This is a genomic window from Arthrobacter sp. S2(2024) (genome assembly GCF_036662515.1).
In the GTDB taxonomy this organism is placed as follows: Bacteria; Actinomycetota; Actinomycetes; order Actinomycetales; family Micrococcaceae; genus Arthrobacter.
This window is the reverse complement of record NZ_JAYKZI010000004.1, coordinates 281216-337505: the sequence shown is the minus strand read 5'-3', so window position 1 is coordinate 337505 and position 56290 is coordinate 281216. Positions and strand designations below refer to the sequence as shown.

Annotated in this window: 54 protein-coding genes and 3 tRNA genes (2 of these 57 cut by a window edge); 37 read left to right on the top strand and 20 right to left on the bottom strand. The window is 62.6% G+C overall.

Annotated elements, in window-relative coordinates; genetic code table 11:
- Window positions 1-390, bottom strand: partial view of a DMT family transporter gene (locus tag VLA65_RS11030; RefSeq protein ID WP_332602523.1) — the 5' end (the start) only. 534 nt of this gene lie to the left of the window's left edge; the window shows 390 of its 924 coding nt (coding positions 1-390); it begins with the start codon at window positions 388-390; the stop codon falls past the left edge of the window.
- A gap of 275 nt (window positions 391-665) precedes the next feature.
- Here VLA65_RS11030 and VLA65_RS11025 point away from each other — a divergent pair.
- The 4 genes from VLA65_RS11025 (at window position 666) to VLA65_RS11010 (ending at window position 1587) form a co-directional block, all read left to right on the top strand.
- A tRNA-Glu gene (locus tag VLA65_RS11025) sits at window positions 666-738 on the top strand.
- A gap of 100 nt (window positions 739-838) precedes the next feature.
- A tRNA-Asp gene (locus VLA65_RS11020) sits at window positions 839-912 on the top strand.
- A 50-nt stretch (window positions 913-962) separates the two neighbouring features.
- Window positions 963-1038, top strand: a tRNA-Phe gene (locus tag VLA65_RS11015).
- Between the two features lie 315 nt (window positions 1039-1353).
- Complete coding sequence (locus VLA65_RS11010) at window positions 1354-1587, top strand: hypothetical protein (protein ID WP_332602522.1); 234 nt, start codon at window positions 1354-1356, stop codon at window positions 1585-1587.
- Between the two features lie 34 nt (window positions 1588-1621).
- Here the strand turns inward: VLA65_RS11010 and VLA65_RS11005 are convergent, their stop codons facing one another.
- On the bottom strand, window positions 1622-1990 hold the full coding sequence (locus VLA65_RS11005; protein ID WP_332602521.1) for a hypothetical protein: 369 nt from the start codon (window positions 1988-1990) through the stop codon (window positions 1622-1624).
- A gap of 144 nt (window positions 1991-2134) precedes the next feature.
- On the opposite strand from VLA65_RS11005, the gene VLA65_RS11000 reads away from it, so the two are divergent.
- The 6 genes from VLA65_RS11000 to VLA65_RS10980 all read left to right on the top strand — a co-directional run bounded on the left by VLA65_RS11000 (window position 2135) and on the right by VLA65_RS10980 (window position 6777).
- Window positions 2135-2815: a hypothetical protein gene (locus tag VLA65_RS11000; protein ID WP_332602520.1), complete on the top strand. Its 681-nt coding sequence runs from the start codon at window positions 2135-2137 to the stop codon at window positions 2813-2815.
- A 61-nt stretch (window positions 2816-2876) separates the two neighbouring features.
- Entirely contained in the window at window positions 2877-3902 is a 1026-nt protein-coding gene (locus tag VLA65_RS10995) for a hypothetical protein (protein WP_332602519.1), read from the top strand.
- 494 nt (window positions 3903-4396) lie between these two features.
- On the top strand, window positions 4397-4519 hold the full coding sequence (locus VLA65_RS10990) for a hypothetical protein (RefSeq protein WP_332602518.1): 123 nt from the start codon (window positions 4397-4399) through the stop codon (window positions 4517-4519).
- Window positions 4488-4769: a DUF6338 family protein gene (locus VLA65_RS22000; protein WP_442880285.1), complete on the top strand. Its 282-nt coding sequence runs from the start codon at window positions 4488-4490 to the stop codon at window positions 4767-4769. The genes VLA65_RS10990 and VLA65_RS22000 overlap by 32 nt, the downstream gene beginning before the upstream one ends.
- Complete coding sequence (locus VLA65_RS10985) at window positions 4751-5353, top strand: DUF6338 family protein (RefSeq protein WP_332602517.1); 603 nt, start codon at window positions 4751-4753, stop codon at window positions 5351-5353. Before VLA65_RS22000 ends, VLA65_RS10985 begins: the two co-directional genes overlap by 19 nt.
- A 707-nt stretch (window positions 5354-6060) precedes the next feature.
- Window positions 6061-6777, top strand: a complete 717-nt coding sequence (locus tag VLA65_RS10980; protein WP_332602516.1) for a DUF4238 domain-containing protein — start codon at window positions 6061-6063, stop codon at window positions 6775-6777.
- Here VLA65_RS10980 and VLA65_RS10975 read toward each other — a convergent pair.
- Together VLA65_RS10975 and mobF are read right to left on the bottom strand one after the other, a co-directional pair.
- A protein-coding gene (locus VLA65_RS10975; protein ID WP_332602515.1) for an IS3 family transposase occupies window positions 6774-7918 on the bottom strand; the annotation gives its coding sequence in 2 pieces (ribosomal slippage) (window positions 6774-7642 and window positions 7642-7918; 1146 coding nt in all). The genes VLA65_RS10980 and VLA65_RS10975 overlap by 4 nt on opposite strands.
- A 656-nt stretch (window positions 7919-8574) precedes the next feature.
- Window positions 8575-12255, bottom strand: coding sequence for a MobF family relaxase (mobF, locus tag VLA65_RS10970; protein WP_332602514.1), 3681 nt, complete (start codon window positions 12253-12255; stop codon window positions 8575-8577).
- Between the two features lie 233 nt (window positions 12256-12488).
- Between mobF and VLA65_RS10965 the strand changes: the two genes are divergently transcribed.
- Both VLA65_RS10965 and VLA65_RS10960 read left to right on the top strand, forming a co-directional pair.
- Window positions 12489-13343: a thymidylate synthase gene (locus VLA65_RS10965; RefSeq protein ID WP_332602513.1), complete on the top strand. Its 855-nt coding sequence runs from the start codon at window positions 12489-12491 to the stop codon at window positions 13341-13343.
- 352 nt (window positions 13344-13695) lie between these two features.
- Entirely contained in the window at window positions 13696-14649 is a 954-nt protein-coding gene (locus VLA65_RS10960) for an alpha-glutamyl/putrescinyl thymine pyrophosphorylase clade 3 protein (RefSeq protein ID WP_332602512.1), read from the top strand.
- A gap of 4 nt (window positions 14650-14653) precedes the next feature.
- Here the strand turns inward: VLA65_RS10960 and VLA65_RS10955 are convergent, their stop codons facing one another.
- Both VLA65_RS10955 and VLA65_RS10950 read right to left on the bottom strand, forming a co-directional pair.
- Window positions 14654-15751, bottom strand: a complete 1098-nt coding sequence (locus VLA65_RS10955; RefSeq protein ID WP_332602511.1) for an ImmA/IrrE family metallo-endopeptidase — start codon at window positions 15749-15751, stop codon at window positions 14654-14656.
- Between the two features lie 585 nt (window positions 15752-16336).
- Window positions 16337-16519: a hypothetical protein gene (locus VLA65_RS10950; protein ID WP_332602510.1), complete on the bottom strand. Its 183-nt coding sequence runs from the start codon at window positions 16517-16519 to the stop codon at window positions 16337-16339.
- A 53-nt stretch (window positions 16520-16572) separates the two neighbouring features.
- Here VLA65_RS10950 and VLA65_RS10945 point away from each other — a divergent pair, with 53 nt between their 5' ends.
- From VLA65_RS10945 to VLA65_RS10920, 6 genes are all read left to right on the top strand, one after another.
- Window positions 16573-18069 (top strand): type I restriction-modification system subunit M, encoded by a 1497-nt coding sequence (locus VLA65_RS10945; protein WP_332602509.1) that lies wholly within the window; start codon window positions 16573-16575, stop codon window positions 18067-18069.
- Window positions 18066-19217: a hypothetical protein gene (locus VLA65_RS10940; RefSeq protein ID WP_332602508.1), complete on the top strand. Its 1152-nt coding sequence runs from the start codon at window positions 18066-18068 to the stop codon at window positions 19215-19217. Before VLA65_RS10945 ends, VLA65_RS10940 begins: the two co-directional genes overlap by 4 nt.
- Window positions 19217-20035 carry a restriction endonuclease gene (locus tag VLA65_RS10935; RefSeq protein ID WP_332602507.1) on the top strand — a complete coding sequence of 273 codons (819 nt, stop codon included), beginning with the start codon at window positions 19217-19219 and terminating at the stop codon, window positions 20033-20035. The genes VLA65_RS10940 and VLA65_RS10935 overlap by 1 nt, the downstream gene beginning before the upstream one ends.
- A gap of 72 nt (window positions 20036-20107) precedes the next feature.
- Window positions 20108-23506, top strand: coding sequence for a DEAD/DEAH box helicase family protein (locus VLA65_RS10930; RefSeq protein WP_332602506.1), 3399 nt, complete (start codon window positions 20108-20110; stop codon window positions 23504-23506).
- A gap of 244 nt (window positions 23507-23750) precedes the next feature.
- The gene (locus VLA65_RS10925) at window positions 23751-24209 is read left to right on the top strand and encodes a helix-turn-helix domain-containing protein (RefSeq protein WP_332602505.1); all 459 of its coding nucleotides are present in this window, start codon (window positions 23751-23753) and stop codon (window positions 24207-24209) included.
- Between the two features lie 39 nt (window positions 24210-24248).
- A complete protein-coding gene (locus VLA65_RS10920) occupies window positions 24249-24845 on the top strand; it encodes a PIN domain-containing protein (protein WP_332602504.1) in 597 nt (198 codons plus the stop codon).
- A 1078-nt stretch (window positions 24846-25923) separates the two neighbouring features.
- Here the strand turns inward: VLA65_RS10920 and VLA65_RS10915 are convergent.
- Window positions 25924-27120 carry a tyrosine-type recombinase/integrase gene (locus VLA65_RS10915; RefSeq protein WP_332602503.1) on the bottom strand — a complete coding sequence of 399 codons (1197 nt, stop codon included), beginning with the start codon at window positions 27118-27120 and terminating at the stop codon, window positions 25924-25926.
- Window positions 27121-27508: 388 nt separating this feature from the next.
- Here VLA65_RS10915 and VLA65_RS10910 point away from each other — a divergent pair, with 388 nt between their 5' ends.
- From VLA65_RS10910 to VLA65_RS10885, 6 genes are all read left to right on the top strand, one after another.
- The gene (locus VLA65_RS10910) at window positions 27509-27982 is read left to right on the top strand and encodes an Asp23/Gls24 family envelope stress response protein (RefSeq protein WP_284991868.1); all 474 of its coding nucleotides are present in this window, start codon (window positions 27509-27511) and stop codon (window positions 27980-27982) included.
- Entirely contained in the window at window positions 27979-28170 is a 192-nt protein-coding gene (locus VLA65_RS10905; protein WP_059388473.1) for a DUF2273 domain-containing protein, read from the top strand. Before VLA65_RS10910 ends, VLA65_RS10905 begins: the two co-directional genes overlap by 4 nt.
- The gene (locus VLA65_RS10900; RefSeq protein ID WP_059388474.1) at window positions 28167-28550 is read left to right on the top strand and encodes a hypothetical protein; all 384 of its coding nucleotides are present in this window, start codon (window positions 28167-28169) and stop codon (window positions 28548-28550) included. The genes VLA65_RS10905 and VLA65_RS10900 overlap by 4 nt, the downstream gene beginning before the upstream one ends.
- The gene (locus VLA65_RS10895; RefSeq protein WP_332602502.1) at window positions 28547-29242 is read left to right on the top strand and encodes a hypothetical protein; all 696 of its coding nucleotides are present in this window, start codon (window positions 28547-28549) and stop codon (window positions 29240-29242) included. Before VLA65_RS10900 ends, VLA65_RS10895 begins: the two co-directional genes overlap by 4 nt.
- A complete protein-coding gene (locus tag VLA65_RS10890; protein ID WP_059388475.1) occupies window positions 29239-29850 on the top strand; it encodes a hypothetical protein in 612 nt (203 codons plus the stop codon). The genes VLA65_RS10895 and VLA65_RS10890 overlap by 4 nt, the downstream gene beginning before the upstream one ends.
- Before the next feature lie 199 nt (window positions 29851-30049).
- Window positions 30050-30355 (top strand): hypothetical protein, encoded by a 306-nt coding sequence (locus tag VLA65_RS10885; protein WP_306964078.1) that lies wholly within the window; start codon window positions 30050-30052, stop codon window positions 30353-30355.
- A 120-nt stretch (window positions 30356-30475) separates the two neighbouring features.
- Here the strand turns inward: VLA65_RS10885 and VLA65_RS10880 are convergent, their stop codons facing one another.
- Window positions 30476-32335 carry a glycoside hydrolase family 13 protein gene (locus VLA65_RS10880; protein WP_442880284.1) on the bottom strand — a complete coding sequence of 620 codons (1860 nt, stop codon included), beginning with the start codon at window positions 32333-32335 and terminating at the stop codon, window positions 30476-30478.
- A gap of 128 nt (window positions 32336-32463) precedes the next feature.
- On the opposite strand from VLA65_RS10880, the gene VLA65_RS10875 reads away from it, so the two are divergent.
- From VLA65_RS10875 to VLA65_RS10855, 5 genes are all read left to right on the top strand, one after another.
- Window positions 32464-33744, top strand: a complete 1281-nt coding sequence (locus VLA65_RS10875) for an ABC transporter substrate-binding protein (RefSeq protein ID WP_059388478.1) — start codon at window positions 32464-32466, stop codon at window positions 33742-33744.
- A gap of 86 nt (window positions 33745-33830) precedes the next feature.
- On the top strand, window positions 33831-34853 hold the full coding sequence (locus VLA65_RS10870; RefSeq protein ID WP_059388479.1) for a carbohydrate ABC transporter permease: 1023 nt from the start codon (window positions 33831-33833) through the stop codon (window positions 34851-34853).
- Window positions 34850-35725, top strand: a complete 876-nt coding sequence (locus tag VLA65_RS10865) for a carbohydrate ABC transporter permease (RefSeq protein WP_059388480.1) — start codon at window positions 34850-34852, stop codon at window positions 35723-35725. Before VLA65_RS10870 ends, VLA65_RS10865 begins: the two co-directional genes overlap by 4 nt.
- Window positions 35722-35994 (top strand): hypothetical protein, encoded by a 273-nt coding sequence (locus VLA65_RS10860; protein ID WP_253257252.1) that lies wholly within the window; start codon window positions 35722-35724, stop codon window positions 35992-35994. The genes VLA65_RS10865 and VLA65_RS10860 overlap by 4 nt, the downstream gene beginning before the upstream one ends.
- Window positions 35995-36113: 119 nt before the next feature.
- Window positions 36114-37172 carry a LacI family DNA-binding transcriptional regulator gene (locus VLA65_RS10855; RefSeq protein ID WP_307052896.1) on the top strand — a complete coding sequence of 353 codons (1059 nt, stop codon included), beginning with the start codon at window positions 36114-36116 and terminating at the stop codon, window positions 37170-37172.
- 12 nt (window positions 37173-37184) lie between these two features.
- Here VLA65_RS10855 and VLA65_RS10850 read toward each other — a convergent pair whose 3' ends face one another.
- The 6 genes from VLA65_RS10850 to VLA65_RS10825 all read right to left on the bottom strand — a co-directional run bounded on the left by VLA65_RS10850 (window position 37185) and on the right by VLA65_RS10825 (window position 42119).
- Complete coding sequence (locus tag VLA65_RS10850) at window positions 37185-38054, bottom strand: hypothetical protein (protein ID WP_284754665.1); 870 nt, start codon at window positions 38052-38054, stop codon at window positions 37185-37187.
- Window positions 38055-38086: 32 nt separating this feature from the next.
- Window positions 38087-38893, bottom strand: a complete 807-nt coding sequence (locus tag VLA65_RS10845; protein ID WP_284991862.1) for an exodeoxyribonuclease III — start codon at window positions 38891-38893, stop codon at window positions 38087-38089.
- A 63-nt stretch (window positions 38894-38956) separates the two neighbouring features.
- Window positions 38957-39523: an HdeD family acid-resistance protein gene (locus tag VLA65_RS10840; protein ID WP_059388482.1), complete on the bottom strand. Its 567-nt coding sequence runs from the start codon at window positions 39521-39523 to the stop codon at window positions 38957-38959.
- 66 nt (window positions 39524-39589) lie between these two features.
- Window positions 39590-40174, bottom strand: coding sequence for a dihydrofolate reductase family protein (locus VLA65_RS10835; protein ID WP_332602501.1), 585 nt, complete (start codon window positions 40172-40174; stop codon window positions 39590-39592).
- 98 nt (window positions 40175-40272) lie between these two features.
- Entirely contained in the window at window positions 40273-40899 is a 627-nt protein-coding gene (locus VLA65_RS10830) for a response regulator transcription factor (protein WP_332602500.1), read from the bottom strand.
- On the bottom strand, window positions 40896-42119 hold the full coding sequence (locus tag VLA65_RS10825) for a histidine kinase (RefSeq protein WP_332602499.1): 1224 nt from the start codon (window positions 42117-42119) through the stop codon (window positions 40896-40898). Before VLA65_RS10825 ends, VLA65_RS10830 begins: the two co-directional genes overlap by 4 nt.
- A 161-nt stretch (window positions 42120-42280) precedes the next feature.
- Here VLA65_RS10825 and VLA65_RS10820 point away from each other — a divergent pair, with 161 nt between their 5' ends.
- Window positions 42281-42841 carry a GlcG/HbpS family heme-binding protein gene (locus VLA65_RS10820; protein WP_284991858.1) on the top strand — a complete coding sequence of 187 codons (561 nt, stop codon included), beginning with the start codon at window positions 42281-42283 and terminating at the stop codon, window positions 42839-42841.
- Between the two features lie 102 nt (window positions 42842-42943).
- On the opposite strand, the gene VLA65_RS10815 is transcribed toward VLA65_RS10820, so the two are convergent.
- Genes VLA65_RS10815 through VLA65_RS10805 form a run of 3 tightly spaced genes read right to left on the bottom strand, consistent with a single transcriptional unit; the run spans window position 42944 to window position 45569 of the window.
- Entirely contained in the window at window positions 42944-44149 is a 1206-nt protein-coding gene (locus VLA65_RS10815) for an acetyl-CoA acetyltransferase (RefSeq protein WP_332602498.1), read from the bottom strand.
- Window positions 44146-44826, bottom strand: coding sequence for a CoA transferase subunit B (locus tag VLA65_RS10810; protein WP_332602497.1), 681 nt, complete (start codon window positions 44824-44826; stop codon window positions 44146-44148). The genes VLA65_RS10815 and VLA65_RS10810 overlap by 4 nt, the downstream gene beginning before the upstream one ends.
- 26 nt (window positions 44827-44852) lie before the next feature.
- The gene (locus tag VLA65_RS10805; RefSeq protein WP_332602496.1) at window positions 44853-45569 is read right to left on the bottom strand and encodes a CoA transferase subunit A; all 717 of its coding nucleotides are present in this window, start codon (window positions 45567-45569) and stop codon (window positions 44853-44855) included.
- Window positions 45570-45777: 208 nt separating this feature from the next.
- Here VLA65_RS10805 and VLA65_RS10800 point away from each other — a divergent pair, with 208 nt between their 5' ends.
- The 7 genes from VLA65_RS10800 to VLA65_RS10770 all read left to right on the top strand — a co-directional run bounded on the left by VLA65_RS10800 (window position 45778) and on the right by VLA65_RS10770 (window position 53304).
- Window positions 45778-46554 carry an IclR family transcriptional regulator gene (locus tag VLA65_RS10800; protein ID WP_332602495.1) on the top strand — a complete coding sequence of 259 codons (777 nt, stop codon included), beginning with the start codon at window positions 45778-45780 and terminating at the stop codon, window positions 46552-46554.
- 148 nt (window positions 46555-46702) lie between these two features.
- On the top strand, window positions 46703-47374 hold the full coding sequence (locus tag VLA65_RS10795; RefSeq protein WP_059388488.1) for a fasciclin domain-containing protein: 672 nt from the start codon (window positions 46703-46705) through the stop codon (window positions 47372-47374).
- Window positions 47375-47448: 74 nt separating this feature from the next.
- Complete coding sequence (locus tag VLA65_RS10790; RefSeq protein WP_332602494.1) at window positions 47449-48840, top strand: cryptochrome/photolyase family protein; 1392 nt, start codon at window positions 47449-47451, stop codon at window positions 48838-48840.
- Between the two features lie 146 nt (window positions 48841-48986).
- Complete coding sequence (locus VLA65_RS10785; RefSeq protein ID WP_332602493.1) at window positions 48987-50486, top strand: CoA-acylating methylmalonate-semialdehyde dehydrogenase; 1500 nt, start codon at window positions 48987-48989, stop codon at window positions 50484-50486.
- Window positions 50486-51532 (top strand): enoyl-CoA hydratase/isomerase family protein, encoded by a 1047-nt coding sequence (locus tag VLA65_RS10780; RefSeq protein ID WP_332602492.1) that lies wholly within the window; start codon window positions 50486-50488, stop codon window positions 51530-51532. Before VLA65_RS10785 ends, VLA65_RS10780 begins: the two co-directional genes overlap by 1 nt.
- On the top strand, window positions 51525-52445 hold the full coding sequence (gene mmsB / locus VLA65_RS10775) for a 3-hydroxyisobutyrate dehydrogenase (protein WP_332602491.1): 921 nt from the start codon (window positions 51525-51527) through the stop codon (window positions 52443-52445). Before VLA65_RS10780 ends, mmsB begins: the two co-directional genes overlap by 8 nt.
- 79 nt (window positions 52446-52524) lie before the next feature.
- Window positions 52525-53304, top strand: coding sequence for an enoyl-CoA hydratase (locus VLA65_RS10770; protein ID WP_332602490.1), 780 nt, complete (start codon window positions 52525-52527; stop codon window positions 53302-53304).
- Here the strand turns inward: VLA65_RS10770 and VLA65_RS10765 are convergent.
- The 3 genes from VLA65_RS10765 to VLA65_RS10755 form a co-directional block, all read right to left on the bottom strand.
- Window positions 53291-54121, bottom strand: a complete 831-nt coding sequence (locus VLA65_RS10765; protein ID WP_332602489.1) for a sulfurtransferase — start codon at window positions 54119-54121, stop codon at window positions 53291-53293. The two genes, VLA65_RS10770 and VLA65_RS10765, sit on opposite strands and share 14 nt — an antisense overlap.
- A gap of 63 nt (window positions 54122-54184) precedes the next feature.
- Window positions 54185-54691, bottom strand: a complete 507-nt coding sequence (locus tag VLA65_RS10760) for a MarR family winged helix-turn-helix transcriptional regulator (RefSeq protein WP_306964104.1) — start codon at window positions 54689-54691, stop codon at window positions 54185-54187.
- A gap of 26 nt (window positions 54692-54717) precedes the next feature.
- On the bottom strand, window positions 54718-56290 hold the 3' portion of the coding sequence (locus VLA65_RS10755; RefSeq protein ID WP_332602488.1) for an AMP-binding protein. The gene runs 143 nt beyond the window's last position; 1573 of the gene's 1716 nt are visible here — the last part of the coding sequence; the start codon falls outside the window, past its right edge — the gene reads right to left on this strand; the stop codon is at window positions 54718-54720.

Genomic DNA, 56290 nt, shown 5'->3' with positions numbered 1-56290 from the left:
TTTCAGGATCACGCCGGCCAGGACGGCGATCAGGATCGGCGAGACGTTGATGAGCATGGCGCTGGTTCCGGCATCGAGCATGTGCTCGGCGGCGTTCAGGGCGAGGTTGTAACCTGCGAACCACATGACGCCGTAGGCGAGGATGGGCAGCCATTCGCGTCCTTTGGGCCAGCGCTTGAGCCTAGGCAGGGCGACAATGCCGAGCGCGACGGCGGCAACCACCAGCCGTCCGAGCGTCAGGGAGCCCGGGGAGAAGCTGGGTCCCACTGCGCGGATGCCCACGAAGGCGGACGCCCAGAGGACAACGGTGACGATGACGGCGGCGATGCCGAGCTTACTGATGGTCCGGGAGGGTGTGGTCGCCGGAGAGACTGGTGTGCTTGTGGCCATGGTGCCAATCTAGCCCGGGAGCAGCTGGACGGACTGGCGGAATTCGGACGTCTTTCAACAAGAAACCGCCAACCCTGGCACAGCGGTTTTGAGCGGTGGCTTGAGACTGGCGCTGCGTCCGGATTGCGTCCTGGTTTGAGACCCCGTTTGCGTTCCGCGCTGCGCGATTTGGGAATATCCCTGAGTATGCTCTAAAGTTTTAGAGTCCAGTTCGGACGAGCGAGAAGCGGTAAACGCATAGCGTTGTTGACCGTCGCGAATTCGGATTGTTCCAGGCCCCCATCGTCTAGCGGCCTAGGACACCGCCCTTTCACGGCGGCGGCACGGGTTCGAATCCCGTTGGGGGTACGCAAGGAACTGGTCAAGCCGGGCTGAAAAGTCTGGTAGGCTGGAAGCCTTGAAAAAAGCGGTAGAGATACCGCAATCGTAGTAGAGATACTGCAAGCAAGGCCCTGTAGCGCAGTTGGTTAGCGCGCCGCCCTGTCACGGCGGAGGTCGCGGGTTCAAGTCCCGTCAGGGTCGCTCTGATTGCCGGAAGAAGTTCCGGCAATCATGGTGACATTGTCACCTAAGGCTCTGTAGCTCAGTTGGTAGAGCGTTCGACTGAAAATCGAAAGGTCACCGGATCGACGCCGGTCGGAGCCACCATAAACCCCCGAGAATTCGGGGGTTTTTTCGTTTTTCCGGGATGCAATGCATCTAGGTGTAGCTGAAACTGTAGCTATTGGCATTGCGGGACGTGATGGGTTCGAAGCGGAGCCATATGTGACAGTTAGCCGACGTACTCGTCGGATAGTTTTACCCATTTGCGCAATCATACTTAGGGATTCACGCCGGCAAGACGCCTCCGGCGTGGTATCAAGAAGCCAACTGATCACGGTGGACGACCGGCTTACGGGCAGCCTAAGAACGAGTCAGAACACTGGGGTGACCCCTCCGGAAAGCATCCCTATCAAACCCGACATGACGACTAGATTCCGGCTAGAGGATTTCTCGGACCTGGTGGAGATGAGCGGGACCCTCACGGAGAAGACCAAGAAGCCGAAGCAGGTGCCGACGACTAACGCGGATGGAACCAAGACCTGGAAGATGACGGTGAACTGGTCGAGCATCCGCACCTTCGCGCCGCTCTGGAGGGAGAGCAGTCAGAAGGACGTCGATCACTTCTTCGAGACGCTCTCGTCGTCGGTGCACTAGCACATCCGCCGACGCCAGGCTACCCTTATCCGGTTCAGTCTTCGTCGGCTGCGGGTCCGGCAGGGAAGTCGGAGATCGTGGCCAGAAACGCGTCGGATACGACGTGTGGGTTGTCGTCGTTGCCGATCAGCTCGATGAGGATCGCGTCGTCGCTGCATTCGAGCACCCTGTACTCAGCGCCGGCCTTGAACTCGAGCCCCTGGTCATCCGTGCCGTCGGCCCGGACAGCGAAGACCTTGTCCTTCAGCTCGCACGGGGCCTTGCGCCTCTTGATCGCGTTCTTCAGCGCGCCGCCTCCTCGCTTGCCGCCGGCCTCGGTCGTCCTGCCGATGACGTATCCCGCGCCCAATGTCGCGGCCAGGAGCCCGACCGGCCCGCCTACTTTCTTCGCAAGGGTCGTCATCAATTGATAGTTCCCGAGATTGCCCACTGTTGCCCCTCATCGTTGTGCACGCCAGACAATTCTAACGGCGTGCATAAACTTGGTTCCGGTGCTCAGCACCAGAGGACGGGACCGCGATCCGTCTCACGAGCAGATGGGGGCAACATGGCACCGAAGATAGGCCCCGAGACGATGCTCGCCGAATGGCTCCTCGTCGAGACAGTGGGCGACGTCCGACGGCGGAGCGAGGATCCGGGCGCGCGGAGCCGCTACGAATTGCTCGGGATCGCGCCGCTCCTGCGCAAGCTCCTCATCGACGCCAGTCCTCTTCTCAACACTGTTCGGGCCGCTCGCCCAGATGTTCCAACGGACTTCCGCATCAGGCAGTGGAGCGCTCCTGACGACAGCCGGGGCGACGCAGATCTGCCGTATCTCCTCCGGCTCGGCGGACCGGAGCTCGTCGGCGGTCCGGAGGACCCGGTGCTGCCCAAGCTGAAGCACTTCATCGGCGCGAGGGTGGGGCTGGTCCAAGGGCGGCCCCTGACCGTTAGCGAGGTGGTGAAGTACTACGCCAATGTGGAAGGCGGGGTCCACTTCGGCGTGCCCAAGGATGAGACCGACCACGTCCTGAGCGAAATGGCTCCCGTGCTCCTGGGGAGGACGACGGGGCAGGTCGAGATCCTCGCCCACCTCGGCGCGATCGTGGTGGACGCGCTGACCCCGCTGTGCGAGTCGATCCTCGCCTTGCCCCTGATCGACAAACGCATGCACTTGCGTAACGACCGGGGCTTCTTCGACGGCCACTGGACCGCGGACCATTACGAGAGGTCCAGCCAGGGGCGATAGCCGATACTGGCTCAGGCTTTGTCGGTGTCAGACTGTCGGCGGCGGCAGGGACAATGGTGGGATGAGCGGATTCAACTTCTTCGAAGGGATTCTCACCGACGCCCCGAAGGTGCCGGTGAAGGTGTCGTCGCGCTCGTTCCGAAGTGCGATCGAAGAAGCGTTCATCCACACCTACACGCGGCAGGACCTTCAGATTGTGCTCGCCGAAGAGCTCAAGCTGTCGTGGCCGAAGACGGATCACCAGCCCACCGACAACGAGTACACCAAGCGCGACGTCATCAAGGGGTACACCGAAGGCTGGGATCTCCCCCGGCTCGTTGCCCTGGCGCGCCGTATGGTCACCGAGCTTGAGGTGACCGAAATGCTCCTCGCCGACCTGACTGCTCTGCTCGCGGAGTACGACCGTGGCGGAGGCGTCGGCACGCCGGCCAAGAACCTGATCTTCGCAGCGAACGGGCCCAAGCCCGAGCTCGTGCTGCGCGATGCCCTCAACAACGACATCGAGATCGTCCGCAACGGCGAGTACTGCCTCGTCTACGACCAGCCCATCCCGGCCGATGGCCTGACGTTCAGCAACCTGATTCAGTGGTGGCGAGAGCGACAGGGCTTCGCCGACGAGGTGCCACCGCGGGATGTCGGCCTAGACCTGCACAACCGCCTGCGAGCTTCCTTGGACGAGAACCCGGTCGAGCTTCGCGTCTTCGACGCCTATGCGGCGCGGTACAAGGACAACGGATTCGGCATCCCCGCGCTAATCCCGCAGGTCTACCTGCACTTCGACCCAGCGACAGAGTTGTCTCGTCGATCTGCTGGCCAGAGCGGCGGCCCGTTGGCGCGGCAGCGGATGGACTTCCTCATCCTGTTCTCCAGCAGACATCGCGTGGTTCTCGAGGTCGACGGGAAGCAGCACTACGCGAACGGCGATACCGCGAGCCCAGCCCTCTACAGCGAGATGGTCTCCGAGGACCGACGGCTCAGGCTCGCCGGCTACGAGGTCTACCGCTTTGGCGGCGCCGAGTTGATGAACGACTGTGCAGACAAAATGGTCGCCGAGTTCTTCGACCAGCTCGCCGAGCGTATGCGCTGAGACACACTTTGGCGTCCTGAAATCGGTCGGTAGTCGGGAGACTCCACGGACATCCCAAATCGAATGGCCCAGCTACTCACAGGTGTGACTTTCGGCGATAAATGGCAGGTTTTCGACGGCACTTCGCGTTGGACACCGGTCCTCCGTGGCGCAGGGCGTCCCGTCTCCTTGGAAACTGGCATACCTGTGGGTAGGACACCCGCTAACCAAGATTCGGGTTTGTCGGTTGCTACTTGTCTCAACCGTGCCCATAGGGGGATCCCTCACCGTGCACATGGATACAACAAGTGGAGACGTCCGGAGAGGGACCGGCTAACGGGCATCCTCCGGGGCATGTCTAGCGCCCGCCATGGATGCGGCGTTCCTGATGATCTGTGGCTCCCGGCAGAGAGAACGGTTGCCCAGGGCCCGAATACCTCGGAGATGCGCAGTCCCTCACCGCAGAATTTATCCATTGGGAGAATTTATCTCCTACCTGTCGAAAGGACCGTGAAATGGCCGAGATCGAACGACTTTCCGAACCCGCCGCTCTCCCCAACCCGAACCTCGTCGAGAAGTCTTTTGACTCGCCCACCGCATTCCCCGATGCAACTTCGTCCCAGACAGCTGGACTCTGATGGCTCAGATGACCAACCCGATTACTTCGATCGCGGACTCCTCCGACAGCGAATAGTGCCGACTTCAGTCCTCGGAGTCATAGTCTTTCTCTTGGCTGTGGCTCCGGGGTTCTACTACGAGCTTGAGCGCAGCCGCCAGTTCACCAGAGCGCAAGAATCACCGTTCTACGAGGTGAGTCGTGCCCTCGTTGCTTCAATCGGTATCGGGACTGTTGCGGGGGCCGCCCGTTCATGGTTTGGTGTGGCCTGACCCCTTGGGACCCGCCTGACTTCACCGCGCTCCTGAAGAGAGACCCGCAGTATGCGGGAAGCCATGCAGCCCCGCTCTTCGCCAGCATTGTCGCTTACATTACCGTTGGCGCCACGATTGTCATTTTCATCCATCGGCTCCAACCGAAGATTGCGGCGAAGTGGCGCAAGTCCAAGTTGAACGAGCGAGTATGGCTGTGTTGTTCCAAGTTAGCCGACCGCATACGACCCCATCGGGCCAAGCGGGTCAAACCAAAGCGTGATGGCCTCGAAACGACCCATTCAATCTGGTCCGAGGTGTTCAGGGTGCAGACACCAGTGGACCACGAGCCCTTCGCGACGGCGCTCATGAAATCAGGCGCCGTATGGATGGGGAAAGTCGGTCGCTTCAGCACCGAACACGAGGTAGCAAACCGCGAGCTCGTGCTCACTAAGCCCGTCTACTATTCACCCAGCCTCACAAGCCCCTTCACGAAGATTCCACACATAGCCATCGTGCTGAAGGGCCCAGAGATCGAGAGCGTCTCCGTCAGGTACGGTCTCAAGGAAGAGAAGTCCGTCGATCAAGGAAAAGCGGTCGACTGAAGCAGTAGATGGCAAGCGGGAAGGGCGGGCTCGGAGCCTCCGGAGCGCAGATCGGATTCTTTCTTTACATGCTTTAGCCTCCACTCTTGAAGGAATGAAAATCATTGAATGAGCTCCTCGCCCTCGTTGGGGTGCTAATCGGGACGGGAGGCCTCGCCTCACTGCTCAGTGGGGTAGCTTCGCTACAGCGGACCCGGCGTCTACAGAAAAGGCTCCGAGAACTCCACGAAGCATCGCAATTTTTCGAACCCACACGGCAAGAGGCCACCGCCCTCGAGGCGGCCAAGGCTCTTACCGCGCTCGATCTCGCGGCCTCGGTCCTGATCAAAAGTCGCGCGTTGGGACGTCTGACCTTCGGGATAACGGTCTTGGCCTTGGTCGGTGCTTACTCAATGTGGATTGGATTCGGTGGCTACAGCCCTCTGGTGCTTGCGCCGTCCGATTACTCGGACGCTCCATTGGTTGGTCTCGGGACTGTAGCTGTCGGCGTCGCGGAAATCTTTTGGGTCGTCCGCAATTATCTTCTCGGTGACGCGAAAGCTCGTGACCGGATCATCCGGGAATTGCGTTTGCCAAGGCCGGAGACGGATTACTTCAGCATCATCGATGCCGTACGCCCCGAGCTTTCTCCCGCAGCCCCGTCTTCGGAGGCTACTAGGGATGAGTCCCTAGAATCCCGGCCCATGAATGCCCGGTGAAGGACGACCATGTCAGGTTTGCCTAAGCACCATCACATTCCAGCGGCGCTGATTGGCGGGTTCGGAGAGCCATCCCGATCGGAGGCTACACGCGACGCACGCGTAGCGGTCTTGGACAAGAGATCGGGGAAAATCTTCACGGAAAAGGCCGAGAACGTCGGCTGGCGGCGAGGCCTTTATAGCCTGCACTTCTTGCCGGCACACCAGCGCGATGTCATCGACTCGCTGTGGACCAGTTATGAGCCATTTCTGCCAAAGGCGGTCGCGGCACTCGCCAAGCGCAGACCCTCAGAAGAGGACCTCGATGCCCTCCGCCTTCACATAGCCTGCGCCGCCGTACGAATACCAGGATTCCCCGACCTCCTAAAGAACTGGCATCCGGCGCAGGGCTCCGAGATCACCGACGACCAGGCTCGAGCCTTGCGACTCGAATGGATCGACCGCGGGCGCCAGATGGACGAATGGTTCTGGAGGGCCCTCCACGCGCCGAGCGATGTTAATGCCCCGTTTGTTCTCTCCGACACAGGTTATGCGAAGTTCCCGGAGAGCCAAGATTCAGATCGCGCACTAGTGTTCCTACCACTGTCGCCCACCGTTGGGCTGCTGGGATCTAAGACGCAACCTAACTCCAGACCTGGCCTCGCGGACCTCGATCACCGCGGTACGACCATCACAAGCACGAGCTTTCTGGGGACTGCCCCGGCTTTTGTTGACTCGGGGTCTTAGGCCGCTAAGAGTGCGGTCCGGTTGATTGTTTCATATTCGATGGGCGTGAGTTTTCCGAGGCGTCTTTGCCGTCGCCGGCGGTGGTAGGTCCTTTCGATCCAGGTGGTGATCGCAAGCCGGAGCTCCTGGCGTGTGAGCCATCTCTGGCGGTCCAGGACGCTTTTCTGAAGCAGCGAGAAGAACGATTCCATCGCGGCGTTGTCCGCGCACGCGCCCACCCGGCCCATCGACCCTGCGAGCCCGTGGTGCCGGAGCGATTCGACGAAGCGGCGAGACCGGAACTGGGATCCACGATCCGAATGCACCACCGTTCCGGCCGGGCGGCGTGAGCGCACCGCGTTCTCCAGTGCGGCCACCGCCAACGAGGATTTCATCCGCGAGTCCATCGAGTACCCGACGATCCTCCCGGAATAGACGTCCTTGACCGCGCAGAGGTAGAGCTTCCCCTCGGCAGTGGGGTGCTCGGTGATGTCGGTCAGCCACAACTCGTTCGGCGCCGCGGCGGTAAAGTCCCGCTCCACCAGGTCATCGTGAACCGGCGGTCCCGGTTTCCGGTTCAGGCCGCGCTTCTTGGAAAACACGGACCAGATGCCATGGTCCCGGCACAAGCGCTGGACCCTGTTCTCGCCCGCCGTAATGCCTTTCTCGGGCAGTTCGTCGGCGATGAAACGGTATCCGAAGGCCGGATCGTCCGCGTGGATGTCCCGAGCGGCGTTGACCAGGTGCGCGTCCTCCCAGTCCCGGGCCGTCACCGGGCTGGCCCTCCACCGGTAATAGCCTTGCTTGCTGAACTTCAACACCCTGCAGGTCACCGCCACGGGAACACCGTCGGCGGCAAGATCCGTGACCAGCGGGTAGATCATTTTGGGTTGATGTCCCTCGCCAGATAAGCAGCAGCCCGGCGCAGAATCTCGTTCTCCTGCTCCAGCAGGCGGTTCCGCTTCTTCAACTCCCGCACCTCGGCCGACTCCGCCGCTGCCGGGCCGGCTCCGGATTCCTTACGTTCGGCGATGGCAATCCAGCGCTTGAGCGTCGTGACCGACAACCCGAAATCTTTCGCAATCTGCGCCAGCGGCGCCTCGCCCTTGCGGGCCACATCAATGACATCCTGGCGGAACTCCGCCCCATAAGCCGTGGGCATGGTCAACATCCTTCCACGAGCACCAGCTCGCTAGGTCAAGGAGTCAACAAAACCGGGGGCAGTCCCCTGAATGACCTTGGGGTCCTAGATCCTCAGAGCACGCAGCTATTCACGCACCCAAAACGCGTTCATCGCTTGGCGCAGATCACCGCCGATCCACCGAGCCTTGGTGAGCGGGTCCTACAAGGCGGACCGTACCGTCGAACGGCCGAATGGTGGTTCGGGTGAGCATCGTCCCAGTGAGGGATCCCCTTAAGGGCTGAAGGGTGACAAATAGCTCGCAGCGAGAACGATCCGATCTGGCCTTTCGACGATCATCTCCGCAGTCCATGCAGTTTGTCCGCTGGCTTCAAAGACCGTGATCACGTCTGCCAGATCACCTGGCCGCGCTTCGCGCAGGAGTAAACGCGCGTTGTCTCCGTCCATGGACTGACCCCACCAGACAGGACTGTCTTCCATCCGGAGCGGTGTCCCGGTGAAGGATTCCCTAACCGGCGGCGTGCCACATACCTCTGCTCGAACAAGGCCACATAGCGCTGCGGTTCACACCAAACCGAGTTAACTGTCGCACGTTTGGACTGGCAAAACTTGGAGCGGTTAGCCCCCGCGCCTTCGCGCTCGGGATAAGCGACTTCCAAATGCAGGGCTGACGACATCTAGATCCGCAGTCCTGTGTCCCGTGTCGAGTGGGACGGCTGGTTGGGGTCCACCGTTGCCGTGGCGGGGCTCATGCCGGTGGGGATAACAGGGGAGAGCTTCGTCTGGAGCCGTTGGCGTTGGTTTTGCATGTCAGGTTCGTCCCAGCTGACAGGGTTTCCGAGCGGGTTGGTGTTGTCGGTGATGGCCCAGCGGTCCCGATAGATAAGGATTTCCTGCAGCGCACGCCGTCGCCGGTCCTGGTCCGGGATGTTCTGGAGTTGCGAGGCAAGGTCCTGCACCCACGGTTCCTGGCTGGCGGGGATGCGTGCGGCCACGAGTTTGGCGCGGTTGCGGATGCGCTGTTCGACCTGGGTAATGAGGCTGCTCAGGTCCGGACGGTTGCCGGGGCACCGGACGAGCCCTTCGGGTGCTCCGACTCGGTTGGCGGCGGTGCGCAGCCGGTTGTGGATGATGGCCGTCAGGTCGCGGACTTCGCCGCGGGGCGTCATTGCGTTGAGCACTTCGTGCTCTGCCAGGTTCCGGTCATGCGCTGCCAGCCGCTTCCATACAGCGACGGCGGGGCCCCATGCCGGGGAGCGCCGCAGATCCCCGGCCGACCCCGAGGAGTTGGTGGTGAGGAAATCCGCGAGGTCCTCGTCGGCGGCGAGTTGGGTGAGGTAGTCGTGCTCGGCGGCGAGCTGGTGGAGGGTATCGGTGCTGTCCTGGAGTTCCTGCCGGGTTTCGTGTGCTGAGTGTTCGGCGCCCTCGGCGGCCAGGACCTGGCCGAGAATCTCCGTCCAGCCAGGCAGAGCTGTCGGATCAATCCGTTCGTCCGCATCTGTGTCGGGTTCGACGACGTAGGCGGTGTTCGTGGCCCGGCCGCGGGTCATGCCGACGTAGAACAGTTCGCGGGTGAGCCTGCCTTCGGTGACGAGGATGTGCCCGGTGTCCACGGTGATTCCCTGGGAGCGGTGCGCTGTGGTCGCGTACCCCAATTCTGTAAACCCGGACAGGTAGCTCCGGTCAAGGTTGATGGTGGCCCCGGTGTCTTGTCTGACGCAGGGCACGGTGCCGGCTTTGGTGGGGTGTGCGGTGATGGTCAGGAGGGTGCCGTTGCGGATGAACCCGCCCAGGCTGTCCCTGATCCGTCGGTCGTTGCGGCGGGCCAGGATCACGTCCCCGCAACCGGCTGTGAGACCGTCGGCCAGGGGCACGGTGTGCCGGGTGTCAACGGCTCCGGTGGCGGCCCGGTCGTCCTGGGCGCGCCGGTTGAGGACGGTCACGGTGTCATTGTCCGCGGCGATGAGGATGGAGGCCATCCCTGTTTCCTCGTCGGCGGCCCACCCCGCATAGGCCGACTCGATCATCCGATCGTCGTTTCCGGCCACGATCCGGCCGTGTCGCTGGTACTGAAGGATCCCGTCCCGGTTCCCTGCCCGCAGCTGGAGCGAGGCGGCGCTTTCCCAGGCGTGGGTGAAGCGGTGCAGCGACGTCAGCCGCACTGCACAGCCGGTGCGGTCGAGCCAGCCGAGCATCCCGCCGGCGTCGATGGAGTCCAGCTGGGCAGGGTCACCGACCAGCACGACTTTCGCCCCTGCCGCGGCCGCCATTCCGGTGAGGGCGGCGAGCTGGTAGGTGGGGACCATGGACGCTTCGTCGATGATGACGAGCTGGCCGGGGCGGAGCTGCCAGCGGGACTGTTCGGCGGCGACGGTGGCGAGGACCTGTGCCGCCTGCCGCCGCCACCTCTGCGCCGGACCGGTAGCCAGGGGGTGTTCCAGGGCGTGTTCGGCGAGGAGGTAGCGGCGGGCGCGGTTGGCTGCTCCGGGTCCGTTGGATTCGTAGAGCCATTTCGTCACGTTCTCCGCTCCGAGTCCCAACGCGTTGCCGAGGACGTCGGCGGACACGGCGGCCGGGGCGAGGGCGACCACGCTGCCGCGGCCGTGGACCTGTTGCCAGCCATCGCTCACGGCTTTCATCGTCGCGGTCTTCCCTGCCCCGGCAGGGCCGGTGAGCGCGTCCAGACGGCGCCGGCTGGTCAGGATCTGGATGGCGGCGTCCTGCTGGTCCGCGAACAGGACTGGCCCCGCACTGCCGGGCGTGACGGTGACGGCGGTGACGGCTTCCCAGGGCTCCAGCCCGGGGGCGTCGGTGGCGTGGCTGGCGGCCATGATGGCTTCCTCGTCGGCAAGGATACGGGCGTTGGTGAAGGCACGGTCGGTGGCCGGGTCGAAGACCGTGCGCCCGTCGGTGGCGAGATCGACCCGGGCGTTGTCAGGGGCGATGTACCGGTGGTCGTTGAGAGGGACGGAGCACGTCTGGGCACTGTCCGCGAGGGCCTCGATCATCGCTGCGCGTTCGGCGGGGCTGGCCATCCGGATGCCGGCGCAGACGCGTTCGGCCTCGGCGAGCAGATTCCACCGGTTCCAGGTGGCGCGTTTTCGGGCGACCAGGTCCATCACCAGCCGCCCGGTGACCTGCCGCCACTCCCGGGACAAATCTGCACCCGTGAGGGGCCGGGTGCAGGACCGGTCGACGGCGGCAATCAAGCGTTCCGGCGTGCAGCCAAGGCCTTCGGCCCGGCGACGCCAGGACGCAAGCCGCTCGGCCAGCGGAACGGGCTGTGCGTCCTTGGCCGCCCGCGTGGACAAGGTGGCCTGCTGCCGCAGCTTCAGGACAGTGGCGTCGGAGGGATCGGTCCCGTGTTCAAGGTTCCAGAGCCGGACCAGCCGGTCCTTCTCGAGTTCGATGATCCGTGCCCGGGCGGAGAACTCCGTGATCAGCCCGGGCTCGACCCCGGAGAGCTCGCGGCTGGGGTTCCGTTCGACCGAGGCCGGTGCCCGCAGCTCGGTCTCGGTTCCCAGGCTGCGCCGCAGCTCGTCGAAGAGCAGGCCGTTGTAGTGCTCACTGGCCGCGACCACCGCCTTGTACAGGGTCCGGGAATCGAGAGTGGTCCACGCCCCGTCGCTGGTCCGTTGGACGCGGTTGGCGATGACAAGGTGGGTGTGCAGTTGCGGGTCACCGGCCCGGGATTCCCAATGATCAAACGCGGCGGCGATGGCTCCGCGGACCGGGACGTGCGCCACGCCGTTGCGTCCGGTCCGGGTGCCGATGGCCCGGCCCTCGAGCCAGAACAGGGTGTCCTGCACGGCACGGTGATGCGCCGCCAACACCCGATCCCGGACGTCCCGGGTGCTGAGCGCCCACAGGACCGAGACCGACTTCGGCACACTGAACGTCAAGTCGAACCCAGCAACCGGGTAACGCGTGGATGTTCCGCTCTTCCGGCCCGGCGCCGCAGGGACGGTGGCCCGCTGCCCGTGTCGACGGCCCAGCGGCTCACCGGTGACCGGATGCACCGCTGCTTCGAAGACTGCCTTCGCTGAATCATCTGTCAGGACGGTGCCGGGGGCCAGGCCGATGCCGTCCAGGCCGCTGCCCAGCCAGGTCCCGGGCGGGTTACCGGATTTCGTGTAGTAGCCAGTCAGATCGCGCACGGCCGCATCACCATGGGCCGTGGTCTTCAGCAGGTACTTCACCCCGGCATCCGCAGACAGCCGGGCAATGGACATCGTCACCGCAATGCCCCGCGAACACCGACCGAATGCGGGCAGGAACCGCACACCGGACATGAGGAGGTGATGGTGTTTCGCCGTTGCTTCACGCCCCTTCATCGTCAGCAACGGGTTCAGGCACATGACCGGCGGCCTGTCACCTTTCCGTCGATAATGCCCGCTCCCCGCATCGATGCCAGACGTGTGGCTGATTCGGGAGCATCTTGCGCAGACCGGGGGACTCGCTAGCGAGAGGAGGAATGCGAGTTTGTCGGCAGGGTGCGGCAGGGCTGCGGGAGTGGAGCCGAAGTGCCGGGCGATGCATGACGAAGGTTTTCTCCCGGCGCATGAACACGCGGTAATTCTTGGCGCCCCTGGTGGATAGGCCGGTGCCCTATGCCTGCCACGGCTCAGATCAGCGCCTACCAGAAGCGTTGGAGTTATGGCCTCAGGCCTGGTTCTGCGCGGTCATCGATGGCGCACCTGAGCTCGGCACGCGTCACGACCGTGCCGATGAGGATCGACTCATTAAAGATGTCCCCTGCAGGTTGCGTGCCTGCCCCTTTGCCTATCAGTTTTTCAGTAGGCTACTGTTTACCTATTCTTCGGGGGACGATATGCACCATTTTCTATCCACAGAAACTATTGATGATTTGATGCACGAGGCTTTCACCCACGTTCTGAATGAGGGTTTGTGCATTGTGCCCACTAACGGTGAGGCCAAGGAACTGTTTGGGGTTTTAGTCGAACTTCGGAGTCCTCGCGCTCGGGTAAGCCGTAGCCAAAACCGTGAACGCGTCTTCAGTGCACTTGGTGAGCTTCTCTGGTACTTATCCGGATCTGACGATGCCGATCAGATCGGATATTATGTCTCCTACTACAACGAGGCTGACGTCTCAGTCGATGGGCACGTGATCGGTGCTTACGGTCCACGCTTGATGCGATTTGATGAGATCAACCAAGTTGAATCGGTCATCCAGATGCTGCGTAAGAACCCTGATTCACGCAATGCGGTTGTACAGCTTTTTGATCATCGCGATACAAAGCATGCGCCATGCACGCTCGCCCTCCAATTTGTAGTAAGGGAAAGCAAGCTCGTTATGATGACCAGTATGAGGTCGAATGACCTCTTCTGGGGCTTGCCACATGATTTGTTTGCTTTCACAATGATTCAAGAAATCATTGCTCGATCCATCGGAATCGACATTGGCTACTACTACCATTCCGTGTGAAGCCTTCATCTATACAAAGAGCATGAAGATGCGGCATGTGAATATCTCAATGAAGGGTGGCACGATGCTGTGACCATGCCCCCCATGCCAGAGGGTGATCCTTGGGATCAGATTCACAACTTGTTAGCGCTAGAGAAATTCATACGTCTTGGTGCCGGACTAGACACACAAGATTTGCAACTACCCGATCAACCTTACTGGCGCGACCTTGCCTTGTTGCTTTTTGCATACAAGCTCACACGCGAGGGGCGCACGGATGCCTTAGTCCTGACGGCCAGTAAGATTGAGAGTCGGTACTTCCGGTCCATTGTCCAAGAACGCGCAGACCGGCAGAGCTCGCGAAAGGTAAGCCATGAAGGTAACAGGTGAAGCGTACCGACCGAGATATCAGCAGCGCTTTCTCGAACTGGTCCGCAAGATCGCGCAATTTGAATCTACTGTGGCTCCACTTCCCGGAATCGTGGGTGATCAGGAGCGTGTCGTACTGGTAAATCAGCTCATCGACAGCGAGAGAAGAAATATGTATTTCGAACATATGCTGCAGCGAGATGTGGCACCGGAAATGATAGATCCACATAACCTTCAGTTTGATCCGTTGAAGGCTGCGATCCACCACTGGAAGTCTGGTGCTAAAGACGAAGCCCTCTGGCTCGTCTTTCAGTTCGTGCACTTCGGGAAGCACCCTGTAGCCGGCTGGCGCTTTGCGCGCGAAGTCTACGGACGCTTGGGCAAAGATCCCATCTGGTCTTGGGAAGAAATCTCTAGCAACACGCCGGAGTTCAGGATTTGGCTAGGTGAAAACCAGTCCGAGCTGCTGCGGAAGGACCAACGACGCGGTTTCGGCAACCACCGAAAATACTCCAGCCTCAGTCATGAAAGCGAACGCGGCACGGCGGCGGTATTCGAGAGTTATGTGGAGTGGGTCATGGGGTATGGGAGTCATGCTGCACTTTTTGCCGCTTACTCTCATCTCACGTCACCTAGTGAAAAATTTGAAGAACTTTACCACGCCATGGATGTGGTCATCGACTTTGGTCGAATTGCTAAATTTGACTACCTTATGACGATTTCACGGCTTAGATTTTTGGATATAAAGCCAGGCCACACCTATCTGCAGAAAGCCACCGGTCCGCTTCGGGGTGCTCGGCTGCTGCTCGATGGACCTGGATCAACGGCCCGGGCACAGGATCTAGGACCTGAGCTCGAGAAATTTTCAACGATTGTTGGGGTGACGCCAGACGTCATTGAGGACGCCATCTGCAACTGGCAAAAGAGTCCTGGTCAGTTCCAGAAATTCGTGCTTTAGAGGGCTACTTTTTCAGTAGAAGCTTTGATCCATCTCGCTTATATCTGCGCTTCAGATTGTTGCACTCGGAATGATCCAAGACGCCACTGCTCTGCAACTGGCCAGTTATAATGCCGGGACTAGTCCCAGCCTTGAACGCCAACCGGATAATATCTCGCCTAGAAGGTTTTCTGGCGAATTCTGCAGTTGGCCTATTTTCGAAGGGCCAGAGCACGTCGGCCGAGAAAGAGTTCGCTTCAGACTCTGCCTTGTCCGCTTCGAAGGCAGCGGGGTCTCCGTCCACATGGAGAGGGGCTTCCTTGTGAAGAAGGAGATGAGCCACTTCGTGAAAGAACGAGAACCAAAACTGGTCGTCCGAGAGATACCGTCCGCTAAGTTGAATGAGCGCAGATCTGTCCGACAAGACTCTACTAGCTCCGCTTGCGGCGCAGCCTTCTGGAACCGGAACGATGACGCACGCCACGCCGCACTGCGCAGCTAACGTTTGCAATTTCGGGATGAACTCGTCGGGATCGGGAATACGCGTGAGCTTTCGGAACTCGGGAAGCGCCGACATTAGAGCACCTGGATCGAAGGCGCCGCCCGTGAACCCTTCGCGCGCAATCTCACCTGCTCGAAGCCAGCTGGAAACTGATGACACTTGGTTTGGGTAGGACGGCGAAGTCCTGAAGCGGACGGTCTGTAATTGGTTCGCATAGGAATGCTGCCAGGCGTCGAGGCTGGCGATACCGAAAAAGTCTAAACATGCATCAATCCGTGCTCGCCAGTCCCTTGGTACCTCGAGCCAAGCGAGCTTTTTCATTGAATTGAGCGGTAACGACTGAACCCATAAATCCGCCTCGACTATTGCCTTCGACTCCCGGAAGCGTTCCTCTCGGCGAATCCAGAAAGAAGTGGAACCGCCGAGACTACGGGACAAAGATTCGGCGATTTTACGTGTAAGCGGAAGGGCCCCTTGAAGCAAGCTGTCGAACTCTTCCCCGCGTAGTCCACACGCTTCTGCAACCTCGGCTTTACTGGCGCTCTTTTTGATCAGCAGGTCTTGAATAGTGGCGCCAGGAGAGGATGCCCACCGGGGCATGAATTCTTGTGTGGTAGTCATCTCGGCATCTCCTCGATGTGAGTCAACTTTATTCGACTGACCCTATCCCAAGGAGTCCCCAAAGTATCAGAACCGTAGACTTTCGCGTGGTCAGCACGTCCGATCAGGTAGTGACTATTGAGAATGTGTATCGGGATATGGGCAAGGGTTGAACGTGTCAGATCGACCCCAAGTGGCAGGTCGGTAAGGTGGTCAGCCGCGTCGAGGTCTGCAAGGCGAGCTTGGAGTGAGTTCCCTACCTCAGCGCCCAGCTTCCTGACCGCATAGTCGGTATCTACGCATATCCGCCGCAGGTCCGGTGTCATGAAACTAAGTTTCAAACTTTGGCCTTCTGTATTCTTCCAGTGCCCACCATATAGGCCGAGCGGCTTCATCCTATCGCCGTCGCCATTGTTGACCTTGCAGCGTTGACCGTGTCCTGCTCGGCTGTGGATAAAAATGCCACGAAATCCAACCCTTCGCCACTTCGTTCCCGTTAGGTGAAGGTTTTGGTCAGGTTGTCGACTCCGGTTCGACCCAGTCGAGGTCGGACGCAGGGTGCCGTTCGTTGGGAATTGCCTGCTGCTCGGCAGATCGGAGCTTGTCCTACGTGTACGCGACAACGGCCATCGTTGACGTGGAACATCCAATGCTGTATCGGACGCTGCGGTCACTATTGGTGCCGCAGATCAGGATGCCTACCGTTTCGTTGTAGGCAGCCGCGGGCCACTGAGCATAGCCGCTGCGGGGAACCACAGCACGGACAACGGGCAAGGACGAGCTGCGCATCCGGAGCTGTCTTTCGTTCTCGGTTGTCGGTCCTGCCCACTAAACTCTCTTGGGTGATCACAGGTGAAATTAAGTCCCAAGTAGACAAGGTCTGGAATACGTTCTGGAGCGGCGGTATTTCCAACCCCCTGGAAGTCATCGAACAGATCACGTATCTGCTGTTCCTGAAGCGGCTCGATGAACAGCAGACGCTGGCCGAGAAGAAAGCCAACCTTCTTGGACAACCCATCGAAAACCCTGTCTTCCCGATCGGGAACGACCCGAAAGCCCGGCCCTACGTCAACCTGCGCTGGAGCCGCTTCAAAGGGTTCGGCCGCGATGAGATGTTCACGGTGTTCTCCGAATCGATCTTCCCGTTCCTGCGTAATGAACTCCCCAAGCTGAGCAACGGCGAGGAGTCCACCTACAGCCACCATATGCGGGATGCGCAGTTCAAGATCCCGAATCCGGGGGTGCTGCAGCAGGTGGTGGACATCATCGACAGCATCAACATGGACGGCCGAGACACCAAGGGCGACCTATACGAGTACATGCTCTCCAAGCTCGCCTCGGCCGGCACCAACGGGCAGTTCCGCACCCCCCGCCACATCATTGACCTTATGGTCGCGATGATTGCGCCTAAGCCGCTCGAAGCCATCTGCGATCCCGCATCGGGCACATGCGGCTTCCTCGTCCAGGCCGGTGAATACCTCCGCGAAAACAACGCAAACCTGCTTACTAACGGAGAGAACAGCAAGTTCTTCCACAACCAGCAGTTCCACGGCTTCGACTTCGACAACACGATGCTGCGCATCGGGTCCATGAACATGCTGCTGCATGGCGTCGAAAACCCGGACATCGCCTACCGCGACTCCCTCGCGGACCTGCATAGCACCGAGGAGGAGAAGTACGACGTCATCCTCGCCAATCCGCCGTTTGCCGGCAGCCTGGATTACGACAACGTGGCGAAGGACCTTCTGACCCTGGTCAAGACGAGGAAGACCGAGCTGCTGTTCCTGGCGCTGTTCATCCGCCTACTAAAGCCGGGCGGTCGCGCGGCCGTCATCGTTCCCGACGGGGTTCTGTTCGGGTCCACTAAGGCGCACAAGGAACTGCGGAAGACCCTCGTGGAAGGCCACAAGCTCGACGCAGTAGTGAAACTTCCATCCGGCGTGTTCAAGCCCTACGCCGGAGTGTCAACGGCCATCCTGTTCTTCACGAAGACCAACTCGGGCGGCACCGACAACGTCTGGTTCTACGACGTCCGCTCGGACGGCTTCTCCCTGGACGACAAGCGCACGCCGCTCGGCGCCTCCGACCTCCCCAATATCCTCGCCCGCTGGAAGGAACGGACGACGGCGGAACTCACTCGGGCGCGGACGGAGCAGTCGTTCTTTGTGCCGCTTGCAGAGATCGCGGCGAACAACTACGACCTCTCGCTAAACCGGTACCGGGAAGTCGCGCACGAGGACATCGAGCACGCGGAGCCCGCGGACATACTTACAGCATTGGGTCAGCTCGAAGTCGAGATCTCACAGGGTATGGCTGAGCTGCGGGAGCTGTTGAAGTGACGATTGCCAAGTTAGGCGAATTGATCCAACCTGCGAAGGTTAAGCGCGCGGGAGACGGCGACTTTCCGTTGCTCTCGATGACTATGCGCAACGGACTTGTTCCTCAGGGTGAAAAGTTCAAAAAGCGTGTTGCCGGAGCTGATCTATCGCAATACAAGGTTGTCCAACATAATCAGCTAGTTGTTGGATTTCCTATCGACGAGGCCGTGCTGGCATTCCAACGATCCATTCCAGCCGGGATAGTAAGCCCCGCATACGGAGTTTGGGACCTCGCGGATAAGGTGGCGTCAGACGCCCCATACCTCGAACGTTTCCTCCGATCACCCCGAGCGATTGCTTACTACAAGGCTAAGCTCCAAGGTTCGACTGCCCGTCGGCGGTCCCTGCCAAACCCAGTCTTTCTCGACATGGAGGTTCCCCTCCCACCCCTTGTCGAGCAGCGGCGGATCACGGCGATTCTGGACAAGGCCGACAAGATCCGCGCCAAGCGCCGTGAAGCCCTTGCCCGCCTCGACACCCTCACGCAGTCAATCTTCCATTCGATGTTCAGTGGACAGCCTGCACACACGCCTCTTTCGGATGCTATCGCTGGCTTGACGGGCGGCAGGAATCTCGTTGGCGCCGAAGACGGGTCCAATCCCTTCCGGGTATTGAAAATCAGCGCCGTCACTTCGGGACGCTATCTGGAGTCAGAATCCAAGGCACTGCCTGACGGTTATATTCCGCCCAAGGACCATATAGTGAGGCAAGGCGACGTCCTCATAAGTCGTGCGAACACGACTGAACTTGTAGGAGCCAGTGCTTTAGTCGAGAGCACGACCGGAACTTCGGCGCTCCCGGATAAGCTTTGGAGGGCAATCCCTGCTGTCGGCGTGGACCCACGATTTCTGATAGCGACTCTTCAATCGGCTGCCACGCGGGCCGAGATTAGTCGACGTGCAACCGGCAGCGGTGGCTCAATGAAGAACATCTCAAAACCGAAGCTATTAGCGATTCCCATTTCCCTCCCGCCCTTCGAGCTCCAGCAGACCTTCGCCACCCGAGTTGCCGCCGTTGAGCGTTTTAAGGAAACGCATCGCAAGCACCTCGCCGAGCTGGATGCCCTTTTTGCTTCGCTGCAACACCGCGCCTTCAACGGAGAGTTGTGATGTCCCAAGCCCAGCCCGAGGTCCTCGCTACGGAAGTTCCGATCTGGCCGGCACTGATCGTTCCCATTCTGACGGCGTTGGCCAACGGCGAGACGCTCAGCCACCTCACGAGGGCCAACTGGATCGACCGACCTACCAAAGGCCACTACGTCGTCACAGACACAGGACGAAACTGGCTCCAAAAGAATCCCGACGGCATCAACTACAGCGAGGCGCACGAGATTTTCGCGCGGTACTGGCCCAAAACCCAGAGTGCCGAGAGTCCACAACAGTCGGAGACAGGTCCTGAGCATGTGGAAGAACTGGAGCCGGTGGAGCAGATTGAATACGGCATCAACCGCATCCATGAGGAGGTGGGCGCCGCGCTGCTGAAGCGACTTCGTGAAGGTCATCCGGACTTTTTCGAAGACGCCGTCGTGAAGTTGCTGCTGACTATGGGTTACGGCGGTGCTGAGCAGCGTGGCCGCCGTATCGGCGGCTCCGGCGATGGTGGCGTGGACGGTGTAATCGACCAAGACGCCCTGGGCCTCGACCGCGTTTATATCCAGGCCAAGCGCTATGGTGCAGACAACACGGTGGGCCGGGAAGCCATCCAGGCATTCGTGGGCGCCCTTCACGGAGTCTCGGCGTCCAAGGGTGTGTTCATCACGACGAGCAAATTCTCGCAAGGTGCCAAGGACTACGCAGCCAACATCCCCACCCGCACTATCCTCATCGACGGAATGCGGCTCGTAAGCCTCATGATCAAATACCGCGTCGGGGTTCAGGTGAAGCAGAGCTACGACGTGGTGGAACTGGACGAGGACTTCTTCGAGTAACGGGCGCGATTTGTCGGTCCACCGTGATTGACTAGTCCCAACTATGTCGGGTAGGTGATCGGAGACAACTGCGTGGGGGCAGCAACCAGCAACTTCAGCTTCCTGGTGCTGGAGTGGCCCGACTTCGCGCAGCACGCGCGCAAAGCTGAGCAGTTCGCGCGAATCGACCCGCGCGCGTCCATGTTCTACGGCCGCTATACCGTCGAGCGGATCGTGGAGTGGTTATACAAGGTGGAGCCCCAGCTCACCCACCCTTACAAGGACGACCTCAATGCCCTCATCAGCGAGCCAGCCTTTAAGAATCTCGTGGGCGGTGCCATCGGCAGCAAGCTTACGATCATCCGTAAGGCCGGAAACAACGCCGTTCACAACGCGGTGAATCCCACGGTCCAAGGTGCTGAGATCGTGCTGCGGGAACTCCACCATGTCTGCTACTGGCTCGCCCGGAACTATGCCAAAGACGGCAGCCAGCTGCCGCCGTCGTTGGCGTTCGACGCCGGCCACCTCACCCCCGCGCCGAAAGCGCCCATCAGCCAGAAGTCCCCTGAACAGCTCCAGAAGCTGGAGGCCGAGCTCAAAGGCAAGGAAGATGCCCTGGCCGAAGCTGCCAGGCAGAATGCTGATCTGGAGCAGCAGCTCAAGGTACTGCAGGATGCCGTCGCCGAGGCCAAGAAGCAGAACCAGGCGGTACCGGACCACCACGACTATGACGAGGCACTGACCCGCCGCCACCTGATCGACCTCGAGCTCCACGAAGCCGGCTGGCCGCTGGCCAATCCCGAGGACCGCGAATTCAAGGTGGACACCATGCCCACGGCCTCCGGTTCCCTCACCGGCGACGGCGCCGTGGACTACGTCCTGTGGGGGGCGGACGGGCTGCCGCTCGCCGTCGTCGAAGCCAAGAGGACCACCAAGGATCCCCACGTGGGCAAGCAGCAGGCAAAGCTGTACGCCGACTGCCTGGAGCGCCGCTACGGCCGCCGCCCCGTCATTTACTACACCTCAGGCTACGAAACCTGGATCTGGGACGACACCATGTACGTCGAACGCCAAGTCCAGGGCTTTCACACGCGGGACCAGCTGCAGTTGCTGGTCGATCGCCGCAGCATCCGCAAACCGCTCGCACAGCAGCAGATCGACGACGCAATCGTAGAGCGCCCTTACCAGCACAACGCCATCCGCGCTGTCACCCAGGCGTTCGAAGACCACCATGAACGCAAGGCCCTGGTGGTGATGGCGACAGGCACCGGTAAAACCCGGACGGTGGTGGCTCTCGCTAGGATCCTCCAGGAAGCCAACTGGGCCAAGCGCGTCCTCTTCCTTGCCGACCGCATTGCCCTGGTGAAGCAGGCAGCGAACGCGTTCAAGACGCATCTGCCCGGCTCCGGCCCGGTGGTCCTCAGCTCGGGCGAAGAGGCGGACAGCCGGATCCATGTTGCCACGTACCCGACCATGATGAACCTGATCAACAAGACCGAGGGCGCCCTGGCTCAACGGCGCTTCGGGATCGGCCACTATGACCTCATCGTTGTGGATGAGGCGCACCGCTCCATCTACCAGAAATACCGGGCCATTTTCCGGTACTTCGACTCGCTTCTCGTCGGCCTCACGGCCACACCGCAATCCGAAGTCGACAGGAACACCTACAGCCTCTTCGACATCGAGGACAACGTTCCCACCTTCGCCTACGAACTCAACGAAGCCATCGAAGCCGGCTACCTCGTGCCGCCCCGCGTGGTTCCCGTGCCGTTGAAGTTCCCGTACGAAGGCATCAGGTACGACGACCTGCCCGAGAAGGAGAAAGAGCAGTGGGACGAACTCGAATGGAATGAAGACGGTGAGATTCCCGAAGAGGTGGACGCCGCCGTCGTAAACTCCTGGCTGTTCAATACCGACACCGTTGACAAGGCGCTCGAAGTCCTCATGACCAGAGGGCACAAAGTGGCCGGCGGTGACCGCCTGGGCAAGACCATCATCTTCGCGAAGAACAGCCAGCACGCGGACTTTATTGCGCGCCGTTTCGACCACGCCTATCCGCATTTCAAAGGTCACTTTGCCAGGGTCATCACCTATCAGGTGAACTACGCTCAGACCCTCATCGACGATTTTTCTCGCCGGGACAAGGACCCGCACATCGCGATCTCCGTGGATATGCTGGATACCGGCGTGGACGTGCCGGAAGCAGTGAACCTGGTCTTCTTCAAGATGGTCCGTTCGAAGACAAAGTTCTGGCAAATGGTAGGGCGCGGCACAAGGCTATGCCCCGATCTCTTCGGCCCTGGCGAGGACAAGACCGACTTCTTCATCTTCGACCTCTGCCGGAACGCTGAATACTTCAACGCCGGAATGCCCGGCAACGAAGGCTCGTTGGGGAAGTCCCTTGCGGAAAACACCTTCGCCACTCGCGCCCAGATCCTGCGCCAAGCAACCATGCCGGCCTGGACCTCATCAGTGGACTATGCCGCAGGCATCCGTGATTCCCTGCGGTACATGGTCGAGCGGCTGCCGCATGACAATTTCCTGGTGAAGCCCGCCCGCCGATGGGTGGACCACTTCTCGGACGAGGCGACCTGGACGTCACTGGCCGACACCGACTTTGACGTCCTGGAAACCGAAATAGCCCGGCTGGCTTCCATCGGTGCGCTGCCGGACACCGAAGAAGCCAAGCGCTTCGACTACCTGGTGCTTCAGGCTGAGCTCGCCACACTGACCGGAAAGCCCCTGGAGTCCTTCCGCAAGAAGATCCAGGCGGTTGCGACGGCACTGCAGGACCAGCCCAACGTCCCGGCCATCGCTGCGGAACTACCCCTGATCCAGACAGTGCTCGACGACGCCGAATGGGAATCCGTTTCACCGGAGTGGCTGGAGGGTATCCGCACGCGCCTTCGCAAACTGGTCCATCTAATTGAGAAACGGAAGCGGACGGTGGTGTACACAGCCTTCGAAGACGCCTTGGGCGAGTTGGAGGAAGTGTATCTAGCCGGAGCATCGAACGGCTATGTCGACCTGGCACGCTACCGGGAGAAGACCAAGCTGTATCTCAGCCAGTATCAGGACCACGCAACCATCCAGCGCCTGCGGCGCAACAAACAGCTGACAGTCCTAGACCTCTCAGAGCTGGAGAAAATCCTGCTCGAAAGCGGCCTGGGCTCAGCGGAAGACTTGGAGCGTGCGGCTGGCGACGGACTTGGCCTTTTTGTCCGGTCCCTTGTGGGGCTGGACCGGGAAGCTGTGGAAGAAGCGCTGGGCGAGTTCGTGGCTGAGACCACGCTGACAGCCCAGCAGCTCGATTTCCTGCAGGTTCTCACTAACCACCTCGTGGAAAACGGGACAGTTCCACCCGCGGCGCTGTTTGATTCCCCCTACAACGAACTGGCGCCTTCAGGACCCGATGTTCTCTTTGGCGAGGAAAGCGTCGTTAAGCTATTCAGTGTCTTGCGGACTATTGAGGGGCACGCGCGCGTTAGCTAACAGGATGCACAGCCTTCGTGCCGTGGAGGCCCTGCAGGGGTCGGGATTCCCGCCCCCTTCTTCGCGGCCGATGCGGACGGAGTAACTGGAAGGCTGCCCTCGACGGTCAGAAACTGGCCTGTGTGACCCGTCATGCACCGGACTTCCTCTCAGTCTCCTCAGCCATAAAGTCAACTTACGTCACACCAGCTTGCACTTATTTCACTTAGGGGTCATTATTGAAGCAAGTGAAAAGGAGAGCGTCATGAGTACCTCTACTACCGTGCAGAACGTTCAGACCATCGACGTCACGTCGTCGCAAAGTGCTGAAGCGCAAGAAGTCACTAGGCATTTCAACGAGATTCCAGCGAGTGATTTGAGGATTCGTATCGAATCATCCTCTGGCGATACCGTTACCGTACCCGAATCCCTCAGTGACCTTTTACAAGCTGTGCTGCGCCTTGCAGCTACTGGGGAGACAGTGGGCATAACACGCTTGTCGAGGGCATTGACCAGTGTCGAAGCGGCCAAGTTCCTCGGAATGTCGCGACCAACCCTCATGAAATTGGCTTCGAGCGGGGTAATCCCTTCCCATAAGGTGGGTTCACATACCCGCTTCAATAGATCTGATCTGCAATCCTTTGCTGAGCAGCGGATTCAGAGGCAGCGTGAGTCTTTCGATGACCTGCGCTCATTCGAAGACGCGAGCGGTTTCGTGGAGTAATTCCGGGATGTGTGGTCCCTGGTTACCTATGCTGAAAGCATGCAACCAGGGGCCACTCTCATTTTCTTAGATGCCAACGTGCTCTTCTCGCGCACGCTACGAGACTGGTTCTGCATCATCTGCCAAGAGTCGGGTCCTGAAGGTATTGCACCTCGGTGGAGTGAAGACGTCATGACCGAGTACCAATACCACGTCCGCAAGAAGAACCCGGGCTGGTCTGATGAACAGGTAGGTGGTTGGCGTCGGCGCCTAACTGAAACCTTCCCCCAAGCCATGATCGTTGGCTATGAAATCAATGAAGCGTACCTGGCCCCGGAGCATGACGCCTTCGATGCGCACGTCATCGCCGCGGCAGAACATGGAAAAGTGGACTATCTCGTAACGTCGAACTACTCGGACTTCGAGCCTGTCGTGGACGATGTTGAGTTCGAGATCTATACGCCCGACGATATGCTGTGCCTCATAGAGGAACGCAGATCCGACGCCGTTAACGCTGCAACCCGACGCCAGATGGATTACTGGGCCAAACGATCCGGCAAGAACCTCCACGAAGCGCTAACTGACGCTGGGGCACCTGAGTTCGCTCAGCGCATAAAGCGTCGCATGTCACACTGGGCACTCACAGGAAAATATTGATTTTGGGCGCAAAGACTGGTCAACGAATGCGCTGGCCGTTCCTGTGCAATCTGACCGGCCAAAGTCGGAGACAATGGTCAGTGCTCTGAGTTGGAAGCAAAGCAGTTAAGGTACCGCACTAAGCGCAACTCCTGCATGTAAACGCCGATAACAGCGCGTATGTCCGAAAGTATTTAGTTTCTGTTTCAACTAAATTGTCATGCTGAGTGTCAGTGCGAGATTCCTCTTCGACCTTGGCCGCATCGCCGTGGTCATTGGTTTTCGGCGTCATTCTGATAGGGGATCCACCGCTGGGTGTGAGGGGCCGGAGCGCAACTTGGGGAACCGTGAGCAGTCCAAAAGTTCGCGAGGAAATAAGCGACGCAGGAGCGCCGATCGAAGTTTTGGGTTGCGAGCGGCGCTCAGCGCCCTGGTTGCGCGAGGACCCGCCCAGCGACGATCGGATATCGGAATGACAAACAGCAAAGATGCAACTGGTCATTCATGGTCGGGATCGGTCCGTGCGCATGACCGGCCGCGCAACTCCAGCATCCGGCGGCAGGCAACGGTACGGGACGTGCGCAGGAATGCACATCGAGGGCCAGTTCGGCTGGTTCGGCGTCGGCTCGGTCGCGGGCGTCGAGCCGCACTGTGGCACTGGACTCGTCACCAAGTTATCCGGTTACCCAGAAGCCCGGCCACCTGCCGTGGGATAGGTCATGCCGCCCATGAGGTGAACAGCAATGAAAGGGTACCTACCTCAACAGAACTGCGGCTTGCCAGTCGCTATCGGGAAGCGAAAACCATGAGCGTTGAACCAATTCAAGATGTGGTCTTCGAACCACTCGCCGTCGACACTGACACCGCGGCTAGACTCTTGGGACTTAGCGTCTCCACGGTGCGAGAACATGTGCGTCGCGGCGATCTTGTCCCGCATTATTCCGGGACAAAGCCCATTTTCCAGGTCGACGAACTCAAATCGTTTCTCGCTTCGCTACCGAATGAGCCACGCCACCTGTAAGGCGTGGAAGAAGCCGTCGGTGGCTGGACCTATTTGCCGACCAGGACTCCTTCCTGTAGGCGGCAGCTCGGTGACCGATTAGGACTTGCCTGCTTCGAGTAGGCGGGACATTTTCAGCATGGCATCTTCCAACTGCTTCCGGTTGCCGCGGGACTTATAGCCTCTGGTTATCGACCGGGTCGTATGGCCGACGATCTCCATGATGACCGCCTCGGGCACTCCTGCCTCGTAGAGCAGATCAACGGTCGTATGTCGAGAGCCGTGCAGCACCACATCATCGGGCAGACCGGCCTCGATCAGGAGTGCCCTCCAAGCACTCGTTGCATCGTCTGGATCCCAGGGGCGGCCACCGTTGAGGAATACCAGCCCTTGTCGCTGCCCTGCCATGTGTAGCGAAAGGATCGACTTTAGTGGATCGACCAGCGGGATGACGCGCCAGCCCGCTCGCGACTTGGGCCGTGTCAGGTAGAGCCCGTTGCCAAGCTCGCGCATTTCGAAGTCAGCCGGCACTTTCGAAACGTCCTTGAATCGCTGCAGCTGCCACGAGAGGTCGATCTGGTCGGTGACTCGCTCGGCTTCAAGCCCGAGGATCTCACCGCGTCTGGCCCCGGTGAGCAGATACGTTGCCCAGAGTGCGCCGTCTGCCCTCAACGTAAGGTGTGCCAGGAGCTGGATTGCTTGCTGGACGTCGAGTGCCTTCTGATCGGTGACGCGTGTGCGTGGCCGGTCCACCATTTTGCACACGTTGATCGGTATTCTGCCTTCGCGGTGCGCCACCTTGAGCGCGGCCGACAAAGCGTTGTGCGCGTTGAGCGCGTAGGTACTTGAGAGCATTGGGTTATCCGGTGGCAGATCGTGTGGCGGGATGCCGCGCAACTTCCGGTTCTTCGGCGTGCTCATGATGCGCTTGTGGACTTGTCTGACGTGCTGTGCGGTCAGTTTCTCGAGCCGCACCTTACCGAGCTCCGGGATGATGTGCTGTGTGACCACGGAGCGGTAGCCGGCGAGCGTTTTCGGGCGGATCTGTTGGGACGCGACGTCATCGAGCCAGTGCGTCATCCACGCTTCGAGCGTTACCGAACTCGTGGCAAGGTCGCCGTGCTCGCGCAGCTGTTGCTGATAGCCGCGCATCATCTTGACTACCTCGGCCTTGCTCTTGCGTCTGACCACCTTGCGCCGCTGCCTGCCGCCGGGCCCAGGTGGGAGAGTGATCGCCGCAGCCCACAGCCCGTCGGCCTGTTTGTAGATCGAGCCCTCACCCTTGCCTCGCGCCATCACAGGATTCCTACTGTAGCTATTACTGTAGCTATTGCTATGAATTCATATGGTCTCATGTGGACTCAAAAGTGGCTAGAAACCGCGGAATTCCGCGGAATATTTCTCAGTTGGTAGAGCGTTCGACTGAAAATCGAAAGGTCACCGGATCGACGCCGGTCGGAGCCACCACTGGGAAGCGTCAGTTCTTCGGAACTGGCGCTTTTCTTCATTTAAGCTGCGATGGAAATGCCTGGGGTTATTCGATTTCTGCCTAAAAGGCGGACATTTCAGCGCGCGTGCCCCATTTACGGCAATGATCCAGCAGAATCTCATGACGACGGCCGGCTTGTCTCCGCCTTGTCTTGGCCAAGCGCTAGGGTGGTACTCAAGAGAAGGGGAGGGCTAAATGGACCAGCAGGAAAGCTACACCGCGCCTGAACCGGAAGCCGTTGGGGCTCCGGTATCCGAGGACCGGCAAACGGTGGCGGGAAGTGGCCGCACAGTGATCTCGGATTCCGCTGTCGCCAAGGTTGCCGGCATTGCCGCCAGGGCTGTTCCGGGCGTCTATTCCCTCGGCTCGGCTCCTTCCCGCGCCCTCGGAGCCATCCGCGATGCCGTTGGCAGCCAGGACCACGCCGCAGGCGTCCGCGCCGAGGTCGGAGAAACCCAAGTGGCCGTGGACCTCAATCTTGTGGCCGTCTACGGATACCCTTTGCATGATGTCGCCAACCAGGTCCGCGCGGCCGTCTATCGTGCCGTCGAATCGTTGGTGGGCCTGGAGGTCATTGAGGTCAACGTTGAGATCAACGACGTCTACGTTGCTCCGCCCGTCAAAGCCGGAACAAGAGGCGCATTATCGGAAAGGGAGCCACTCCAGTGAACTTGACCGTTGTCGGAATCGGGATCGGCGCCTTCGTTGCGTTCATGGCCTTCCAATTCGGGCTGTGGGGTTTCATCATCGCGCTTCTCTTCATGGGCATCGGTGCGCTTCTGGGCCGCGCCGCGGACGGAAAGCTTGACCTGCGCAGCGTGCTGGATGCCCTCACCGGCCGCCGCTCGTCGTCATGAGTTCCACGGCTGAGGCTGTGCAGCCCGCCGTGAATCTGGCTGGCCACAACCGAATCAGCACCCAGGCGCTCACCACCTTGGCCCAGGCAGCCGCCGCGGAAGCGCTTGGAGTCTCGTCGCAGGATGTTCGCGCCGAATGGTCGGACGACGACGGCCTGCTGGCACTCTCGATTGTCGCCCCGATCAGTGTGCCCTCGCTGACGGACGTCCTCAGGGACCCCCTGCGGGTAGCAGGATACGGTGGAACGGTCTGGGACCGTGCCGTAGCTGCCAAGACGGCCATTCTTGAGCGTGTCACCCAGCTCAGCGGTTCCACCTTGAGCCGCGTGGATATCCGGATCAGCGGCGCACGCGTCAGCGAAGGAGTCCGCGTCCGATGAGCCACGCCCAGACCCCGCACGTCCGGCGCAGCCACCCGGACACTGCGCCGACTCAGACGGCCGAAGGCGACACCCCCGGTGTCTACACGCCCGGGACCCCAGGCAACGGCGACCGGATCGACGTCGGACTCCAGCGCATCCTCAAGCGTGAGACCCGCTCGTCCCGCGCTGGAATGGCGGCGCTGGCCGCGGCGCTCGTGATCGCGGCCTGTCTCTATGCCCTCCTCGAATCCGCGCTGCGTGCCATTGGTCAACCACCGTGGCTCATCGATCCGCAAACAGCGGCCGAACGGCTGACGGCCCTTCCCGGAGGGATTTCCCCCTTGCTGCTTGGTGCCCTGGGCGGGGTCGTGGCCATGGTGGGCCTGATGTTCTTCTTGAACGCAGTCCTGCCCGGCCGAAAGTCCCGTCACTTGCTTGAGGATCCCCGGGCCGGAGTGGTGGTGGACGACGAGGTCATCGCTTCGGCGCTGGCCAGGGCCGCCCGGACGGCAGCGAACGTCACCCAGGAGCAGGTCATGGTGGTGGTTTCGCAGAGGCTGGTTGTGGTCAACGTCCGGCCAACCTCGGGCGTGCCGTTGCACGAGGAACGGATCCTTGCCGCCGTCGAGGATGAACTTCAAAGGATGGCCCCTTCGCCCATGCCTTCAGTCCGGGTCAATGTCGCCGCTTCCGGGGTGATCGGGGCATGAACGGTACTCCGCACGCCCTCAACCGCATCCTGATCGGCATCCTTGGCCTGAAACTATTGGCCATCGGCATTCTCCTGATACTGCTCGCCACTGTCCCCGCCGTCGGAAGTTGGTGGCAAAGCTGGTCCACCGGGCTCTGGGAACACGCCAAGTACCTCTCTGAGCAGACCCGCATTCCAGGGCGTGAGGAAAGCTGGCTTTGGGTGGCCGCAGCTGCGGTGCTTGTTGTGCTGATCGTGCTCATGGTGTCCTGGGTGTCGCAGCAAGGCAAGGGCCGCGCCAACCTCATCGTGTCGGAGTACGACGACGCTCAGACTGCCGGGGACGTCAACATCGGCGGGAACCTTGCCGAGCAGGCGCTCAAGGCGGCCCTTGCGGAACGTACGGATCTTGCGGGCGTGACGGTGGCAACCTACGAGGTCAACGGTCGTCCCGGGCTCCGGGTCAGGGTCCAGCCCCGTCAAGGCGTTTCCCCGCACGCACTCGCCGCGGATGTCTCCCGGCTCGTGGAGGCGCTGGACATTGTGGTGGGACGCCGGACTCCCGTCTTGATCCATATCGGGGCCGGCGCACGGACCAGGTTCAGCAAGGCCGAGCGCGTTCGTTGAACTGACACGCGACCGTTGTTAATCGGATGGCTATGTTACCTCGCAGGCGTTTTGCGTTGCAGAGGTATCTGCAGGGCCATAGTTTGAAGGGTAGGGGGAACTCTTCCCTTTGGTTGGGCTTGCCCGGCCGGCACTGGACCTTGGGTCCGTAGTCAAGCCGATGGACCAAAACACTTGGGCCAGGAACAAGGAGAAAACCATGAGCGAAGAAGTCAACAACATCAAGCAAAGCGCCGAAGCCGCGGCTGAACAGGCCAAGCACGTCGCAGGTGACGCCGCGGAGCACGTCAAGGAATTTGCCGGTGAGGCGGTCGGGAACGCGAAGGAATTTGCCGGTGACGCCGCGGAGCACGTCAAGGAGTTCCTGTCGGGTGACGTGGCTGAGAAGGCCAAGGACCTCGCGGGGGATGTTGCCGGGAACGCCAAGGAAATCGTGGGCGACGTGGCTGAGAACGCCAAGGGCCTCGGCTCGAAGATCGCCGGTTTCTTCAAGGGCGGCAAGTAGGCTCCACGCCAAGACGACGCCTTCCTGACCTTCTTTGGTTAGAGAACGGGGCCGACACGCACAACTTGCTGCGTGTCGGCCCCGTTTCCGTGCCAAAGAAGGTCAGGAAGGGAAGGGGCCCTACTTCGCCACGAGGTATGCCCCGCTGTTCGGGGCAATCGAGGCCCCGCCCGAGCCGCCATCGCTGGAGAGTTCCACCCTGAGCCCGGCCGGCACGGGGAGGGCGGCAGTACCCATGTTGACTACAACCAGCACGTCGCGGTTGTGGAAGGCCAGAACTCCGTTGGCGGGATCGTGCTCCTCGGCCCACTGGAACGTGCCTGAGCCCAGGCGATGCGTGCGGCGGAAAGCCAGGACGGAGCGGTACAGCTCCAAGGTGGAGCCCCCGACGCCGGCCTGGACGTCCGCCGCCAGCTCGCCGAACGCTTCGGGCTGGGGCAGCCAGGGCGCAGCAGGCGCTCCGCCGGCAGCCGCGGCGCCCGCGGTACCGGACGACGCCCCCTCCGAGAACCCGAAGCCGGGCGCCCCGGACTTCCAGGGCAGTGGTACGCGGCACCCATCGCGGCCGCGCTCCACGCCCTTGGTACGGAAGAATGACGGATCCTGGCGAGCGTCTGCCGGAAGGGAGGTGTGTTCCGGCAGGCCGAGTTCCTCACCCTGGTACAAATAGGCCGAGCCCGGCAGGGCGAAAGACACCATGGAGGCCGCCCGTGCCCGGGCCAGGCCCAGGACGGCGTCGGGTTGTTCGTCTTCCGCCGCGATTCCCTTGGGGAACGTGGTGGGATCTGCCAGCCCGAAGCGGCTGGGGTGCCGGACGGTGTCGTGGTTGCTCAGGACCCAGGTGGAGGGCGCTTCGACGGATCCCGCCGCGTCGAGGGAAGACTCGATTGCCACTGCCATGCGCTCCGCGTCCCAGCCCGCCAGGAGAAAATCGAAGTTGAAGGCCTGCTGCATTTCATCCTTGCGGACGTACCGGGCCAATCGCTCCGCGGGCTCTACCCAGGCCTCGGCAACCAGCATGCGGTCCCCGTCGTACTCGGCGAGGACTCTGTGCCATTCGCGGTAGATCTCGTGGACCCCGTCCTGGTCGAAGAAGGGCGACGGCGGGTCCAGCGGCGGCTTGACCTTGTGCTCGACGGCGGTCGCGACGGGCCCCGCAGCGGGCACGGCTCCGGCAGCGATGTGGGGGTGTGCGGTGTGCGGTTCGACGGCTTCGCTGTGGGCGCCCGGTGCGGACAGGCCACCTTCGACCATGGCGGCAGAGCCTTCCCAGTCCGGCAAGCCGGCTTCTTTGACCAGGCCGTGGGCAACGTCCACCCGGAAGCCGTCAACTCCGCGGTCCAGCCAGAAGCGCAGCACCGAGCGCATCTCCTCGTGGACTTCTGGGTTCTCCCAGTTGAGGTCGGGCTGCTTCGTGTCGAAAAGGTGTAGGTACCACTCGCCGGGAGTACCGTCGTCGTTCGTCAGGCGCGTCCACGCGGGGCCGCCGAAGATGGATTTCCAATTGTTCGGGGCCAGGGCCCCATCCCCGGAGCCCGCTTTGGAGTCTTTGCCCGGGTGGAACATGTAACGCTCACGCTCGGGGGAGCCGGGGGCTGCGGCGAGGGCTTCGCGGAACCAGGCGTGCTCGTCCGAGGTGTGGTTGGGCACGAGGTCGACGATCACCTTGATGCCCAGGCTGTGTGCTTTCTCCAGCATTGCGTCGAAGTCGTCCAGCGTGCCGAAAAGGGGGTCCACTGCCCGGTAGTCCGCTACGTCGTATCCCGCATCAGCCTGCGGTGACTTGTAGAACGGGGAGAGCCACACGGCATCAACGCCCAATTCTTGCAGATAGGGCAGTTTCGCGGTGACCCCGGCAAGGTCGCCCATTCCGTCGCCGTTGGCATCGGCGAACGAGCGCGGATAAATCTGGTAGACGACGGCGCTTGCCCACCACGCGGAATTGTTGGAACCGGGGGTTGGGATCGGGGAGTGCGGCACTGGATTCCTCTCGATGACATATTTTTGTGTAAACGCTTGCATTACTACCCGGAAGCTTACTAATGTGAGGCTCACCACATCAACCGCACAGCGGAAATACCTGGTCCACTCACTGAGGAGTTCCCAGCATGAACACACGCAAGTACCTTTTGCCGGCCGCTGTTGCCGGCGTGCTAGCCATGTCCCTGTCCGCCTGTGGTGGCGGCGGTGGCGGCGGCACAGCCTCAAGCGGCGGAGATGCCGCAGCGAACCTCGACGGACGCGGTCCAATCACCTACGTCCAGGGCAAAGACAACAGCAACGTTGTCCGCCCGCTCGTCGATAAGTGGAATGCGGCGCACCCGGACCAGAAGGTCACTTTCAAGGAGCAATCCGACCAGGCGGACCAGCAACACGACGATTTGGTCCAGAACTTCCAGGCAAAGAACGTCAATTACGACGTCGTTGACGTGGACGTCATCTGGACCGCCGAGTTTGCAGCGAAGGGTTGGCTGCAGCCGCTCACGGACAAGATGAGCATCGATACCTCAAAGATGCTTCCCGCCACGGTCAAGACGGCGACCTACAACAACACGCTCTTCGCGGCACCCCAGACCTCGGACGGCGGCATCCTCTACTACCGCAAGGACCTGGTGCCCACCCCGCCCAAGACCTGGGACGAGATGATGAGCATGTGCTCCATCGCGAAGTCGAACGGCATCGACTGCTACGCAGGACAGTTCGCCAAGTATGAAGGCCTCACCGTGAACGCGGCTGAAGCCATCAACTCGGCCGGCGGCACGATCGTTGGCGACGACGGCAAGTCCACCGTGACCTCGGCGGCGGCGAAGGCCGGCCTCAACAACCTGGTCACCGCCTACAAGAGCGGAAACATCCCCACGCAGGGCGTGACCTACCAGGAAGAACAGGGCCGGCAGTCCTTCGAAGACGGCAAGCTCCTCTTCCTGCGCAACTGGCCCTACGTCTACAACCTCGCCAAGACGGACGGTTCGTCCAAGGTGAAGGACACCTTCGGCATGGCTCCGCTCCCGGGTAAGAGCGGCCCCGGCGCCTCTTCCCTCGGTGGACACAACCTCGCCGTCAGCGTCTACTCGGCGCACAAGGCAACGGCCAAGGACTTCCTGACCTTCATGACCAGTGAAGAGACTGAAAAGTTCTACGCAACGCAGGGCTCGCTGGCCCCGGTGCTCGCTTCCTTGTACGACGACCCGACCCTGGTCCAGCAGCTGCCGTACCTTCCGGTGCTGAAGACCTCGATCTCGAATGCCGTGCCGCGCCCGGTCACGCCGTTCTACCCGGCTGTCACCAAAGCCATCCAGGACAACGCCTACGCTGCCATCAAGGGTGACAAGTCCGTCGATCAAGCAATGACGGATATGGACACGGCCATCAACTCGGCCAGCCAATAGCGACACCTCCAGTGAACCCCGGGCGGCCGGCGCTTTACGCGTACGGCCGCCCGGGGGCACGCCATCAATTTCCGGAAGGAGGGGAAATGTCCACCCTTGCGCAACCTAAGCGGGCGCCAGAGACACCAAGCCCCAAAACCAAAAAAGTTCAAAAAGAAGTAGGACAGGACCGGGCGGCCACGTCTCAAGGCCGCTGGGCGTTCTGGTTGATTTCCCCCGCCCTGGTATTGCTTGCCGTTGTCATCGTGTACCCGGTGGTCAACGCGATTATCATGGCGTTCCAGAAGGACCAGGGCCTTGACCCGGTCACCAAGGTCTTCGTCCAGGGCGGACCCGCGGGCTTCGATAACTTTGTCCACTGGTTGGCCCAGCAATGTGGCTCTGCTGCCTGTGCTCCTGGCACCCTCGGCGCCCAATTCTGGAGCGCGGTCGGAACGACGTTCTTCTTCACGGCGGTCACCGTTGTCCTGGAGACTGTCCTCGGGTTCTGGATGGCCGTCATCATGGCCCGGACGTTCCGCGGCCGCAGCGCCCTTCGTGCTGCAGTCCTGGTTCCGTGGGCCATTCCAACGGCCGTGACCGCGAAACTGTGGTTCTTCATCTTCGCTTTCGACGGAATCGCCAACAAGCTCTTTGGTACCGCAATCCTGTGGACAGGTAGCGAATGGCCTGCCCGCTGGGCGATCATCATTTCAGACGTTTGGAAGACGACGCCGTTCATGGCCCTGCTGATCTTGGCTGGCCTGCAGATCATCCCGGCCGAAGTGTACGAAGCCGCGAAGGTGGACGGCGCCTCGGCTTGGCAGCGCTTCACCCAGATCACCCTGCCGCTGGTGAAGCCGGCACTCATGGTGGCTGTCCTATTCCGTGTCCTTGACGCACTGCGCATGTATGACCTCCCGGCCATCATGACCCAAGGCTCGAACGGCACAACAACGTTGTCCATTTTGGTTGTTGACCAGATCCGTCAGGGATTCAACTCAGCAGCGGCGTTGTCAACTATCACGTTCTTGATCATCTTCCTCGTTGCGTTCATCTTCGTTCGTTTCCTGGGAGCCAACGCAGTCGCCTCAGCCACACCCAAGACCACCAAGGGGCAGGACAAATGACCGCCGTGAGCATTGACTCCGCGCCTAAGACAGCTGCCCGACGGCGGGAACGCTGGGCGAGCGGGCGCACGTACATCAGCGCAGGGCTCATCTTCATCTGGTGCCTGATTCCCTTTTACTGGATGATCGTGACCGCGTTCCGCGACGTTGGATATACCTTCGATTCGACGCCTTTCTTCACCCACGTCACCTGGGACAACTTCAACACGGTGTTCTCCGAAAGCCTGGGCAACCACTTCGGCCGGAACCTGTTGAACTCGCTCTTCGTGGCAGGGGTAACCACCGTTGTCGCCCTGCTTTTCGGGGTTTTCGCGGCGTATGCCTTGTCCAGGCTTGAATTCCGCTTCAAGTTCCTGGTCCTCGGCTTTGTCCTCGGGGCCTCGATGTTCCCGGGTGTGGCCTTGGTGACTCCGTTGTTCCAGCTGTTCACGAACATCGGCTGGTACGGCACATATCAGGCGCTGATCATTCCGAACATCTCGTTTGTTCTCCCCCTGACGGTTTACACCCTGACGTCCTTTTTCCGGGAAATGCCGTGGGAGCTGGAGGAATCAGCCCGGATTGATGGCTGCACGCAGGGCCAGGCATTCCGCAAGGTGATCATGCCGCTCGCTGCGCCGGCTGTTTTCACCACCGCCATCCTGGCGTTCATCGCTTCGTGGAACGAGTTCCTCATCGCGAGCCAGCTGTCCAATGACCAGACGAAGACCGTCACGGTCGCAATCGCCTACTTCGCCGGTGCCCAGGCCCACCAGGAGCCGTACACCGCCGTCATGGCAGCCGGAACGGTTGTGACGATTCCACTGGTGATCCTTGTGCTGGTCTTCCAGCGCAAGATCGTGGCGGGCCTGACAGCCGGCGCCGTCAAATGACGCAAACTCCCGATTCGGCCGGGCCGTCCATCGGCGGCCCGGCCAAGGAGCAGCACTCGCGGGTGAAATCGGCGGAAGATTTCGACCTCGTGATAGGTTTTCTCGGCTTCTGGGCCTTGGTCCTGCTGGTCATCACTGTGGCCGCCGAACTCACGGCCCAGCCCGCACTGGGCTGGGCCCTGGGCCTCCTGGCAGTGCTGCTGGCCTTGTGGGGGATGCTTCGGCTTCGCCGGCGGCTCCCGGCACGGACATCCAGGCGCATCACGTGAGCAGCGAGCCGAAATAAGTAGCGCGGAATCGGCGGAGGACAGCCAGGCGGAATACGCTGGTTATCTGCCGTCTGGGAAGGAACCCCCGGCTTCCGCACGGATTCCTTGAGGGGGCTTGAGTGGCGAAAACGAGTGAACGGTCCCAGCGTGGCGGCCACGCAGGAGCCAGCATTGAGGATGTCGCACAGGCCGCTGGCGTTTCCACCGCCACCGTTTCCCGCGCAGTGCGCGGCCTTCCCCGGGTATCTCCTGCTACCCGGGAGAAGATCCTCAGGGTCGCGGGAGAACTTGGGTATGTGGCGTCGTCGTCTGCTTCGGGACTGGCCACGGGACGTACCAGGACGATCGGTGTCCTGGCCCCCTACGTGGACCGTTGGTTCTTCTTCAAGGCCATCGAGGGCGTGGACCGTGAGCTCCACGCCCGCGGTTACAACCTGTCCCTGTTCAACTTGGGCGGCCAGCGCGGAGCGCGGGAACGGCTCTTCAGCAAGACGATGGTCTACAAGCAGATCGATGCGCTCCTGGTCCTTTGTATGTCCCTGACGCCTGAGGAAATTGCCGATCTCCAAAGGATCGAAATCCCCTTGGTCATTGTCGGCGGTCCAGTGGAGGATTGCCCCAGCATCGGGATCGACGATTACGCCGCCTCGGTGGAAGCCACCATGCATCTGTTGAACCTCGGGCATCGGGAGATCGCGCTGCTCCACGGCCAGGACGATTCCGACCTGAACTTCACCGTGCCGCGGCTGCGCGTTGACGGCTTCACGGATGCCATGACGAGCGCGGGCTTCTCGATGCCGCCGGAATGGGACATCTTCGGAAACTTCACTGTGGGCAGTGGCCAGGAAGCCTTCGACGAGCTCTGGAGCAAACCTGGACCCAAGCCGACAGCGATCTTCTGTGCCTCAGATGAAATGGCCATGGGGGCCATGTTGCAGGCACGCCGTCGTGGCGTCCGCGTACCGGAAGAATTGTCCATCATCGGCATCGACAACCATGAATTCGCCGAGGCCATGGGGCTGACAACCGTAGCCCAGGACCCCGTGGAACAAGGCCAATTGGGCACGCGCATGCTGTTGGACGAATTGGCCGGGGCCACAGGCTCCGTGCGGTCAATGAAAGCAGCCCACCGGCTGATCGTGCGGGAAACCACCGCCCCGCCGCGGCCCGAAAGCTAGGAACCCCAAAAGCTAGGAAGCCCGGGCCAACTGCCTGATGGGGATCCAGCGGGAAGCCAGCCTCCGATACGCCGCGGCCGCTCCCGTCATGTCCCCCTCGGCCAGGCATTCGATGCCGAGCCTGACGTCCATGGGCGACTCGTCCGGGTACACCTTGTCCGCCACTGCACCGTAGTCCAGTTCGACCATTGACTGCACATGGAACAACTCGAGCCATTCGGTGAGCTGGGTGAGGTCGTCCAGCATGTCCAGGTCCGGGGCTGCAAGGGCGAGGTTGGCTACTGCGAAGCGTGCCCGGTCCAAGGCATCGGTCAGTGAGGCCCAGACCCTGACCGTCAGGATGCGGCCGCCGGATTCCACGACATCCTTGCGGTCCGATTCCTGGAACAGCGAGAACCAGCTGAAGGGGATCCCCCACGTGGAGGCCCGCGTGTGCACCCGCTTCGCGTCATGACTGGCGTTGATGCGGTCGATGCGAGCCTGGTGCCGGTCGCGCTGGTCCACGGGGATGAGCAGGTCCGCGAGCGGTCCGTGGATACCTTCCATGAGGGCATTGGCCGCCAATCCTGCCCGGATGACCAGCTGGCTGGGGCAGTAAAGCAGCCGCCCGGCGTCGGGATCGTTCCGGTCTCCGGAAGGAACCCGAGTGATGCGCACCAGATCCGTGCTCCCGGTCGGGAAAGGGTCCCCGCCCTTGCGGGTGACCCGTCCGAGGGAAGCGAGCAGCTCGGCATTTTCGACGGCGGCCCGCGAGCCGCTGCGGGTACCGCTCGCCACGAGCTGCTGCCGCTGGTCCTCGGGGAACGCTTCGAGCGGTTCGTAGACGCGCAACGCCGAAGAGAAGGGCAGTCCTGCCTGGCTCCCGTATAGCTTTCCGCTCATCGCGGGCCCGCCTCCTCCGTCATTGTTGCTACTCAGTCCGTAAGCTCCACGATCACGGGAGCGTGGTCCGAGGCGCCCTTGCCCTTGCGTTCCTCGCGGTCGATCGACGCCCCGGTGACGCGGGCGGCCAGCGCGGGGGAGGCCATGACGAAGTCGATGCGCATGCCCTCCTTCTTGGGGAACCGCAGCTGTGTGTAGTCCCAGTAGGTGTAGACGCCGGGACCTGGTGTGTAGGCGCGGGCGACGTCGGTGAAACCGGCCGTTTCGAACGCCCGGAATGCCTCGCGCTCGGGTTCGCTGACGTGGGTGAGTGCGTTCGCCCTGAAGTAATCGATGTCCCAGACATCCTCGTCAAGCGGCGCGATGTTCCAGTCGCCCATGAGCGCCACCTGGGTCTCGGGGTTCTGCGTGATCCAGCCGGCGGCGTGGCCCTTCAGGGTGTCCAGCCACTTGAGCTTGTACGGCATGTGTTCGTCGTCCAGGGATCGGCCGTTGGGAACGTACAGGCTCCACACCCGTACCCCGCCACACGTTGCCGCAATGGCGCGGGCTTCCTGGACAGGGTCCTTGCCGGCCTTTCCGAAGGCGGGCTGGTCAACAAAGGTGCGTTCGACGTCGTCGAGCCCTACGCGCGAGGCGATCGCAACGCCGTTCCATTGGCTCAGGCCGAAGTGGGCAACCTCGTAGCCCATGCGCTCGAAGAGCTCCCACGGGAAGTTGTCGTCCTTGCACTTGGTTTCCTGCATGGCGAGGACGTCGCAGTCACTGCGCTGCAGCCAGGCCTCGACGCGGTCGGCACGTGCGCGGAGCGAATTTACATTCCAGGTAGCTATCTTCACAGCCACTAACTTACCGAACTTGGGACCTTGCGCATCCCCTCGCAGCAGATTGCTGCCGCAAGCCTAATGGGCGAGCATTACCGAAGAGGAGGCGCGCCTGCGGAGCTTGATGCCGGAGGCGATCAACAAAACGCCGCTGACCGCGGAGTATGTCGCGAGGAGTGCCACTACGCCCAGGAATCCCGCGCCCGGATTGACCAGCACAAAGAGCCCAAACAAAGTTGTGACCAACGCCGTCAACATCCAAATCCACCAAGCCCTGACCGTCGTCCTGGTGTCCATGGCAAGGATGATCTGCGAAACCCCGAGGACCAAGGCCCATGCTCCTATGAGGACGCCTAGTGCCGCGGCGGTAATTCCCGGCCACGAAACGGCAACGATGCCGGTCGCGACCGAGATGAAGCCGCCGATCAGGCTCCAGCGGGAGTGCCGTGCAGGATCGTAGAAGTAGTGGGCCATGTTGGTGAGCCCGTCGGTCATGGCGTACACGCCAAACACGTAGACGAGGGCAAACACCGTGGCGACCGGCAGGGAAGCGACCAGGAAGGCCAAGAGAAGGGCCAAAGCTCCCCGGAAGATCAGCGCCGTTCCTGAATGCTGAAACAACTTGCGTCCTGCGGTGTCGGACATAGGGTCAGTTTAGACCCGGCGCGGTAGCTGGGGAATGGGCCGGCACGCGTGAGGCCACCCCTTTCGTTATCGGCGGGTGTAGTGGGCGATGATGACGCCCTTGGTGGTGGTGACGGAGCCGGTGAGCTCGAACTCGGTCAGCGGGGCTGGGCCTTCGAACAGCCGCGTCCCGGTACCCAGGGTGAGCGGGTGGATCAGCAGCGTGAAGTTGTCGATGAGGCCTTCGGCGTGCAGGGAGCGGACAAGCGACGCACTGCCGATGATCGTCAGATCGTTGCCCGGCCCGGCCTTGAGTTTGGCCACCGTCTCGGCGGCCTCGCCGGAGAGCAGAATGGAGTTCTGCCAGGCGTCGGCGTTCTCCAGCGTCCTTGACACAACGTACTTCGATGCCGCGTTCATGTACACGGTGAACGGGTTGTCGTCGGCGCGGGTGCCCCAGGCGGTGATGAAATCGGTCCAGGTCCGGTGTCCGAACAGCATGTCCGCGGTTTTCGCCATGCCCTTGCCCATCTCACGGCCCATGACCTCGTCGTTGTACCTGCCGCCCCACCCACCGTGGGTGAAGCCACCGCGGGTGTCCTCGTCCGGACGGCCCAGGCCCTGGATGACTCCGTCGAGGGTGATGGACAACGTGGCATTTATCTGGCGCATGACATGCTCCCTTGCTCCTGCGGACCGCTCTCTGCGGCCCGGTCACCCCCTATACGAATGGCGACCGGCCAAATCGACACCGGCACCCGCATTTTTTCTTAACGCATCCCCTCGCGGCGGATGGCCACCGCAATCGCCGCGGCCCTTGTCTCTACGCCGAGCTTGGCGTAGATGTGCGCCAAATGCGTCTTGACCGTAGCCTCGGAGATGAACAGGCGTTTGCCGAGCTCGCGGTTGCTGAGGCCTTGAATGAGGAGGCTGAGCAGTTCGGCTTCCCGCGGGGTGAGGACCTCGTCCGGGTTGCGCAATTGCTGGAACAGCTTGCTGGCCACAGGCGCGCTCATGACGCTCTTGCCTTGGGCCGCGCCCCGGACCGCGGCGAAGATCTCCTCCGGCGCGGCGTCCTTGAGCACGTAGCCCATGGCACCTGCATCTACGGCCCTCACGATGTCGGCATCGGAATCATAGGTGGTGAACACCAATACCGCTTGCTGCTTGCTCGCTTGGAGCAATCGCTTGATCGCCTCGATTCCGTCCATGCCCTGGCCCATGGCGAGGTCCATCATGACGACGTTGGCCGGGTGTTGTTGCGCAATGAGGAGGGCTTCCTCGCCCGATGCGGCTTCGGCGACGACGGTGATGTCCGGCTGGGTGCCGAGCAACGCCTTGAGTCCGCTGCGGACCACCAAATGGTCATCGACGAGCAGGACCGAAATGGGGTTCATGGGGCGTCTTTCTTGATGGGCGACTGGTGTGCTTGATCCGGTTCTGTAACCGGCAGCGGTAGTTGCGCGGCTACGACGGTTCCCTCTCCGGGGGAGCTCTCCACCGAAAATACCCCGCCGAGTTGTTCCACCCGTTGGCGCATGGCACGCAGACCGTAGCCGCCCTTTTCCGACGGCGGAGGTACCGCAACGGGATCAAAGCCGCGGCCGTCGTCGAACACGTCCAGGGTGACGGCCCCGGGCAGGAATCCAAGCGTCAAACTGGCCTGTTGAGAGTGGGCGTGGAGCTTGATGTTGGCCGCCGCGCTTTGCGTCACGCGCATCAGGGCGTGGCGAACTTCGGCCGGTACCGGGCGGGGATCCCCGGTGACGTGGACGATCACGGAGTCGAGGTATTGGCGGGCGGCCTGTTCGAGGGCCTGGGGCAGTGGTCCGCTCTCCAGGCCAGGGGCGGAAAGTTCGTGGACCAGGCTGCGGGTGTCGGCCAGGTTCTGCCGCAGGAGGGTCCCGGCCTTCTGCACTTCCGCTTTCGCGCCCTCTTCAGGCCACGAGCGCTGCGCGGCTTCGAGCAGGAGCAGGCTGCTGGCAAGGCCTTGAGTGACGGTGTCGTGGATTTCCCTCGAGACACGTTCGCGCTCCGCGGCGATCCCGGCTGCGCGTTCGCTCGCCGCGAGGCGTTCCTGCGCTTGGGACACGTCGGCGTGGAGTTGGCGTTGCAGCGCGGCGTCGTCCTCAATGCGGTCGTAGATCAACGTGAGCAGAACCGCTGCGGCGATGGGCCCGAGCAGCATGGCGACGTCGGTGTCGCCGCTGAGGCGGAACAGCCCGATGGCCGTGGCACTTGCCGTCAAACCCGCGGCCAGATAGGCGATCCAACCGCTGAAGGCCGCGCGGGACAGGAAAAACAAAGCGAAGGAGCACCAAGCGAAACTCGGTGCGGCAATGACCAGTACGGCCCAGGCGAGCACGAGCGCCACCATCCACAACAGCCACGGTTGGTGCCGCTTGGCCAGCACCGCCACCACTGCATAGAGAACGCAGACCGCGGCCGCCAGGGCCACAGTCCAGAGATTGTCGGCCGGGCTGTGCCGCAGGACGTAGCGCACGCCGGATGCCACCATGAGCACGGCGAAGCTGAGGTGGACCACTGCATCGATCGGGCCCCGGGTGGGGCGGAAGGCAGCGGGACGGGAGGCCGTCCTGTTCGGAGATTCCGGCATTCTTCCCATGCTAGGGGCGTTCAGGTCGCTGGTCTCTCCGCCTTTTGGCTGATACCGGGAACGGAAGGGATGAGGCCGGGCACGACGAGCGCCGGATGTGGTGAGGGAGCCCTGCGGGAAGCATGGAACTGTACCCGTTGCCGACCTCCCGGAGGACCACCATGAAGAAGTCCAACAAGATCTTTGCCGCCGCTGCCGTTGGAGCCTTGCTCCTGACCGGAGGGGCAACCGCCGTCGCGAACGCCGTGACGCCGGCCGCGGCCAAAACCGCGACGGCCGCCGTTGACGTCAGTCCCTCCGCGGAAAACGTGGTCCCCCAGAACCGCATCACCGTCGGTGCATCCAGCCAGGCAGTCAACGCCGCTTTGGCGAAGTGCCAGGCCGACAAGCTTCCTTTCGTCACGGTTGCGCTCGTGGACCGCTTCGGGACAGTCCAAGCCTTGCTCCGCGGCGACAATGCGGCCGAACACACCATCGAGGCCGCCAAGCAGAAGGCCTACACCGCAGCCGCCTTCGGTGCGCCCACCAGCGAACTCGCCAAGCGAATCAACGGCAACGGACCGTCGATCGCCGACCTCCCGGGCACACTCTTCCTGCCCGGCGGAGTGCCGCTCAAGGTGAACGGCGTGTCCGTGGCGGGGATCGGCGTCGGCGGCGCACCGGACGGCGCCCTGGACGAAGCCTGCGCGGCAGCTGGTGCGGCGGTGCTAGCGGCGAAGTAGGGCCGCGCCTGCACCTCCGGGTGCCCAACTGACTTGCAGTTGTTGTCGTTATGCGGGCTGAAAACGACAACAACTGCGAGTCAGTTGGGGTGGCCGCCGAGGCTAGACTGCTTCTAGGACGCTCACGTAGTTCGCGATGCCTACGCCGCCCATGTTCTGTACGGCGCCGCGGCGGGCGTTGGGCAGTTGCATCGCGCCCGCGGTTCCCGTGAGCTGCATGGCCGCGATGACGTGCTGCGATACCCCGGTGGCGCCCACGGGGTGGCCCTTGGCCTTGAGCCCGCCGGACACATTGATGGGCAGCTTGCCGTCCTTGTAGACCCAGCCTTCCTGCACCGCGCGGGAACCTTCGCCGCGCGGCGTCAGCCCCATGGCCTCGTACATGATCAGTTCGGCGATCGTGAAGCAATCGTGCACTTCGGCGAAGTCCAGCCCGTCGATCCCGACGCCGGCCATCCCCAGCGCGCGCTCCCAGGACACCCGCGTGGCCGCGAACTCCGTAGGGTCGCGGCGTTCTGCCGGGAAGAAGTCGTTTGCGTGCCCGAAGCCCGCCAGCCGCACGGGTTCAGTAGCAGCGCCCGACGCCGGGCCGAGGGAGAGCACGACGGCGGCGGCGCCGTCGGACACGGGGGAGCAGTCGGTGCGGCGGAGCGGTTCGGCCACCATGGGATTCTTCTCGGAAACCGTCCGGCAGAACTCCTCGCCGAAGTCCCGGTGCATCTGCGCGTAGGGGTTGTCCATGCCGTTGTGGTGGTTCTTGGCGGCGATGGAACCAAGGATGTCGCCCAGACACGCTCCGCCCAGGCCCGCTCCGTAGCGCTTCTCGTAGTGCTTGGCCACCTCGGCGAAGAGCCCCGTGAAGCCGGTGGTGGAGGTCTTGCCTGCCATCTCGTAGGACGCGCCAAGGAGTGCGGCTCCCACCACGTCGGCCCCGGCGTCGGTCATCTTTTCGGCACCGATCACCAGCACGTTGCGGGCCGTCCCGGCCAAGACAGCCTTCACGCCCTGCTGGAATGCGGCGGAACCGGAGGCGCAGGCGTTTTCGGTCCTGGTTGCGGGCACATTGGCGAGGTCTTCGGACAGCTGCAGGGCCAAGGAGGACGTGAAGCCCAGGGGCTGCATGCCCGAGTTGAACTGGCCGAGGTAGATCTCATCGATGTCCCGCGGCTCAAGGCCCGAGTTCCGGATGGCCTCCGCGGACACCTGAACGATCAGGGACTCCAGCGTCTCGTCCGTGAGTTTGCCGAACTTGCTGTGTCCCCAGCCCGTGAGGAGGACGTCTTTGCCGAACTGGTGTTGCAGGCTCATGCTGTGGCTCCTTCGAGGGCGGCTTCTTCCAAGGAGACCGTGAACGCGGCCCCCGTCTTGCTTCGGATCTCCTCGACGGTGACCCCGGGCGCGAGGCGGGTCAGCGCCAGCTGCCGCCCGTCGTCGTCGTTCTTGAACAAATCGAACACCGCGAGGTCACTGACAATGCGGTCCACCACCTGGAGGCCCGTCAACGGCAGGGTGCATTCCCGGACGATCTTGGCGCTCCCGTCCTTGGCGTTGTGCTCGGTGAGGACCACGACGCGCGGTGTCCCGGCCACCAGGTCCATGGCGCCGCCCATGCCCTTGACCATCTTTCCCGGAATGGTCCAGTTGGCGAGGTCGCCGTTGCCCGAAACCTGCATGGCGCCGAGGATGGCAACCTTGACGTGTCCGCCGCGGATCATGCCGAACGACGTCGCGGAGTCGAAGATGCTGCCGCCGGGCAGGACCGTGACGGTCTGCTTACCGGCGTTGATGAGGTCAGCGTCTTCCTCGCCTTCATAGGGGAAAGGCCCCATCCCGAGGAGGCCGTTCTCGCTCTGCAGCACGACCCGTACGCCGTCGGGCAGGTTGTTGGCAACGAGGGTGGGAATGCCGATGCCGAGGTTGACGTAGTCGCCGTCGTTGAGTTCCTGGGCCGCAATGGCGGCCATCTCGTCGCGGGTCCATGCCATGGTGGTACTCCTTCGCTTGGTGGTGTTCAGACGGCCAGGGCTTCAGTGCGGGGCCGGACGGTACGCTGCTCAATGTCCTTGGCCCGGCCGCTCGCCTGGACCAGCCGTTGGACGTAGACGCCGGGTGTCACGACGTGGTTCGGATCCAATTCGCCGGGCTCCACGATCACTTCGGCCTCCGCGATGGTCACGATTCCCGCCGTCGCCACCACCGGGTTGAAGTTCCGGGCCGTGTAGCGGTAGATCAGGTTGCCGTCCGTGTCCGCGGTATGGGCGTGGACCAGCGCGACGTCGGCGACGATCCCGCGTTCGCGGACGTACGTGACGCCGTCGAACTCTTCGAGCGGTTTGCCCTCGGCAACCAGGGTTCCGACGCCGGTCCGCGTGTAGAAAGCCGGGATGCCTGCCCCGCCGGCGCGGAGGCGTTCGGCGAGGGTGCCCTGCGGGGCGAACTCGACCTCAAGCTGGCCGGAGAGGTACTGCTCGGCGAAGAGCTTATTCTCGCCCACGTACGAGGCGATGACCTTGCGGACCTGGCCGGCTTCGATGAGGACGCCGAGCCCCTTGCCGTCGATGCCCATGTTGTTGGAAACCACCGTCAGGTCCTTGACGCCCGAGTCGCGGACGGCGTCGATCAGGTCGGCGGGGATGCCGCTGAGGCCGAAGCCCCCGACGGCGATCGTCTGGCCGTCGCGCAGGACGTCTTGCATTGCAACGGCGGCGCTGGAGTGGATTTTGGCCATGGCGTTGTCCTCGTCTTTGAGTAGGGTCGCCCAGCGTCTATCCACTTTGTGGACACTGGGCTGAGTTAGCGGTCTGAAAAGGAGCATAGGGCGGTTCTGCGCGGAGGGTCAACGGCGTTCCTTGGCCAGCAAGGCTGAACTTGCACAGTGTGGACGCTACTCTTTGAAGTGTCCACATTGTGGAGGAAATCTTTGGAGAGGGGTAACGTTGCCAACTCAGCAGCCGCAAACCAAGCCGGTCCAGGGCGCCCAAGTGGTAGGCCGGGTCGCTGCGCTCCTCCGGCTCGTGGGACGCAAGCCGGAGGGCATGTCCATCGCTGGCCTGGTCCGCGAGTCGGGCTTGACCCGCCCCACGGTGCACCGCTTGCTCGCGTCCCTCGCCGCTGAAGGCCTGCTGGACCACGATCAGCGGACCGGTAACTGGATCTTGGGGCCGGAGATCTTCCTCCTGGGCTCGGTGGCGGCGGCCCGGTTCCCGGTTGAGGACCTGGCGCGGCCCAGCCTCCGCCGCCTCGCCGAGGAGAGCGGCGAAAGCGCCTTCTATTCGATCCGTCGTGGCCACGAAACCGTGTGCGTGCTTCGCGAGGAAGGCAGCTTCCCGGTGCGGTCATTCGTCTTGCACGAGGGCGTCAGGTTCCCGCTCGGCGTCGCGTCGGCGGGCACAGCGATCATGGCCTTCCTGGCGGACGAGGAGCAGGAAACGATCTTGTCCGGCTGGGAACGGCACGCCGGGGACTTCGCCGCTGGCCACACCGAGAGCGTGGTGCGCCGGAACCTTGAGCAGACCCGGATGGCCGGGTACTCGGTGAATCCCGGTTTGGTGCTGGAGGGCAGTTGGGGGATGGCCGCCGCCGTCTTCGACCAGCTGGGCCGGCCAATCGGCGCTTTGTCCCTCACAGGGATCGAACCGCGGTTCCGTCCTGAACGCCAGGAATTCCTCGGCAAGTTGCTCATGGAAGAAGCCCACCGCATGAGCTCCGCTTAACCCCTTTCAAATTAAGTTTTGAAACTCACCCATCCCTGTGGCCCGCACCTCCGAATAGCTGGCATAAGGACTTAGCCCGCAAGGGTGAAGTGCTTTCACGCCGGAATCAACCGGCACCGAATGTCAGTCCGTTTGAAGGAGAAATGTCATGCTTGCTACAAAGCGCACGTCTTTTGCGATCGCCGGCCTCGCCGCTTCCGCCCTGCTGGGCCTCACTGCATGTGGCGGCTCCGCTACCACGGCTTCACCCTCATCGGCGGCTCCGAGCCCGTCGTCCACCATGGCAGCGACCCCCTCAGCGTCGGCAAGTGCCGCGATGGACCCGAGCAAAGACCTGGTTGGCCCGGGCTGTGCAGCTTACGCCTCCCAGGTTCCCAGCGGTGCAGGTTCCGTTGCTGGCATGGCGCTCGACCCCGTAGCCGTGGCCGCTTCCAACAACCCGTTGCTCAAGACCCTCACGGCCGCTGTGTCCGGCAAGCTGAACCCCAAGGTCAACCTGGTGGACACGCTTAATGGCAGCCAGTTCACTGTCTTCGCTCCCGTGGACAGCGCTTTCGCCAAGATCCCCGCCGCCACCATCGACGGCCTCAAGACCGACGACGCTACATTGAGCAAGATCCTCACCTACCACGTCATCCCCGGCCAGCTGACCCCGGACCAGATCGTGGGAACCCACAAGACGGTTGAGGGCGACTCCGTGACCGTTACGGGAACCAAGGACGCACTCAAGGTTGACGGAGGTTCCGCCGTGATCTGCGGCGGCGTCCACACTGCCAACGCCACGGTGTACCTGGTTGACTCCGTCCTGATGCCTAAGTAAATCTCAACACAGATCATGCCCCTTAGGATTCGTCCTAGGGGGCATGGCCTTTGCGCGAAATCCGAGGGGAAATAGTGAAGCCGTCGATCGTGTGGTTCCGGGACGACCTCCGGGCCACGGACAACCCGGCGCTGCGGGCGGCAGCCGAGGACGGCGCCGCCGTCGCGCTCTATGTAATCGACGAGGAATCGCCGGGCATCAGGCCGCTTGGCGGAGCCTCCCGATGGTGGCTGCATCATTCCCTGCTTGCCCTTCGCGAAGACCTCGCCGCCCTGGGCGTGCCGCTCTTGCTGCGCCGCGGACGGGCGGCGGAGATCGTCCGGCAGACCGCGACGGCGATGGGTTCCGGATCGCTGTACTGGAACCGCCGTTACGGCGAGGCAGAGCGAACGCTCGACGCCGGCATCAAGGCCTGGGCGCGCGAGTCCGGAATGCACTCGGAGAGTTTCCAGGCATCGTTGCTGCATGAACCGTGGGCCGTCACCACGAAGCAAGGGGGGCCGTTCAAGGTCTTCACGCCCTTTTGGCGGGCTGTGTCCGGCTTGGATTTCCGTGAACCGCTGGAGGCTCCGGAACCCGGCCGCGGATTCTCCGGCCAGCTCCCCGAATCCGAGGAATTGGACTCTTGGGGATTGTTGCCGCGGAACCCCGACTGGTCTGCCGGACTGGCCGAAAGCTGGCAGCCGGGTTCGGCCCAGGCGCATGAGCTACTTGATGACTTCCTGGAGCACGGGCTGGCGGACTATTCGGTGAACCGGGATCGGCCGGACCTGCCGGGCAGCAGCCGGTTGTCGCCCTTCTTGCGGTGGGGACAGCTCAGCCCGTTCGAGGTGTGGCATGCCCAGCAGGGCCGGCGCCGGGAACCGGGCGACGGTGCGGCCGTTTTCGCCTCGGAACTCGGTTGGCGTGAATTCTGCTGGCACCAATACTTCCATCATCCGGACCTGGCAACGGCCAATTTGCGGCCCGGTTTCGACCACTACCGGTGGGCTTGGCCGGTTGGTCAGGGTGCAGGCCCGCTTGGGGAAGTCACGGAGGCCGCCGACCTCCTTCGCGCATGGCAGGAGGGCCGCACCGGGTTCCCCATGGTGGACGCCGGCCAGCGGCAATTGTGGCACACGGGATGGATGCACAACCGGGTCCGCATGGTTTCCGCCAGCCTCCTGGTGAAGAACCTGGGCATCCATTGGCAAGTGGGCGAGCAATGGTTCTGGGACACCTTGGTGGACGCCGATCCTGCGTCCAATCCTGCGAACTGGCAGTGGGTAGCCGGTTCCGGCGCGGACGCCTCGCCTTTCTTCAGGATCTTCAATCCGGAGACCCAGGCAGCGAAATTCGATCCCGATGGCAGATACGTTGGCCAGTGGATCCCTGAGCTGTCCACGGCGGACTATCCGGAGCCGGTGGTGGACCTTAAGGCCTCGCGGCGGGAGGCCCTGGATGCCTACGGCTCGCTTCCTCGTTGAGCCAGGCCACCTGGGCACGAGCTGACGTCCTCTAGAAATTAGTAGGAAGTCCGAGTATATTCGGGATCAAAGACGTCCGGGAGCGCAGTTGGACTTGCGCTTTCGAGGCCGATGGCGGGCATTCCCCCTATGCAAAGGAGCATTCCATGGTGCGCGAACTTTCCCACTACATTGACGGCCAGAGGGTCGATGGCACCTCCACGCGCTTTGGCGATGTCTACAATCCTTGTACCGGCGAGGTCCAGGCCCGGCTTCCCTTGGCCAGCGCTGATGAGGTCAGGAACGCCATTGCGAGCGCGGAGAAAGGCCAGCTCGAATGGGGCGCCATGAACCCGCAGCGCCGCGGCCGGATCCTGCTGAAGTTCGTGGACTTGGTCAACGAGCACATGGACGAACTCGCCACGCTCCTTTCGTCCGAGCACGGCAAGACCTTCCCCGACGCCAAGGGTGATATCCAGCGCGGCATCGAGGTGGTGGAGTTCGCCGCCGGGGCACCGCACCTGCTCAAGGGCGAATTTTCGGACAACGCCGGCACCGGCATCGACGTCCACTCGCTGCGCCAGCCGCTCGGCGTCGTCGCGGGCATCACGCCTTTCAACTTCCCGGCCATGATTCCGCTCTGGAAGTCCGGCCCCGCGCTGGCGGCCGGCAACGCCTTCATCCTCAAGCCTTCGGAGCGCGACCCTTCGGTGCCGCTGCGCCTGGCGGAACTTTTCACCGAGGCGGGGTTGCCGGAAGGCGTCTTCAACGTCATCAACGGCGACAAGGAAGCCGTGGATACCCTCCTCGAGGATCCGCGGGTGAAGGCTATCGGCTTCGTCGGATCCACGCCGATTGCCCAGTACATTTACGCCACGGCAGCGGCCCACGGGAAGCGCGCCCAGTGTTTCGGCGGCGCCAAGAACCACATGGTGATCATGCCCGACGCCGATCTCGACATGGCAGCGGATGCCCTCATCGGTGCCGGCTTCGGTTCCGCCGGCGAGCGTTGTATGGCGATTTCGGTGGCCGTGCCGGTTGGCCAGAAGACGGCGGACCAGCTCGTCTCGAAGCTGCAGGACCGCATCAAGGGCCTGAAGGTGGGCCCGAGCCTGGCTGCGGATTCGGACTTCGGACCTGTCGTGGCCGCCTCGGCGAAACACCGTATCGAGGGGTACATCCAGGCCGGTGTCGACCAGGGTGCCACGCTCGTCACCGATGGGCGCGACCTGAAGGTGGACGGCTACGCCGGAGGTTTCTGGGTGGGCCCCACCCTCTTCGACAACGTCACGAAGGACATGTCCATCTACAAGGAGGAGATCTTCGGCCCGGTCCTGAGCGTCCTCCGCGCAGCCGACTACGAAGAAGCGCTGCGGCTCTGCTCCGAGCATGAGTTCGGCAACGGCGTCGCGATCTTCACCCGCGACGGCGATGCAGCCCGCGACTTCGCGAGCCGCGTCGAAGTGGGCATGGTGGGCATCAACGTTCCCATTCCCGTCCCGATTGCGTACTACACGTTCGGCGGATGGAAGGCCTCGGGCTTCGGCGACCTCAACCAGCACGGCGCGGACGCGTTCCGCTTCTACACCAAGACCAAGACGGTCACCACCCGTTGGCCCTCCGGCATCCGCCAGGGCGCCAGCTTCGTGATGCCGGCCGGCAGCTGATGGCCGAGGTCCTGTTCGAGAAGCGCGGCCACCTCGGCGTCATCACCCTGAACCGGCCACAGGCCGTCAACGCCCTCACCGCCGGCATGGTGCACGCCATGCTGGAGCAGCTCACCGCGTGGGCGGAGGACGACGCCATCAAGACCGTTCTGGTGCACGGCGCCGGGGACCGCGGACTATGCGCGGGTGGAGACATCGTGGCGATCTACGACGACATCCTGCGCCGCGGAGACCGTACCGCGGATTTCTGGGCTGCGGAATACCGCTTGAACTCACTCATTGCCCGGTACCCGAAGCCCTACGTGGCCTTCATGGATGGACTGGTCCTCGGCGGCGGGGTCGGGATATCGGCCCATGGCTCAGTCCGTGTGGTCACAGAGAGGACCCGCACGGGCATGCCGGAAACTACTATTGGTTTTGTGCCCGACGTCGGCGGGACCCTTCTGCTCTCCCGCTCGCCGGGGGAGTCCGGTACCCACGCCGCCCTCACGGGTGCCCATTTAAGCGGAGCTGACGCCCTCTTCCTGGGGCTCGCGGACCACTTCGTCCCGTCCGAAAGCCTGCCCGCGCTCGCGGAAGCGCTGGAAAGCTCGACGGCGGAGGCCGCCGTCGGGCGCTTCGCGCAGGAACCGCCGGCCTCGGCGTTGTCCGGCCAGCGCAAGTGGATCGACGACGCCTACGCTTCGGATGACGCCGAGGAAATCGTCGCGAGGCTGCGCAACGCCGGCGGGGAAGCCGCTTCAGCCGCCGAGACGATCGGGGCAAAGTCGCCTACAGCCGTGAAGGTCACCCTGGAATCGCTGCGGCGGGTCAAGGGGCTCTCCCTCGACGAGGCCTTGGAGCAGGAATACCGCGTTGGCGTGCGGTGCCTGGCCGGGCCTGATTTTCGCGAGGGGATCCGTGCCCAGGTGGTGGACAAGGACCGCAACCCGCAATGGAAGCCGGCTTCCCTGGCGGAGGTGTCGCCGGCCGCCGTCGAGGGCTTCTTCGCGCCGCTCGGCGATCGTGAACTCAAACTTCATTCAAAGGAGTCCGACCATGTCTGACGCAGTTTCCGGCACCATCGCTTTCCTCGGCCTTGGCCACATGGGCGGCCCCATGGCCGTGAACCTTGTCAAAGCAGGGCATCACGTCGTCGCGTACGATCCCGTGCCGGCAGCACTCGAGGCGGCCCGTGAACACGGTATTGCCACGGTGGACACCGCCCCGGAAGCGGTCGGGGGGGCCTCCGTTGTCCTGACCATGTTGCCCAGCGGCAAGCACGTCCTGGACGCCTACCGGGGAGTGGACGGAGCGCCGGGCCTGCTCTCGGTAGCTGCGCCGGACACGCTGTTCCTCGACTGCTCCACGATCAACGTAGACGAGGCCCGCGAGGCAGCGGCCATTGCGCTGGAGGCTGGCCACCGCTCGGTGGACGCGCCGGTTTCCGGAGGCGTGGTGGGTGCCGAAGCCGGGACCCTGACCTTCATGGTGGGGGCACTGCCCGAGGACTTCGAAACGGTGAAGCCGATCCTGGAACTCATGGGCCGGAGGATCGTGCACTGCGGCGACCACGGAGCCGGGCAGGCCGCCAAAGTCTGCAACAACATGATCCTGGGCGTTTCCATGATTGCCGTCAGCGAGGCGTTCGTGCTGGGCGAGAAGCTGGGCCTCACTCACCAGGCGTTGTTCGACGTCGCCTCCAACGCCTCGGGGCAGTGCTGGGCGCTGACCACTAACTGCCCGGTTCCCGGACCGGTTCCCACGAGCCCGGCCAACCGCGACTACCAGCCCGGATTCGCCGGAGCGCTCATGGCCAAGGACCTGCGGCTCGCGGTCAACGCGCTTGAGAGCACCGGAGTGGACGGGCAAATGGGACACCTCGCCTCGAGGATTTACGACGCTTTCGCCGCCGAAGGCGGAGCCGGGCGCGACTTCTCCGGCATCATCACGGACATCCGGGACAAGTCCGCCAAGTAGCCTTGGCGGGTAGGTCATTTCCGGGGGCCCACAACGTGGGCAACCGACACAACTGAGCAACCGACAAAAGGGGCACGGCTTGGCGCAGCAGTACGAAAACATCCTGGTGGAACTCCGTGGACGGGTGGGCTTGGTGACCCTGAACCGGCCGAAGGCGCTCAACGCGTTGAACCAGGCCACAATGAATGAGATCGTGGCCGCCTTGTCGGACATGGATGCGGATCCCGGGGTGGGCGCCGTGGTGATCACCGGCTCGGAGAAGGCCTTCGCGGCCGGCGCCGACATCAAGGAGATGGCCTCCAAGGGGTACATGGAAATGTACGCCGCCGACTGGTTCCGCGCCTGGGAAAACCTCACGCGCCTGCGCATTCCCGTGATTGCCGCGGTGTCCGGTTTCGCCCTCGGCGGGGGCTGCGAACTTGCCATGATGTGCGATTTCATCATTGCCGGGGACAACGCCAAGTTCGGCCAGCCGGAAATCAACCTCGGCGTCATTCCGGGCATGGGCGGCTCGCAACGGTTGACCCATGCCGTGGGCAAGGCCAAAGCGATGGACATGATCCTCACAGGGCGGTTCATGGACGCCAATGAAGCCGAGCGGGCGGGACTCGTTTCCCGCGTCGTGCCCGCCGCATCCGTGGTGGAGGAGGCCCTGGAGGCCGCCAAAGTGATCGCGTCCAAGTCCAAACCGGTTGCCATGGTGGCCAAGGAAGCCGTCAACGCAGCCTTCGAAACCGGCCTCTCCCAGGGTGTCCTGTTCGAGCGCAGGATCTTCCACTCATTGTTTGCCACCGAGGACCAAAAAGAAGGCATGGCGGCGTTCACCGAGAAGCGCCAGCCGGAGTTCAAGCACCGCTAGTCCCGAGCTCGACCGGGAGTTCTAGCGCGTGGCCGTATTGGGACCACCCGCCCGTGAAGAGCCGCCCGTGTCCGAGGCCGGCGTGCTCCAGGGCTAAAAGATTGTGGCAGGCCGTCACCCCGGACCCGCAATAGCTGATCACGTTCTCGGCCGATGTGATGCCCGCCGTGGCGAATATGCGCAGCAACTCGGCCTTGCTGCGCAGTTTCCCGGCGGGGTCCAGGTTCTCCCTGCACGGGACGTTCCGCGCGCCGGGCACATGCCCGGGCCTTGGATCAATGGGGTCCTGCCTGCCCTCGAATCGGTCGCGGTTGCGTGCGTCCACCGCGAGGTTCCCCTTGATTGAGAGTTCATGGATCTCCGCGAGCCGGTTCCTGGGCCACGGTTGTGCGGTGAAATCACCTGCGCGCCTCGAAGGATGTTCGGTTTCCAAGGGCCCTTCGTAGCTCGCCAACCCGCCATCCAGAATGGCGGAGCTGTGGCCTGTGGCGCGCAGCATCCAAACCAAGCGTGCGGCGATGACTCCGCCGGCGTCGTCGTATGCCACCACGATGTCGTCGTCGCTGATTCCCACTTCCCGCATCCCAAGGGCAAAATCTTCCGGCGGGGGGAGCGGGTTTCTTCCCTTGAGAGGCGATCCCTCAGCCGAGAGCCATCGATCCAGGTCGACAAAAACGGCACCGGGGATGTGCCCGCCGTCGTACGCCGCCCGGCCCGAGCGCCCGTCGAGGTACCAGCGCACATCGGCCAGTACCACGCGGCGACCGTTTTGAGATAACCATTCGACGTCGACAAAGGGTTCCACGGCTGAGCTCATGGCCACAATGCTACGTGTGAGTCTCACTATTTGATATATGAATCTCGCAATGTGGTCAGGGGGTCAGTCCGTGAAGTCGCCCGCGGCCTTGCGGAAGTCTCCGAGCACGCGGATCAGGTGCTCGACGTCTTCGTCCCCGAAACCGGACTGGCCGAACACCTCGTTGTTGAGCGCCGTCGTCGCGCGCTTCGCGAGGGTGCGGCCCTCCGCGGTGAGTTCGATCAGCGTGGTGCGCCCGTCAGTGGGGTGCGGGGAGCGGACCACGAGGGCTGCCTTTTCCAGACGGTCGACGGCGTTGGTCACCGACGTCGGATGCACCTGGAGCAGCGCGCTGGCCTTGTTCATGGGCAGCGCGCCGCTGCGGGCGAAACTCAGTAGCGCCAGGAGCTCGTAGCGCGCGAAGGTCAGGCCGAATGGTTTCAAGACCCCCTCGATCCGCGCCAACAGGATCTGCTGCGTGCGCATGATCGCGGTGATGGCCGCCATGGGCGCGGCGACGTCGCCCCAGCCGTGGCGTTCCCAGTTTCGCTGGGCGTCGGCGATGGGGTCGCGGGGGAGTGGGCTGCCCACGGTACCTCCTGACATTGCTTGGCTGCCTATTCTTTCAGACTCGGGAACTCGTCCTCGGTGTACTCCACACCCAGGCCGGCCGGCAGCGGACCATCGCCATGGCGGGCCACCTCCGTGCCCCGAAGTTCGACGCGCCTGATCTTGCCGGAAATCGTCTTGGGCAGTTCGCCGAATTCGAGCCGCCGGATGCGCTTGAATGGCGCCAAATGCTGCCGGCAGTATCTGAGGATGTCCTCCGCCACAGCCGGGCCGGGCTCGTAGCCGGCGGCGAGCACCACGAACGCTTTGGGCACCGAAAGCTTCACCGGATCCGGAGAGGGCACGACGGCGGCCTCCGCCACCGCGGGGTGTTCGATCAGGACGCTTTCGAGTTCGAAAGGGGACAAGCGGTAGTCCGATGACTTGAAGACATCGTCCCCGCGGCCCACGTAGGTAATGACGCCGTTCCCGTCCCGGCTGGCCATGTCGCCCGTGTGGTAATAACCGTCGCGGAAAGCCTCGGCCGTCTTTTCCGGGTCGCCGAAGTAGGACTTCATGAGCCCCACGGGGCGGGGGTCCAGGCGCAAGCACAGCTCGCCGTCGTCGGCCTCTTCGCCAGTGGCAGGGTCAACGAGCACGACGTCGTAGCCCGGCAGCGGCCGTCCCATGGAGCCTGTCTTGACCGGCTGCCCCGGAGTGTTCGCGACCTGGACTGTTGACTCTGTCTGGCCGAAGCCGTCGCGGATGGTTTGGCCCCAGGCCCTCTCCACCTGCCCGATCACCTCGGCGTTGAGCGGTTCGCCCGCTGAAACCACCTTGGTGGGCGGGGTTTTGAGCAGGGTCAGGTCGGCCTGGATGAGCATGCGCCATACTGTGGGCGGGGCGCAGAAACTCGTGACTCCTTCGCGGCCCATCTGTTCCATGAGGGCCTTGGCATCGAAGCGGTCGTAGTTGTAGACGAAGACGCAGGCCTCGGCGATCCAGGGCGTGAAAACGTTGGACCACGCGTGCTTGGCCCAACCGGGGGACGCCACGTTGAGGTGGACGTCTCCAGGCTCCAGGCCGATCCAATACATTGTGGAGAGGTGCCCGACCGGATACGAGGTGTGGGTGTGCTCCACCAGCTTCGCCCGCGACGTAGTGCCCGAGGTGAAGTAGAGGAGCATGGTTTCGTCGGCGACGGTGGGGGCGTCCGGGACGAACGTCGTCTCTGCGGAACCCGATTCGACATACTGAAGGGCACCGGGGGTCTGGCCGTCGCCCACTTCAATGAGCGTGTAATCGCCCGGGACCTCGGCGAACTTGGCGATATTGGCGCTTCCGACGGCGGCCCAGCGGGCGCCGCCGCGTTCCACGCGATCCGCGATGTCGCGTGGGCCCATGAGCGTGGTGGTGGGGATCAGGACCACACCGAGTTTGATCCCGGCGAGCATGAGTTCCCACAGTTCCACCTGGTTGCCGAGCATGATGATCATGCGGTCTCCCCGACGGACGCCCTTGGTTCGGAGCCAGTTGGCGAGTTGCGAGGACCGTGCGGAGAGCTCGGCGAAGCTGCGGCGGGTGGAGCTACCGTCCTGCTCGACGATGACGAGCGCAGGGTTGTTGGCCGTGGCGAGATTG

What these genes read in the sequence shown, in the direction of transcription:
- VLA65_RS11000 (WP_332602520.1), top strand. Translation starts at nt 2,135, where the DNA reads ATGGCACCGAAGATAGGCCCCGAGACGATGCTCGCCGAATGGCTCCTC.
- VLA65_RS10890 (WP_059388475.1), top strand. Translation starts at nt 29,239, where the DNA reads ATGAACGGTACTCCGCACGCCCTCAACCGCATCCTGATCGGCATCCTT.
- VLA65_RS10785 (WP_332602493.1), top strand. Translation starts at nt 48,987, where the DNA reads ATGGTGCGCGAACTTTCCCACTACATTGACGGCCAGAGGGTCGATGGC.
- VLA65_RS10925 (WP_332602505.1), top strand. Translation starts at nt 23,751, where the DNA reads ATGAGTACCTCTACTACCGTGCAGAACGTTCAGACCATCGACGTCACG.
- VLA65_RS10935 (WP_332602507.1), top strand. Translation starts at nt 19,217, where the DNA reads ATGTCCCAAGCCCAGCCCGAGGTCCTCGCTACGGAAGTTCCGATCTGG.
- VLA65_RS10910 (WP_284991868.1), top strand. Translation starts at nt 27,509, where the DNA reads ATGGACCAGCAGGAAAGCTACACCGCGCCTGAACCGGAAGCCGTTGGG.
- VLA65_RS10875 (WP_059388478.1), top strand. Translation starts at nt 32,464, where the DNA reads ATGAACACACGCAAGTACCTTTTGCCGGCCGCTGTTGCCGGCGTGCTA.
- VLA65_RS10885 (WP_306964078.1), top strand. Translation starts at nt 30,050, where the DNA reads ATGAGCGAAGAAGTCAACAACATCAAGCAAAGCGCCGAAGCCGCGGCT.
- VLA65_RS10795 (WP_059388488.1), top strand. Translation starts at nt 46,703, where the DNA reads ATGCTTGCTACAAAGCGCACGTCTTTTGCGATCGCCGGCCTCGCCGCT.
- VLA65_RS10990 (WP_332602518.1), top strand. Translation starts at nt 4,397, where the DNA reads ATGGCCGAGATCGAACGACTTTCCGAACCCGCCGCTCTCCCCAACCCG.
- VLA65_RS10850 (WP_284754665.1), bottom strand. Translation starts at nt 38,054, where the DNA reads ATGAGCGGAAAGCTATACGGGAGCCAGGCAGGACTGCCCTTCTCTTCG.
- VLA65_RS10810 (WP_332602497.1), bottom strand. Translation starts at nt 44,826, where the DNA reads ATGGCATGGACCCGCGACGAGATGGCCGCCATTGCGGCCCAGGAACTC.
- VLA65_RS10920 (WP_332602504.1), top strand. Translation starts at nt 24,249, where the DNA reads ATGCAACCAGGGGCCACTCTCATTTTCTTAGATGCCAACGTGCTCTTC.
- VLA65_RS10860 (WP_253257252.1), top strand. Translation starts at nt 35,722, where the DNA reads ATGACGCAAACTCCCGATTCGGCCGGGCCGTCCATCGGCGGCCCGGCC.
- VLA65_RS10865 (WP_059388480.1), top strand. Translation starts at nt 34,850, where the DNA reads ATGACCGCCGTGAGCATTGACTCCGCGCCTAAGACAGCTGCCCGACGG.
- VLA65_RS10960 (WP_332602512.1), top strand. Translation starts at nt 13,696, where the DNA reads ATGAAGGTAACAGGTGAAGCGTACCGACCGAGATATCAGCAGCGCTTT.
- VLA65_RS10915 (WP_332602503.1), bottom strand. Translation starts at nt 27,120, where the DNA reads ATGGCGCGAGGCAAGGGTGAGGGCTCGATCTACAAACAGGCCGACGGG.
- VLA65_RS10840 (WP_059388482.1), bottom strand. Translation starts at nt 39,523, where the DNA reads ATGTCCGACACCGCAGGACGCAAGTTGTTTCAGCATTCAGGAACGGCG.
- VLA65_RS10805 (WP_332602496.1), bottom strand. Translation starts at nt 45,569, where the DNA reads ATGGCCAAAATCCACTCCAGCGCCGCCGTTGCAATGCAAGACGTCCTG.
- VLA65_RS22000 (WP_442880285.1), top strand. Translation starts at nt 4,488, where the DNA reads ATGCAACTTCGTCCCAGACAGCTGGACTCTGATGGCTCAGATGACCAA.
- VLA65_RS10900 (WP_059388474.1), top strand. Translation starts at nt 28,167, where the DNA reads ATGAGTTCCACGGCTGAGGCTGTGCAGCCCGCCGTGAATCTGGCTGGC.
- VLA65_RS10955 (WP_332602511.1), bottom strand. Translation starts at nt 15,751, where the DNA reads ATGACTACCACACAAGAATTCATGCCCCGGTGGGCATCCTCTCCTGGC.
- VLA65_RS10870 (WP_059388479.1), top strand. Translation starts at nt 33,831, where the DNA reads ATGTCCACCCTTGCGCAACCTAAGCGGGCGCCAGAGACACCAAGCCCC.
- VLA65_RS10895 (WP_332602502.1), top strand. Translation starts at nt 28,547, where the DNA reads ATGAGCCACGCCCAGACCCCGCACGTCCGGCGCAGCCACCCGGACACT.
- VLA65_RS10950 (WP_332602510.1), bottom strand. Translation starts at nt 16,519, where the DNA reads ATGCGCAGCTCGTCCTTGCCCGTTGTCCGTGCTGTGGTTCCCCGCAGC.
- VLA65_RS10995 (WP_332602519.1), top strand. Translation starts at nt 2,877, where the DNA reads ATGAGCGGATTCAACTTCTTCGAAGGGATTCTCACCGACGCCCCGAAG.
- VLA65_RS10765 (WP_332602489.1), bottom strand. Translation starts at nt 54,121, where the DNA reads ATGAGCTCAGCCGTGGAACCCTTTGTCGACGTCGAATGGTTATCTCAA.
- VLA65_RS10815 (WP_332602498.1), bottom strand. Translation starts at nt 44,149, where the DNA reads ATGAGCCTGCAACACCAGTTCGGCAAAGACGTCCTCCTCACGGGCTGG.
- VLA65_RS10835 (WP_332602501.1), bottom strand. Translation starts at nt 40,174, where the DNA reads ATGCGCCAGATAAATGCCACGTTGTCCATCACCCTCGACGGAGTCATC.
- VLA65_RS10780 (WP_332602492.1), top strand. Translation starts at nt 50,486, where the DNA reads ATGGCCGAGGTCCTGTTCGAGAAGCGCGGCCACCTCGGCGTCATCACC.
- VLA65_RS10980 (WP_332602516.1), top strand. Translation starts at nt 6,061, where the DNA reads ATGTCAGGTTTGCCTAAGCACCATCACATTCCAGCGGCGCTGATTGGC.
- VLA65_RS11005 (WP_332602521.1), bottom strand. Translation starts at nt 1,990, where the DNA reads ATGACGACCCTTGCGAAGAAAGTAGGCGGGCCGGTCGGGCTCCTGGCC.
- VLA65_RS10825 (WP_332602499.1), bottom strand. Translation starts at nt 42,119, where the DNA reads ATGCCGGAATCTCCGAACAGGACGGCCTCCCGTCCCGCTGCCTTCCGC.
- VLA65_RS11010 (WP_332602522.1), top strand. Translation starts at nt 1,354, where the DNA reads ATGACGACTAGATTCCGGCTAGAGGATTTCTCGGACCTGGTGGAGATG.
- mobF (WP_332602514.1), bottom strand. Translation starts at nt 12,255, where the DNA reads ATGTGCCTGAACCCGTTGCTGACGATGAAGGGGCGTGAAGCAACGGCG.
- mmsB (WP_332602491.1), top strand. Translation starts at nt 51,525, where the DNA reads ATGTCTGACGCAGTTTCCGGCACCATCGCTTTCCTCGGCCTTGGCCAC.
- VLA65_RS10985 (WP_332602517.1), top strand. Translation starts at nt 4,751, where the DNA reads ATGGTTTGGTGTGGCCTGACCCCTTGGGACCCGCCTGACTTCACCGCG.
- VLA65_RS10830 (WP_332602500.1), bottom strand. Translation starts at nt 40,899, where the DNA reads ATGAACCCCATTTCGGTCCTGCTCGTCGATGACCATTTGGTGGTCCGC.
- VLA65_RS10820 (WP_284991858.1), top strand. Translation starts at nt 42,281, where the DNA reads ATGAAGAAGTCCAACAAGATCTTTGCCGCCGCTGCCGTTGGAGCCTTG.